This window comes from Wolbachia endosymbiont (group A) of Melitta haemorrhoidalis (assembly GCF_964273365.1).
GTDB classification, from domain to species: Bacteria; Pseudomonadota; Alphaproteobacteria; order Rickettsiales; family Anaplasmataceae; genus Wolbachia; species Wolbachia pipientis.
The window spans coordinates 863,210-920,880 of record NZ_OZ187004.1; the positions used below are offsets into that span (position 1 = coordinate 863,210).

40 protein-coding genes and 2 pseudogenes (2 of these 42 running past the window's edge) are annotated in these 57,671 nt (G+C 34.1%); 25 read left to right on the top strand and 17 right to left on the bottom strand.

All coding sequences use genetic code 11. From position 1 onward, the window contains the following. The 3 genes from ACICPZ_RS04530 to ACICPZ_RS04540 form a co-directional block, all read right to left on the bottom strand. Positions 1–676: the 5' portion of a DNA modification methylase gene (locus ACICPZ_RS04530; protein WP_264373985.1), read on the bottom strand. 557 nt of this gene lie to the left of the window's left edge; the window shows 676 of its 1,233 coding nt (coding positions 1–676); it begins with the start codon at positions 674–676; the stop codon falls past the left edge of the window. A gap of 142 nt (positions 677–818) precedes the next feature. After that, positions 819–1,295, bottom strand: a complete 477-nt coding sequence (locus ACICPZ_RS04535; RefSeq protein ID WP_264373984.1) for a crossover junction endodeoxyribonuclease RuvC — start codon at positions 1,293–1,295, stop codon at positions 819–821. 37 nt (positions 1,296–1,332) lie between these two features. Further along, positions 1,333–2,352, bottom strand: a complete 1,020-nt coding sequence (locus tag ACICPZ_RS04540) for a virulence RhuM family protein (RefSeq protein ID WP_264373983.1) — start codon at positions 2,350–2,352, stop codon at positions 1,333–1,335. 287 nt (positions 2,353–2,639) lie between these two features. Between ACICPZ_RS04540 and ACICPZ_RS04545 the strand changes: the two genes are divergently transcribed. Together ACICPZ_RS04545 and ACICPZ_RS04550 are read left to right on the top strand one after the other, a co-directional pair. Then, positions 2,640–3,872 carry a hypothetical protein gene (locus ACICPZ_RS04545; RefSeq protein WP_264373982.1) on the top strand — a complete coding sequence of 411 codons (1,233 nt, stop codon included), beginning with the start codon at positions 2,640–2,642 and terminating at the stop codon, positions 3,870–3,872. Beyond that, complete coding sequence (locus tag ACICPZ_RS04550; RefSeq protein ID WP_264711489.1) at positions 3,838–4,944, top strand: hypothetical protein; 1,107 nt, start codon at positions 3,838–3,840, stop codon at positions 4,942–4,944. The genes ACICPZ_RS04545 and ACICPZ_RS04550 overlap by 35 nt, the downstream gene beginning before the upstream one ends. 521 nt (positions 4,945–5,465) lie before the next feature. Here ACICPZ_RS04550 and ACICPZ_RS04555 read toward each other — a convergent pair. The 4 genes from ACICPZ_RS04555 to ACICPZ_RS04570 form a co-directional block, all read right to left on the bottom strand. Beyond that, entirely contained in the window at positions 5,466–6,317 is an 852-nt protein-coding gene (locus tag ACICPZ_RS04555) for a Bro-N domain-containing protein (protein WP_213862822.1), read from the bottom strand. A gap of 284 nt (positions 6,318–6,601) precedes the next feature. Further along, positions 6,602–7,365 (bottom strand): IS5 family transposase gene (locus tag ACICPZ_RS04560; RefSeq protein ID WP_156518237.1). Its coding sequence is split into 2 segments (ribosomal slippage): positions 6,602–7,011 and positions 7,011–7,365, totalling 765 coding nucleotides; the frame shifts between segments, so codons are not numbered across the junction. A gap of 1,238 nt (positions 7,366–8,603) precedes the next feature. Further along, positions 8,604–10,781, bottom strand: coding sequence for an AAA family ATPase (locus tag ACICPZ_RS04565; RefSeq protein ID WP_264373980.1), 2,178 nt, complete (start codon positions 10,779–10,781; stop codon positions 8,604–8,606). A 707-nt stretch (positions 10,782–11,488) separates the two neighbouring features. After that, a complete protein-coding gene (locus ACICPZ_RS04570; protein ID WP_264373979.1) occupies positions 11,489–15,016 on the bottom strand; it encodes a DEAD/DEAH box helicase in 3,528 nt (1,175 codons plus the stop codon). A gap of 693 nt (positions 15,017–15,709) precedes the next feature. On the opposite strand from ACICPZ_RS04570, the gene ACICPZ_RS04575 reads away from it, so the two are divergent. The 9 genes from ACICPZ_RS04575 (at position 15,710) to ACICPZ_RS04615 (ending at position 27,673) form a co-directional block, all read left to right on the top strand. Next, positions 15,710–16,453 carry an NTP transferase domain-containing protein gene (locus ACICPZ_RS04575; RefSeq protein ID WP_264373978.1) on the top strand — a complete coding sequence of 248 codons (744 nt, stop codon included), beginning with the start codon at positions 15,710–15,712 and terminating at the stop codon, positions 16,451–16,453. A 149-nt stretch (positions 16,454–16,602) separates the two neighbouring features. After that, positions 16,603–17,562, top strand: a complete 960-nt coding sequence (locus ACICPZ_RS04580) for an NAD-dependent epimerase/dehydratase family protein (protein WP_006280064.1) — start codon at positions 16,603–16,605, stop codon at positions 17,560–17,562. After that, the gene (locus ACICPZ_RS04585) at positions 17,519–19,855 is read left to right on the top strand and encodes a glycosyltransferase (protein ID WP_264373977.1); all 2,337 of its coding nucleotides are present in this window, start codon (positions 17,519–17,521) and stop codon (positions 19,853–19,855) included. Before ACICPZ_RS04580 ends, ACICPZ_RS04585 begins: the two co-directional genes overlap by 44 nt. Then, positions 19,816–21,510, top strand: a complete 1,695-nt coding sequence (locus ACICPZ_RS04590; protein WP_264374065.1) for a WG repeat-containing protein — start codon at positions 19,816–19,818, stop codon at positions 21,508–21,510. Before ACICPZ_RS04585 ends, ACICPZ_RS04590 begins: the two co-directional genes overlap by 40 nt. Positions 21,511–21,513: 3 nt before the next feature. Further along, complete coding sequence (locus ACICPZ_RS04595; protein ID WP_006280067.1) at positions 21,514–22,503, top strand: phytanoyl-CoA dioxygenase family protein; 990 nt, start codon at positions 21,514–21,516, stop codon at positions 22,501–22,503. Beyond that, a complete protein-coding gene (locus tag ACICPZ_RS04600; protein WP_264373975.1) occupies positions 22,504–24,309 on the top strand; it encodes an ABC transporter ATP-binding protein in 1,806 nt (601 codons plus the stop codon). Next, the gene (locus ACICPZ_RS04605; RefSeq protein ID WP_174516731.1) at positions 24,281–25,330 is read left to right on the top strand and encodes a threonine aldolase family protein; all 1,050 of its coding nucleotides are present in this window, start codon (positions 24,281–24,283) and stop codon (positions 25,328–25,330) included. The genes ACICPZ_RS04600 and ACICPZ_RS04605 overlap by 29 nt, the downstream gene beginning before the upstream one ends. Next, on the top strand, positions 25,327–26,370 hold the full coding sequence (locus tag ACICPZ_RS04610; RefSeq protein ID WP_174516730.1) for a threonine aldolase family protein: 1,044 nt from the start codon (positions 25,327–25,329) through the stop codon (positions 26,368–26,370). Before ACICPZ_RS04605 ends, ACICPZ_RS04610 begins: the two co-directional genes overlap by 4 nt. Positions 26,371–26,482: 112 nt before the next feature. Then, a complete protein-coding gene (locus tag ACICPZ_RS04615) occupies positions 26,483–27,673 on the top strand; it encodes an MFS transporter (RefSeq protein ID WP_264373972.1) in 1,191 nt (396 codons plus the stop codon). A gap of 10 nt (positions 27,674–27,683) precedes the next feature. On the opposite strand, the gene ACICPZ_RS04620 is transcribed toward ACICPZ_RS04615, so the two are convergent. Both ACICPZ_RS04620 and ACICPZ_RS04625 read right to left on the bottom strand, forming a co-directional pair. Next, positions 27,684–28,997 (bottom strand): UDP-glucose dehydrogenase family protein, encoded by a 1,314-nt coding sequence (locus ACICPZ_RS04620; protein WP_264373971.1) that lies wholly within the window; start codon positions 28,995–28,997, stop codon positions 27,684–27,686. Between the two features lie 64 nt (positions 28,998–29,061). After that, entirely contained in the window at positions 29,062–29,976 is a 915-nt protein-coding gene (locus ACICPZ_RS04625; RefSeq protein WP_264374127.1) for a DMT family transporter, read from the bottom strand. Between the two features lie 243 nt (positions 29,977–30,219). Between ACICPZ_RS04625 and ACICPZ_RS04630 the strand changes: the two genes are divergently transcribed. From ACICPZ_RS04630 to ACICPZ_RS04645, 4 genes are all read left to right on the top strand, one after another. Continuing rightward, positions 30,220–30,369 carry a hypothetical protein gene (locus ACICPZ_RS04630; RefSeq protein ID WP_405197731.1) on the top strand — a complete coding sequence of 50 codons (150 nt, stop codon included), beginning with the start codon at positions 30,220–30,222 and terminating at the stop codon, positions 30,367–30,369. A gap of 145 nt (positions 30,370–30,514) precedes the next feature. Beyond that, positions 30,515–30,991 (top strand): hypothetical protein, encoded by a 477-nt coding sequence (locus ACICPZ_RS04635; protein ID WP_264373970.1) that lies wholly within the window; start codon positions 30,515–30,517, stop codon positions 30,989–30,991. Between the two features lie 188 nt (positions 30,992–31,179). After that, entirely contained in the window at positions 31,180–31,989 is an 810-nt protein-coding gene (locus tag ACICPZ_RS04640) for an ankyrin repeat domain-containing protein (RefSeq protein ID WP_264374128.1), read from the top strand. Between the two features lie 5 nt (positions 31,990–31,994). Further along, positions 31,995–32,345 (top strand): hypothetical protein, encoded by a 351-nt coding sequence (locus tag ACICPZ_RS04645; RefSeq protein WP_264373967.1) that lies wholly within the window; start codon positions 31,995–31,997, stop codon positions 32,343–32,345. A 58-nt stretch (positions 32,346–32,403) separates the two neighbouring features. Here the strand turns inward: ACICPZ_RS04645 and ACICPZ_RS04650 are convergent. Further along, positions 32,404–33,721, bottom strand: a pseudogene (locus ACICPZ_RS04650) (IS4 family transposase). Between the two features lie 154 nt (positions 33,722–33,875). Between ACICPZ_RS04650 and ACICPZ_RS04655 the strand changes: the two are divergent. Next, entirely contained in the window at positions 33,876–35,114 is a 1,239-nt protein-coding gene (locus ACICPZ_RS04655; RefSeq protein WP_264373966.1) for an IS256 family transposase, read from the top strand. Between the two features lie 19 nt (positions 35,115–35,133). Here ACICPZ_RS04655 and ACICPZ_RS04660 read toward each other — a convergent pair whose 3' ends face one another. The 3 genes from ACICPZ_RS04660 to ACICPZ_RS04670 form a co-directional block, all read right to left on the bottom strand. Continuing rightward, a complete protein-coding gene (locus ACICPZ_RS04660) occupies positions 35,134–35,343 on the bottom strand; it encodes a hypothetical protein (protein WP_264373942.1) in 210 nt (69 codons plus the stop codon). After that, positions 35,336–35,458 (bottom strand): hypothetical protein, encoded by a 123-nt coding sequence (locus tag ACICPZ_RS04665; RefSeq protein ID WP_264373941.1) that lies wholly within the window; start codon positions 35,456–35,458, stop codon positions 35,336–35,338. Before ACICPZ_RS04665 ends, ACICPZ_RS04660 begins: the two co-directional genes overlap by 8 nt. Positions 35,459–35,530: 72 nt before the next feature. Then, the gene (locus ACICPZ_RS04670) at positions 35,531–36,274 is read right to left on the bottom strand and encodes a helix-turn-helix transcriptional regulator (RefSeq protein ID WP_264373940.1); all 744 of its coding nucleotides are present in this window, start codon (positions 36,272–36,274) and stop codon (positions 35,531–35,533) included. 282 nt (positions 36,275–36,556) lie between these two features. Here ACICPZ_RS04670 and ligA point away from each other — a divergent pair, with 282 nt between their 5' ends. Together ligA and ACICPZ_RS04680 are read left to right on the top strand one after the other, a co-directional pair. Then, positions 36,557–38,473 (top strand): NAD-dependent DNA ligase LigA, encoded by a 1,917-nt coding sequence (gene ligA / locus ACICPZ_RS04675; protein WP_264373939.1) that lies wholly within the window; start codon positions 36,557–36,559, stop codon positions 38,471–38,473. Positions 38,474–38,642: 169 nt separating this feature from the next. Next, a complete protein-coding gene (locus ACICPZ_RS04680; RefSeq protein WP_264373697.1) occupies positions 38,643–39,731 on the top strand; it encodes an IS481-like element ISWpi2 family transposase in 1,089 nt (362 codons plus the stop codon). Positions 39,732–39,746: 15 nt separating this feature from the next. Here the strand turns inward: ACICPZ_RS04680 and ACICPZ_RS04685 are convergent, their stop codons facing one another. Beyond that, on the bottom strand, positions 39,747–40,745 hold the full coding sequence (locus ACICPZ_RS04685; protein WP_264374129.1) for a helix-turn-helix domain-containing protein: 999 nt from the start codon (positions 40,743–40,745) through the stop codon (positions 39,747–39,749). A 200-nt stretch (positions 40,746–40,945) separates the two neighbouring features. Beyond that, positions 40,946–41,388 (bottom strand): annotated as a pseudogene (gene rnhA, locus ACICPZ_RS04690) (ribonuclease HI); the annotation flags it as partial. Between the two features lie 375 nt (positions 41,389–41,763). Here rnhA and ACICPZ_RS04695 point away from each other — a divergent pair. From ACICPZ_RS04695 to ACICPZ_RS04710, 4 genes are all read left to right on the top strand, one after another. After that, entirely contained in the window at positions 41,764–42,672 is a 909-nt protein-coding gene (locus ACICPZ_RS04695) for an Rpn family recombination-promoting nuclease/putative transposase (RefSeq protein WP_155968681.1), read from the top strand. A 20-nt stretch (positions 42,673–42,692) separates the two neighbouring features. Beyond that, a complete protein-coding gene (locus ACICPZ_RS04700; protein ID WP_264374130.1) occupies positions 42,693–43,226 on the top strand; it encodes a pyrimidine dimer DNA glycosylase/endonuclease V in 534 nt (177 codons plus the stop codon). Positions 43,227–43,515: 289 nt separating this feature from the next. Further along, entirely contained in the window at positions 43,516–44,967 is a 1,452-nt protein-coding gene (locus ACICPZ_RS04705; RefSeq protein ID WP_264374131.1) for a cytoplasmic incompatibility factor CifA, read from the top strand. Positions 44,968–44,980: 13 nt separating this feature from the next. Further along, positions 44,981–48,412 (top strand): cytoplasmic incompatibility factor CifB, encoded by a 3,432-nt coding sequence (locus ACICPZ_RS04710; protein WP_319802938.1) that lies wholly within the window; start codon positions 44,981–44,983, stop codon positions 48,410–48,412. 486 nt (positions 48,413–48,898) lie between these two features. Here the strand turns inward: ACICPZ_RS04710 and ACICPZ_RS04715 are convergent, their stop codons facing one another. Together ACICPZ_RS04715 and ACICPZ_RS04720 are read right to left on the bottom strand one after the other, a co-directional pair. Next, positions 48,899–50,401 (bottom strand): ankyrin repeat domain-containing protein, encoded by a 1,503-nt coding sequence (locus ACICPZ_RS04715; RefSeq protein WP_264374132.1) that lies wholly within the window; start codon positions 50,399–50,401, stop codon positions 48,899–48,901. A 524-nt stretch (positions 50,402–50,925) separates the two neighbouring features. Continuing rightward, positions 50,926–51,987, bottom strand: a complete 1,062-nt coding sequence (locus ACICPZ_RS04720) for an ankyrin repeat domain-containing protein (RefSeq protein WP_151808102.1) — start codon at positions 51,985–51,987, stop codon at positions 50,926–50,928. Between the two features lie 798 nt (positions 51,988–52,785). Between ACICPZ_RS04720 and ACICPZ_RS04725 the strand changes: the two genes are divergently transcribed. The 3 genes from ACICPZ_RS04725 to ACICPZ_RS04735 form a co-directional block, all read left to right on the top strand. After that, positions 52,786–55,602 (top strand): lipase family protein, encoded by a 2,817-nt coding sequence (locus ACICPZ_RS04725; RefSeq protein WP_264374133.1) that lies wholly within the window; start codon positions 52,786–52,788, stop codon positions 55,600–55,602. Positions 55,603–56,022: 420 nt separating this feature from the next. Continuing rightward, positions 56,023–56,778 (top strand): ankyrin repeat domain-containing protein, encoded by a 756-nt coding sequence (locus tag ACICPZ_RS04730; protein ID WP_395462151.1) that lies wholly within the window; start codon positions 56,023–56,025, stop codon positions 56,776–56,778. 54 nt (positions 56,779–56,832) lie between these two features. Next, positions 56,833–57,671 carry the 5' portion of an IS481-like element ISWpi2 family transposase gene (locus ACICPZ_RS04735; protein ID WP_264373697.1) on the top strand. The gene runs 250 nt beyond the window's last position, so the window shows 839 of its 1,089 coding nt (coding positions 1–839); the start codon lies at positions 56,833–56,835; its stop codon lies beyond the right edge, outside the window.

A 57,671-nucleotide genomic window follows, 5' to 3' on the forward strand; every position in this document is an offset into this window, starting at 1 on the left:
GTTCGTATTTTTCACCTTGATCATCGTTTAGTATTTTTTTGTCTTCTCTTTCCTGACTGTCACCATATGCTACGTTATACGGAGGGTCACAAACGGTAATATCTGCCATTTTATCGTCTAATACCGCTTTAAATGATTCAACTAGACAACTATCGCCACAGTAGATTCGATGACCACCTAAAATCCACAGATCCCCTGGTTTCGACACTACTGACTTTTTATCGACCAATTCCACCCCCTCTTTTTCTCCTCTTTCTACTTCTTCTTTTCCATCAATGTTGTCGAGAAAGCGTTGGACTTTTTCTAGCTCAAATCCGGTCATTTTAAGGTCAAACTGCAAATCTTCTAACTCTTGAATTTCCACTTTTAAAAGATCATCGTCCCACTTTGCCCAGTTAGCTGATTGATTGGCAAGTAAACGAAAAGCTTTGGTTTGGGCTTCACTTAAGTTATCACTGAGGACTACGGGAATACTCTCCATACCCAGTTTTCTTGCTGCTTTAAGCCTTAAATGACCATCAACTACAGTGCCATCGCTTTTTGCAACTATCGGAATACGAAAACCAAATTCCCGAATAGAGGCGCACATTCTGTTTACTACATCGTCATTCTTGCGAGGATTACGATCGTATTCGACAAGATTTTCAATAGGATAGTAGTGTGTTGCTAAGTTCATATTAGTGGAAATTCTTATTAAATTGCTATGTTTAAATTCTTAATAACTTGTTAAAAAGTTAATAATCAAAATACGTCTGACGCTAGAGAGGACCCGGGGTTTCGCTCCCAAATCAGCCTGGCTGGCGGGAAGGACCCACATTCTATGGGATGTTTAGCATATTAAAATCTTTACTAAAATTATTAATATAGAACATCAACGCCAAAGCATCCGCTTCATTATCGTCTTGAGGGAAAAAACCTTTGCCTTTCACAGCTTCAATAACTTCACTTTTATTTGCATTACCCTTACCGGTGATAAAGCGTTTTATCGTCTTGACAGGTACACCTTGATAAGGTATATTGTTTTCCTCGCACCAAGCTGTTAAATGAGCTAGAAAGCCTCCGTAGCAATGTGCAGCGTCAGTACCTAAATGTCTTCTTACTTCTTCAAAATACACTGCTTCAATATCTGAAAATCTTTCCCTCATCTCATTGAGCCACCTACGAAAATTTAAGAAGTGCATGCCACCTCCGCTGAAACGGCTACCATGAAAATTTTCACTACCACTTTGAATTACTCCATCTGTAAGCATTGCCCAGCCTGTTTGTTTGCCGAGGTCTAGTGTTAGGATTGACATATTTTATTTTTTATATACTTATAGACCTTTAGTTTTTCTACTTATAAGGAGATTTCTTAATTAGAGTTTTCTTTCTATTTTCTTCTACCAATTTATCAAAGTCTGACTTGTATGATTTATCTTGTGTTTTTCTGAATTCTTTATATTCTTCTGCAGCTAAGGCAATTGCTACCTCATGAGAAACTTTACCGCAGTTCTTTAATATCTCTTGCTCATTAAATCTTAAAAATGCATCAAGCTTTTCCTTCCAATCTTTCATATACATTACCTTACCTCGAGCAGCTTGAAACTCTGCGTGGTCTATATACATATTCACTATCTTATTCAGTTGAGCAATTTCATTTCTATCTAAGTAGTTTCTTGCTATATGTGTATCAGAAAGAAATATTTTCCCTTTAGGTGCTTTTCGCCAATTTGTTAGGCCCATATTTGGTTTATTTCTATTTGCTCTATTTGTTATAATTTCCGCTGCTGTATTCCCGGTAATGGCAAAATGCAATTTGTTCTGTACTACAGCAAAGAAATTTTTCGTTTCAATTGCGCAATTTGAATAATCTACTGAAGTTGCATAAATATCTGTAATTTTCTGGTAAGCCATACGATCACTAGCTCGAATTTCTCTTATTTCTTCAACTAGCTCGTCAAAAAACCTGGCATCAAATTTTGTACCATTTTTAAACCTGTTACTATCTATTGCAAAGCCTTTAAAAATGTACTTCTTTAGTTTATCGGTTGCCCATGTACGAAAAGCTATGCCACTAACACGATAGCCTACTGATATAATAGCTTCTAAATTGTAGAACACTACATTACGTTTTACCTCTCTTTCTCCCTCTTTTTGAATTATCGAAAATTCCTCGGTAGTTGAACTTTTATCTAATTCTTTACTTAGATAAATATTCTTTAGGTGCAATGAAATATTATCACTTGAACAACCAAATAGCTCAGCTATATGTTTTTGTGTAAGCCACAGATTGTCATTTTCAAACCTGACCTCTATATGTACCTTTCCATCTTCTGTCTCATAAAATAAGATTTCATTGTTATCTGGTTTCATACATCTTTTCAAATTGTTATCTGCTTTAAGTAGCAATTTTATTTGAAAGAGATTTCCATACTCTGTTCTTGGATTGCTTTTATCATAAAGTTTTAAGCTTATATAATATATATTCAGGATTTGGAAAATTTTTGTCCAAAAAATCTTCTTCTTAAATAAACTTTTTAGAAAAAAACTTGGTTAAAAATCAGTAAACACCCATTGTATAATTCTTGGTCAAGACTTTCAGATTTCTATCTTAACAATGTAAATACCATATTATGCTGCACGGTATTATTTAATCTTTTATGCAAATTTATCCAAACCGTAAATTCTGGGAAGATGATTTAGAAGTACCAGTTAACTACTTACTTGAGCGTTTTCACAATACAGAAGTGCGTTATTCCTGGATGAATTCACTTTCTGGTAGGCAGTTAAGTATTATCTTTCAACACTGCTTTAAAGACAAATTAAATGGTCAACTCTTTGATGATCAAGACTACGATAACACATCCATACAATATAAACGTAAAGTGATTGCTAAACATTTAGACTCTCTAGTTATTTATTATCTGATTAGCTGTTTCGACCGTGCAAAGCTTGAAGCTACTGTCAGTGAAATTGCAAGATCTGCATTGACTGAGGAACTCATGAAATCCTACCTTCTAAAAGGTAACAATAAATACGACAAGAAGTCTTTGTTATTTCTATTGTTTCATGTAGATCACAACCTTTTAAAGTCTGTCTATCACTTTGAAAAAATACAAAGAAAAGGTTCTGTATCATTTGCTCTTCAAAAGACACCACGACAGCCAAATGTTCCATTTAAAGACTTCATCTCTCAGGAAACCATAGTGCAGATACTGAAAGAAGACGACATTAAACGCAATGACGGTTTTGAAAATCAATTACAAGGTTTCTTCTACCATCAAAATCGTTTATATGTATTAGTTCGTAGAGCTAGTGGTATAGATTTACTACTAAACTCAAATAAGGTTATTCATGGTCATAAGCCAGATTGGATGATTTTGGATTTTCTAGTTAATGGTACTCAAGTAGATCTTACTGCCAAAAATATTGATCAAGCTACAGAGATAGCAAATAGCATTGCAAGTCGTTATTTTAGCTCTGAATGTGTTTTTGTAAACGCGCAGGATAAAAACTTTGCAGAGCAAGTATATAAATTCATTAAAGTTTGTGTTGATGGCTCTGATTCAAATATATTCACTTTTGAGTTAAAATTTCAGTCAAATCGTTTTAAATATAGCAACACTTGCATTACTTTAACCGTTATACCACATGATCCTATTGCATCTGAGCTCTATATTTTACACCCTTCTATTGGTGATATACTAAAATCTATTGAATTGATGAAGATAATATTTCAAGGCAAAAAGATAGGATTATTTTTTAAGCGAAGTGATGAGCACATAGCAATTTACTACTCTGAATATCCGTTGAATAAAAAGGAAAGAGAGGATTTTAAAGCATACATGAAACAATTTTATGGTCTTACAATCTTGCCAAGAGCAAATCTCTGACCTTTTTAATTCTGGTAGCTCTTGGGTTAATCCAAATCAAAACTACATTAAAGCAGCAAAGTATTTGTCAGATCTTGAATTAATTAAGATGCAAGAGAGGTCCTATATTATCTGCTCTCATAGACAAGATAAATTAGATTGGCCAAATATAGTTGATCCATACTGTAACAATGAGATTTTCATTGATGAGGATTTTGATGAAGTATGCGATAATATAATTTGTGAAAATTGCAACCGTGATATTTTGCCTAACACCTACAAGAAGCAAAGATTTCATCGCTTATCTGTATATTTAAACCCAGAGAAAATCATGCATTGGTTTGAAGGTCAGCTAAGTAATACGCATTTCATGTGGCAAAAGGTGGAAAGAGGAGTTTATCATGTTGGTGGCCAAGGTAAATTTGTAAATCTCATTGTTCTTGATTTTTGCACCAATCCAACATTCTTAACCATAGATAGGCTAAGAGTCAATCCAACCGTATTAGTAATACTGAGAAAAAACATACCAGACATACCTCTTGATTTGCCTATAGTAGAAATGGTTGACCTTTTCTGTCAGCGTAGGACTTTAATTGAAATATTTCAAGAAGCAGTACAAAGAGGAGTACCAGAGTTAATACCAAATACTTCAATGCAAATTTTACATACTTCACTTGAGCAAATTGAACCTGCTAGAGAGAAAGAATTACTAGAGTTACAATTGGTAGAAGGCTCACTTTACGTAAACAATATAGAGATTCTGAATAAGAAAGCTGTAGCATGTATGAAAGTTTTTCGCATATTATTTGAACAATTTTTGAATGACTGTAAAAAAGAATTGCCTCCTGAAAAACACACGTTGCTTAGCATAGCTCAAATAGAAAAACATCTAAATCTTGATCAAGAAGCAGATCCAGAACATCACATCAGAAAACCACTAAACACAATCCAAAGGACAATAAAAACCACCTTAGCTAAAAAGTTAGGACTAAACATCGAACGTAATGATGTGATTCAAACAGTTGGTTGGCCTGGATCATCGTGTAGAGATTATGGTTACCGTATTAACCCTTTTACTGTGGTAGTTCGTTAACTGTGTTGACGAGAAGTAAAAGATGTTATAATGGAAAAAGTAAAATTCATGTAATTGAGTTTTAAGCTTTGGTTGACTCTAAAGTCGCATCTAGCTTTAAAACACAGTTTTTCCCTTATCTAAAAAAATACAAATTCTCAATTACGTAAAAGCCTAAATTTCTTTTGCTTTCTTCAATCTTTTTGTTTGCCGACTTTTGTGTTTGAAGCACATCTACACTCAATGTCTCTATACTAATATATACCGGATTTCTTACTACTTTTTCCGGGATTTTCTGAAAAAAAGTTAAAATAATTTTAAGACAGCTAAGAAATTAAAAAGAGCATTATGTCTTTTACAACAGAAATCTTCACTATTTGAGTTCTTTCCATTTTGGAAACAACTTTTTACTTGATCTGAGAAGAGATTACATGAGTTTTTGGTAAAAACATACAAAACCTATCTAAATCATCAATAACGCTATAATAGCCTTCTAAAACGTTTTAAACCATAAAATTCAGAGGTTTCTCATAGTGAGAACTTTAATCTTTAATCCTCTTTAAAAAGTTATCTGAAGAAACGACTTTCACACCTCTCGCTTTTTCAAATGCCTCTCTTGCTGTGCCTGCGTTCTTGCCTCCTTCCTTTGCCGCTTCTAAATTTTTATTATAGCCCTGTGCATCTTTATCTTTTATTTCATCAATGGTAGCCTGTTCTCCTAGCATGTTAAAAATTAATTCAATTGGTGTCATATGGTCTCTTAGTGGTTGTTTCCTCAAGCCTTTTATTTCCTTATGATGCTTTGTTTTTACTCCAAACGTTCCCTCAGAAATTACGTCTGTCAATATTGCGTATTCCCTACCTTCAATATACTTATTATTGTGGTCAGATATATTTCTGTTACCCCATTCTTTTGTTAGTTGATTTCTGACAGCTATCGATTCTATTCTCTTTTGTATCCATTCCTGAGGGTACCCTTTTGCAGCATAATCGGCATAGATTCGTTTGAGTGCAAGCTCAGGGTTTTCATATTCTTGTAGCCTTTCATACCCGACTTTTGCAAGCCAACGTTTAAATTGTTCAACTCTTTTGGAAGGAATAGACTGCAAAATACGAAACAACCCCTCAACATTTGTACAATTAACATTCTGTTTACCACCTTTTGTTTTAATTTCAAGGGGGGTGACAAATTGTCCCCATCCTTCAGAAAGCCCTATATCTCTGCTTTTTATCTTTTTTAGATAGTCAGATGGGTTCTTACTACCTGTCAGAAAAGCTATTACTTCTGTTATTACGTACCACCATTCTCCATCGTGTAATACTCTAGTAAAATTGCTATTATCAAAAGCAGTAGTTTCAATATCTCCTTCTTTTAAAGTTAAAGTGTCAATCATATTGAAAATAAGTTTATTCTAAAAACCAAATATAAACTAAGTTGCTTTTTATTACTAATAAATAGTGGAAGTTTTATCTCCATTATACGTGATAAAATTAGAGACGTAAATAAATAAATTTCGATCTTTGTCTCCATTTTGAACTATTAAGCGGGTTAAGAGTTCTGTAGCTTCTGTTTCTTCTTCTATGGCAGTAACTTTTTTCCTTGAGCTTCATCTACAATTTGCTGATTTCATTACTGAGAATTTTGCAATCAATTGCTCAGAACCTGTCTTGAAAGGAGTTAAGCAGCTAATTTAGTAAGCATAGAAGTAATCATATTAAATAAGATATTGTTTTTTGAAGTAAGAGGAGAATGCTCGTAATCCTTGCTCATGCGTCTAAAATTGGAAAGCCAAGCAAAGGTTCGTTCTACAATCCAACGTTTAGGAATAACCTGAAATCCTGTATCAACCAATTTCTTGGTAATCGTTAGCAAACATCCAGTTTCCAACAAACATCGATTTTGTAATTTACCTTTGTATCCTTGATCAGCAAAAAACTTACGTAATGTTGGAGCTTTGCATTTAGCTTGAATAAAAAGATTGGTAGCACCATCACGATCCTGAATGCTTGCGCTGTGTACCTCTGCAGTAATTACAAGACCTAGTGTATCTACAATAATATGGCGTTTTCTACCCTTTATTTTTTTACCGGCATCATATCCTCTTGATCCCCTTTTTGAGTCGTTTTCACTGATTGACTGTCAATTATACCTACTGAAGGTGTTTCATTTTTACCAACCATTTTTCTTACCTCTTTTACTAGCATGTCATGTATTTTTTTCAATTTTCCATTATTACGCCACCTGATAAAATAGTCATACACCGTTTTCCATGGGGGAAAATCCTTTGGTAGCATTCTCCACTGGCAACCACCCCTCATTATATACCTTATTGCATTAATAATTGTTCTGATGTTATGTTTTCTTGGTCGTCCTATCGCTCCTTGTGCAACATAGGGCTCTAAAATTTCCCATTCCTTGTCACTTATATCACTTGGATACAATTTACCCTCCTATTTTTTGCTTACCTCATCATACTCTTTTCTTTATTCCCTTTCAAGACAGGTTCTCAGAGGTTTGCAATAAAAGTTGTTGTATTTTCATAAAGTCTCCATTAACCCATTCACAAGTCGTTCAATCTTTTTTGAAGAATTTTCTTTGCAAAGTGTAAAAAATGTGTTAAACTTACTAGTAAGTTTACTTTGCAATAGTTGGGTTACTAAAGATGCCTTTTATTCGAGTTTTTAGGGAGGCTACACGCGTTAATTTAAAAAAGACGAACTTTTATATCTAAATTACAAATAGTGTTGTAAGGACCTCCTAAAGCGTTTTAAAGGGTAGGAGTATTTTGTTACCCTCTCTATGATAGAAGTGACATAAGTTGGCTGTTGCAAAAATAACGTTTCAAAAAGTCTACTAACCATTTGTTCTTTAGGTTTGAAAAATTTTCTTTGCAACCAACAAAAAAACATGATAGACTGGTTTTAGGCTTTCTTGTAGTAAATAAAAGTTTGGGGTAAAAAATAGTTTAGAAATGCCTCGTAATCGAGTTTTAAGCTACCCTACATGAGTAATTTAGGTCTTGGTGGTATAATTGTACCCTGAAGTCACAGGATCGTCTTAAAACGCAATTATGAGCCATTTGTTCTTTCTTATTCAATTTAAATATCCTAATAAGTTTTGTAGTGGTCTTTTTGCTCTTCTTTCTTTTTGATAAGTTTTATTTATTTGTAGTTTATATATTTATTAATTTATATTTATTACTATTGTTATTATATATATATAATATATAAGGGTTTTAGGAATAGCAAAATCAGCCATATTGGCTAACTTTAGGTGCGTAGTTGCTAGGAATACTTTTAGGAATGTAGGTCAAAAAGCCTAGGTTTTATGCAGAGTCTAGCTTCCTTGATTTCTAACTATTTAGCTGATAACCTAGGAATTAGGAATATAATGCTACCTATAATAGATATCAATTTTTAAGAGATTAATGTCTGTTTGTAAAAATATTCTTGCATAGCTGTTGAAAAACCAATAGCCCATCTGGTATGGTTTTAGCTATTTCTGGTTGTTTCTCCATTCTACTATATATCTATCTATTGTAGCATTCAACGTAAACTAGCAACTGAATATTGTATATATCCATATATAGAAAAGTATGGTTAGCAACAAAGCCTACAGAACAAGTATTTGAATAAGAGATCTATTAAAAATAGCTGTAAAGAATTTACCTACAGAAGTTTTATTTGCAGTTAAGATCTTCAGCTCCAGGGGTGAATTTTCCTATACCACAAGCAAAGGGTCCTGTTGTAACGTCAAGCCACTTATCCTCTCTTGAACCTTTAGACATTCCTTTTACTAACTGTTTTACCTGTAAAAGTTCCTGTATCATACGTTCTAATTTATCTCTTCCCATATTGTGAAAAATTTCAGGCAGTCTATGCCGTTGTTTATATACTCCTGCACTTCCTGTATGAGTAAATGGATGCCCTGCAATAGCAGATCGTTTAATTGCATCGATAAGATATATCTTAAGACTTTTATCGCTAATGTTTTTAACTTTCAATTGTGCTGTTATATCTTCTAGTAGCCCTGTTTCTTGATTTCTTAGGTAAGTACGTACAGTGCGATCAGCTAACCCATTTGCCTTAACAACCGCCCCATAAAATAAAGCATTTTGTCTTGGAATCTCCCCCATTGACCTAAAGATCTCTGGCTTAGCTGTATCTTCCACTGTCCAAAAAGCATAGGAACATCTAACACCATTAACAAGAGCAGAGGTACCTCTAATTGCATCGCGTGCTTGTTCAGCAGTTAATATTGGTTTTTCTCCTTTTGGCTTTCTCATGTGATGAGCAGTAATTATCGAAGCTCCAGTACTACATGCTAAATCAGATAATAAGCACATTAGATAATCCCCTACAGCAGGATCAGCATTTATATCTGCATGGATAAATGAAGCAAGTGGATCAAATACTATCAATTTCAGATCTTTAATTTCCTCGAGCTGTTTCATTATGGATTCGAATTCAGGAGAAACTTCGACGATTTTACCACGAACATTTCTGAGTATTGTAAGTGATCCTCTAACGTTTGGCAGTGGTACAATAAATAATTTATCTTTATGTTTCAACCTTTCACACTTAGGGTCAAGTCGTTTCAAGCGGCGGTGTATCTCACCTGCATCATCCTCTGCTGAAAAAATTACTACTGTTCCGTGTTCAGTAACAAGTGAACCAAAGCCACACATCTGATCCTTATCACTTGCAACCTTAAGCGCTAGGTCAAGAAGAAGCATACCTTTGCCTGTATCTCCCATTGCTGCTATTATTGAAGTAACACCTAAAGGAAATAGACCTTCAACAAGAAACTTTTGCTCTGGTACCGGACCTACAAAGCGCTCTGCACTCCAATCTAAAATGTTAAGTGGCTGTTTTGTGGATCTTTCTAAACTTTTCATATTTGAAGTATCAGTAGCTGGAGTATCAATAGTAAGCAACGGAGTTGAAGCTAAAAACTCTTTGACATCTATACCTTCCTCTACACAATCAGCAGCATCCCATTTCTCAGGCTTACCTCGAGGAATTTCAAGCACAGCAAGTGATGCAACTCCGATCTCTAAAAGCTTTTTTTCAGCATTTTTTGCGTATTTATTACCTGCTTCATCATTATCTGGCCAAATGATAATATGCTTACCTTTAAGTGGTGACCAGTCTGTTTTATCAATTGGTGCGTTTGCTCCAGACATTGCTGTTGTTGCTGTGATACCTTGTTCTATCAGCGCTTCTGCACATTTTTCCCCTTCAACCAGAACAACTTTATCAGACTTTAAAATACTTGGTATGTTATAGAGAGGTCTTACTTTTGGCGCACCATACCGAGATTGTTTAACATCAAAAGGCTTATATTGCTTTTTTCCTTTAGGAGGATCAGAACGATAAATTTTTACAATGACCTGACCATTTTCATCATAATAATTCCAACTGTGGGTAATAAACTTCTCGAAGTCTTCGTCAGCCTTTGCGCATTTCTTGTTATATCCAAGACATTCACTTATAGAGGCCATCACTTCACAAAAGTCTCTCTTTGTATCTTTTCCCTGTGCACCTGCCCAAATATCAAGAACATCACCTTTCTGCCCAGTTGCAAAATCCTGCCAGAGTCCGGCTTTTCCACCAGTTAATGCTACTCTGAGGCTTTGTCCTTTGTTACCATGCACATCACCTATTCGGAATTCATCTCCATGAAAAGTTCCCCTTGGGAATAAATAAGAAAGGCATGATCTTATGTTTAATAATAGTTGTCTTTTTATTTCTTCTACATCAAATTGCTCTAATGGTTCTACAGTATTATTAAAATCATAATATTCATCATTTAAAGTATTTTTTTGTTTGACATCAGTTAAAAAATCTTGTACCATAAGTTGAAACTCCTTTTAAGATTAAGCGTTTGAAAGGTTTTTGAGTAAGGCTGTTTTGATTGGGGTCTTACTCTTTCATTATGTAAGTAAAAACTACGGTGGGGGTTCTCTTGGCAAAGCTTGAAAAATATATTAAGAAGTAAAGGAAGTCAGTTCAGGTGAAAAGTGAGGTTTTAGTATCTTCTTTCTTTTAAGGAAAAATACTCTATTATAATTCTACTACATTTTACTCACCATGTCAACCACTTAGTTTTTATTCTGTTGATATATTTAAAATAAATTAAAAAAACTAATGTTTTCTTTCTGCTATATAATTCATAATGGTGTCTTTGATAGAAAACCCTCTACTATATATATACCGGGTTTCTTATGACTTTTTCTGAAAAAATTAAAAACTTTTTTCTTTGGAGGAGTTTGGCCTACCTATTAATGATAATCTTTTCAAGCCATCTGTAAAAATGAAAAGTTTCTGAAAACGGCAATTACTTTTTGGTTCATGAATAGAATTATTAAAGATGCTTTTTATTCAAATTTTAAAGGGCATTACAGGTGCTAAAGGGTACAGTTTAAAGTGGAATCACTTTAAAACGTAATTACAGGCTTTTTGCCTACCAATGAGACATAAAGTACGAAATATAAATCTTTGTCTCTATTTTGAACTATTAGCGGTAGTTAGCTGGTTCTTTACATTAAATAACTCAGCTATATTATAGTGCATTTTTTATATTAACTAAATCTCTTAATTGATCGTTGTTAAATTCTGTAATCCAACTCTCGCCACTACTTATAGTTAGGTTTGCTAATTCCTTCTTGCTTTGAATCATCTCATCAATACGCTCTTCAAATGTACCTGTTGAAAGTAGCCTGTACACCATAACATTACGTTCTTGCCCGATACGATAGGCCCGATCTGTTGCTTGTGCTTCCACTGCTGGATTCCACCATAAGTCATAATGTATTACATGATTTGCTGCTGTTAAATTAAGTCCTGTTCCTCCAGCTTTTAAAGACACTATAAGAATGTTGGACTGGAATAAGTTTTGAAAGTCATTAATCATTGTATCACGTGCTTTTCTAGAAAGTCCTCCATGTAAAAATGGCACTTTTGATTCAAACCTTTCTTCAAGTAGCCTAGCTATAATCTCACCCATTTCAGTGTATTGAGTAAATATCAATGATTTTTCTGCAACTTCACCAATACTAATCAATATTTCCTCAAGCATCTGCATTTTACCGGATTGTTCAATACTCGCACGCTTTTTCTTGCCAAACTGCGATGGATGGTTACAAATTTGCTTTAAAGCATTGATAAGTTTAAAGATTAGTCCCTTACGTTCAATTCCTTCACTCTTTTCTATCTTCTCCATAGTTGTATCAACAACCTTTTGATAAAGAGCTGTTTGTTCTGAAGTGAGGGAACAATAACGATTATTCTCAATTTTATCTGGTAAATCCTGAATAATGCTTTTATCACTCTTAAGCCTACGTAACATAAAAGGGCTAGTGATTTTCATAAACCTTTCTAGACAAATTTTATCTCTTGCTTTTTCAATCGGTGTTGCAAAGCTGCTTTTAAACTGCTTAGGAGTACCAAGATAAGATTTGTTGATAAAGTCAAAAATGCTCCAATACTCAAGCAACCTATTCTCAACAGGCGTACCACTCATAGCTATCTTATGTTTTGCTGCAATAGTTTTAATTGCCTTGGTTTGTTCGGTATTAGGATTTTTTATATTTTGTGCTTCATCAATCACGAGCAAAAACCAGCGAATTTTATTAAGTTCTTTTTTATCACGACGTGCAAGACCATAGGATGTTAGAGCTACATCATAATCACTTGCCAATTCTCGATTTTGTCCGTGATAGATGAAAAGCTTTAATTCTGGTGCAAAACGTTCCATCTCTCGTTGCCAATTACTTAATATGCTTGTGGGAGCTACTACCAAGACTCTACCTTGATCTAAAAACCCTGCATTTTTACAGTATAGAATGGCTGCAATAACCTGTATAGTCTTACCAAGACCCATATCATCAGCAATTATGCTACCAAACCCTGTTTCTATGTTCTGTATAAGCCAACTAAATCCACGCTCTTGATATGGACGTAACTGTGCAGTTAGATTACTTGGTACATCAACAGATGCATAAGTGTTGAACTTATCAAATAAGTTTTTAATTTGCTGGTCAAGTACTACTTTAGCTTCATCTAACTCACCTGCTAAAGCGGCTTGCATCAGCTCTACTTGATTTAAGTGTTCGGGTAACTTACCAAGTTTCTTCAGTAGAGCTTCTACCTCCTTATCATCCAAAAGCACATACTGATCGACTATTCGCACAAGCCCTCGGGAATCTTTTAGCAATTTTTTAAATTCTGTAACGCTTAATTTTTTATCTCCTATTGCTACTTTCCAATCAAATTTCAATAAATTTTCCAGCGTTAAAAAACTTTCGCGATCTTCTTTTATTTTATCCTTGGCAGACAAACTAAGACTTAATTGTGGTTTGAAGATTTTTTGCAAAGATTTCGGCAAGATAACCGTTATACCTATTGCTCTTAGTACTGGTACAATACCCAGGAATAAAGGTGCAAAATCATCTAAATTAAATGATAACTTGCTATTGCTATCAATCGATCTTTCTAATTCAGGTATGTATTCAGATAAGAGTGCAAGATCAGATAAAATACTAAGCTTTACGTTTTGATTAGAGAGTGCTTTTTCCAGCTTTATGAATGACTTCTCATCATCCAGTGATAACTGTACCTCAAGTTCAAATTTTTCATGGTGATCTTTTATCATTAAATAGAGTTTGTAGGGTTTATCTGCTAAATAAAGACGTGAAAGCCAGAGATTAATTGCTTGCGGTATTTCCTTGTTGCTAAACTCAGTAAACTTGTATGGTCTTCCAGTAAAGAATAATTCAAAGATGGATTTATCTCTATGCTTATCCAGTGATGCAGGAAAGTTATCTTCTATATACCCTAAAAGGATGAGAGAGATAGCAACATTTACTTGTTCCTCTGGTTCCATAACGATTTCTTGATATTTAATCAATAGAGGCGGACAAATAGATGACATCTTGCTATGAATTTCCTTAACTGACTCATTAAACAACGCCGGAATCCACCTAATTATAATTTCTCCTCTTTTGTTTTGTAATACTTGTGGTATTAGCGCTGACTTTTCCATCAGCATATGTGCAAACTGTGAAATCATATGCATGAAGCGAAGTTCAGGATTAAGCCTGTGAAGTAACGAATTAGGAATGTCGTTTAAAAATCGCGCTATATCTTTCAATACATTTCTACTTAGCATAAATACATTAGTTGTACCATTGCTCACTTGAGTAAGATAATGCTGATCATCAATGAATAGTTGAAATGTTTGCCAATTCTCAATATTTCCCCATCTTTTAATAAATAGCTCCTCTTCCGATAGTTCCTTCTTAGAAGCTGGATAGTACCCTAACTTTCCTGCAGGATACTTTTGCCAGTGCTTATAAGCTATCTGTAAAATATTATGAAAGTTTTTTTCAAAAAAAAGTGGATTATCTGTTAAAATACTACTGATACAATCAAAAAGGTTAGGAATAGTTGATAAATCAATATCATTTAAAATTGCTTGGTTATGTATTCTAATTTTAGAACATGCCTTAAATATATCATCTATCTTTAAAATGTTTTGAGCATTTTCTAATTTTCCATTCCCAAAATCATCGATAAGTGCTGACAAATTACAATTATGAATATTAAAAATCATGAAGGGGTTTTTATCAATTTCTGCAACAATAAGATAAATTACAGCAGCAATGTGTTTACAAGGCATAGCCCAATCAGGACAGTTGCAATTTGCATTCATCTCTTCCCAATTTGAAGGAAACAATTTAATCCCAAGATCATTAAGCTTATCAAACAAGCTGGTTGGTAATTGCCTATTTATTAATTTAGATAGTATAGAAGGTGAAGTTTCAATAATTTGACGAATGGTCTGTTGTTCTGATGAGCTTAATTCATTGAGTATAATTTTGACTTTATATGGTTGAGGTTTTGAACCACGATATGGGTAAGATCCTGAGCTATGAACTTTAGCTGTAACTATGTGACCATTAATTTTAATACCAAAAGCTCGACCAGTATTAGCACAAGTTCTGCCACGTGGAAGACGGTTATCATAATCTATTCCGTCAAAAGACTGGAGCCACTTCTTACCCCACCATGTTCTTCCATAAATAGTCATCTTGTAAAACTATATATTTTAACCTAGATAAGCTAGATGCTGATTCTATGGACGATTTTCTCTGAATATGCAAAACTCATCTTGAACTACTACAAAATGTTAATTATAACAACAGAGAGGGCAAAAGCAATAAACACTTATATCAAAGGAAAAATTGATTAAGGGAAAAGTGAAACTTTTTAAAGGTTGTTTAATACCTTTACACCTGTGATTGTAGCACTAATGTTGTGCGATAAATGTACAGTGAAAATGTCATCAGAAGTTACCCAATTATTGAGTAGTTTTTTTTACGGCGTCAAGACTCTTGCCAGCATAGAAAATATCAGTTCCTATATAAATATCCTTATGGGCTAAAAGAAACTTCTATTGGTTGATAGAAAACAGAAAAAAACTATTTAAAAAGTATACTCAACAATATAACAAGGAAGCATAAGTTAGGAAAAGTAGTAGGCCGTTGATAAGGATTTGCCTATTTTCTCGATCAACTAGCTTTTGTATAAGTACTGATGGGTCAATATAAATGAGTAGTTCTGGGAAGCTTACTTTATCGGCTAATCTATATTAGCGTCATAGAGGATTTATATATTTCAAGCATGTTAATTATTTTTTCTGGATCATTTAGGAAACTATAGTAGACTTTACAACTCATTAATTATCACTTAACTTACCTCCTAGTAAGTTCTTGAGTTATGTATGGATAACACGTTGATAATATTAGCAGCAGGAAAAAGCAGTAGAATGAATTCACAGTACTCAAAAACACTACACCTAGTAGGAAATTTTACTCTTTTAGAGCATATAATTCACAATGCAAAACCGCTGAGTTTAAAAAGTCTATCAATTGTCATTAACAAGCCTTTTCTAAAGGAGTTAGAAAGATTTAGTACCTTAAAAGATATAATTGATAAATATAATATAAAATTGATAATTCAAGAAAATATTACAGGTACTGGCACTGCAGTTAAAATTGCCCTAGAAAGCCTGGAGCGGTTATCTGACCAAGACATAGTTTTAATACAGTACGGAGACACCCCGTTTATATCTAGTGATACAGTTATGAGAATGACTGATTGTTTAAAGTGTAATAATAAAAATTTAGTTCTTCTTGGATTTAATAGTCAAGATAAGCAATATGGAAGATTAGTAATTGATGATAATGACAATGTTCAAAAAGTCTTGAAAAGTGAAGATGAAATTCTTCTTGCAAACTCTGGAATAATGGTTTCATACGCTAAAGATCTTTATACCCTAATAAAAGAAGTAAAATTTAATGATTCGACCAACGAATGTTGTCTTAATGATATAATACCCATTGCAGCAAGCAATAACTTACGTGCAGGTTATGTAGTCGCTGACGAAAAGGAAGCAATGGGGGTAAATAACAAAGAGGATTTGGTCAAAGCAGAACGTTATTTTCAGGCAAATAGAAGAAGATAACCAACCCTTCTTTCATAACTATATTTTTTTATTCATTGATCCTTAATTTAAGTTGACATTTGTTTTATACTAGTTTTATAATGCTTTTTAAGTCTTACTTGTAAGATGATAGGTGTGAAAGATTTTCCTGGTTGTAGTGAGAGGGACACATGGGAATATTAATAACAGGTGCTGCAGGTTTGATAGGATCGGCTTTAGTAGAAAAGTTAGAAAAGCAGGGTTATGAAGTAATAAGCTGCGATATTAGGTTTCGCGACAACCCACTCAGTTTTTTTTCAGAAGATATAATGCCGCTACTCGCTAAGTGTACGGGGGTTATTCATCTGGCTGCAATTTCTAGAGTTATACATGGTGAGCTTTATCCTGAATTGTGCCAAAAAGTTAATGTCGATGGTACAATCCAATTCTTAGAATTCTGCAAGTCGCTTCCGAATAAACCATGGTTTATATATGCAAGCAGTAGAGAAGTATATGGAGAACAAAAGGAACTACCAGTTGCAGAGTCTGCTAGTATCAACCCAATAAATAATTACGCCAAAGGTAAAGCATTTATTGAAGAACAAGTAATAAATTTAAAAGGTTCTAACTTTAATGTAGCAATATTACGCTTCTCAAATGTATATGGTGGTTTACTAGATCATAGTAGTAGAGTAATTCCTGCACTCTGTATCAATGCATTGAAAGGCGATCCAATTAGGATAGAAGGTAAAGAATGTGTTTTTGATTTTACCTATTTGGATGATGTTATAGAGGGTATATACTTAACTGTTAAATATTTACAAAACGAGAAATCTTCTCTTCCTGCTATTCATCTTACTACTAATAGCCCATGTACTTTAGAAAACTTAGCAAAAACAATATTAAAAGTCACGGAAAGTGATTCTAGAATTGATTTTTATCCTCCAAGAAATTTTGACGTAACTAAGTTCCATGGTGATTTTACTAGAGCTAAAGAGCTACTTGGTTGGTCTCCAAAGCATTCATTAAAAGTAGGATTAGGTAAATTTATAAAAAGTCTACAAAACAATACACAAGAATATCCTAACAATATAGATATGGTAATATATGAAAATATTAAAAGTTATTCATGGTTACCCTCCTTATTATAGCGCTGGTTCGGAGGTTTACAGCCAAACTCTTGCCCATGAACTAGCCAATAATAATGAGGTACAAATATTTACTAGGCATGAAAACAGCTTCTTACCTGATTTCCATTATACTATAGCTCTGGACTGTAGTGATTCCCGGATCTTACTGAATTTAATTAATATACCTACAACTAAATATCGTTACAAATTTATCAATGAAGAAGTAAATATAAAATTTAAAAGAATAATAGATAACTTTCAACCAGATCTTATACATTTTGGTCATCTTAATCATCTATCAATTACTTTACCAGAAGTTGCTTTTAAAGAAAATATACCTACAATTTTTACGCTACATGATTTTTGGTTAATGTGTCCAAGAGGAAGATTTATTCAACGTAATTCTGAAGATTTGTTACGGCTTTGTGATGGACAGAAGGATCAAAAATGTGCAACCCAATGTTACAAGGGGTATTTTACAGGAGATGAAGAATTCTTGAATTCAGACTTAAATTATTGGGAACAATGGGTTGCAACTAGAATGAAGCAAACAAAGAAAGTAGTGGACTATATAGATTACTTCATTGCTCCGTCAAAATTCTTAATGGATAAATTTACTCAAGACTTTAATGTTCCGATAAACAAAATTTCTTATCTTGATTATGGTTTTGATCTAAATCGTCTTAAGAATAGAAATAGGGTGCAAGAAAAAGGGTTTATTTTCGGTTATATAGGTACTCATACTCCCGAGAAAGGTGTTGACCTATTATTGAAGGCTTTTTCTCGCTTATCATCTAAAGCAAAACTTAGAATTTGGGGAGCGGCAAGGGAAGAAACTAAAACTTTAAAAGCGATTGCCGATCAGTTTCCACATGCTGTTAAAGAAAGGATAGAATGGATGGGAAGTTATAACAATAAAAATATAGTTACTGATGTATTTAATAAAGTTGATGCGATAGTTGTTCCTTCAATTTGGGGTGAAAATTCACCATTAGTAATACATGAAGCACAGCAACTGAGTGTACCAGTAATAACGGCTGATTATGGTGGCATGGCAGAATATGTAAGAGATGGAATAAACGGACTATTATTTAAGCATAGAGATACAAATAGTTTGTCAGAAAAAATGCAAGTCCTATCTACAGACCAGGAATTATACAGTGAACTGACCCAAAGAGGCTATCTTTATACTAAAAATGGTAATGTACCTTCTATAAGTGAGCATACTGAGAAACTTAACAAAATTTACCGTAATGTTATTGAAAATAAAGGCAAATCAGTGGCTACAAAACCTGGTCCTTGGAGAATTACTTTTGATACTAATCCAGATTACTGCAACTTTGCTTGTGTAATGTGTGAATGCTTTTCACCATATAGTAAAGTTAAAGAGGAGAAGAAAGCTAAAGGGATAAAACCCAAGATAATGTCAATAGAAACTATCAGGAAGGTAATTAAGGAAGCAGATGGAACACCTTTAAGGGAAATCATTCCTTCTACTATGGGTGAGCCTTTAATGTATAAAAGCTTTGATGAAATAATCAATTTGTGCCATGAGTTCGGCCTGAAGCTTAACCTCACGACCAATGGTTCTTTTCCTATTAAAGGAGCTAGAAAATGGGCTGAACTATTGGTACCAATTTTATCTGATGTTAAGATTTCCTGGAATGGGGCAACTAAAGAAACTCATGAAAGAATCATGAAAGGTTCAAAATGGGAAGTAGTGACAGAAAATTTAAAAACTTTCCTTGAAGTTAGAGATAAATACTTTAGCGATACAGGCGAAAGGTGTACCGTTACTTTACAATTAACATTTTTAGAAAGTAATTTACATGAACTTTACGACATAGTTGAGATGGCTATAAAAAATGGCATAGATAGAGTTAAAGGACATCATCTTTGGGCACATTTTAAGGAAATTAAGGATCTATCTATGAGGAGAGATGAATTAGCAATTAGTAGATGGAATACGGAGGTGGGAAGGTTATATGAACTTAGGGATAATATGCTATTGCCAAATGGTAAAAAGATAAAATTAGAAAATTTTACGATCCTTTCTCAAGAGGGTATCAAGGATTTGGCTCCAGGTGGTCAGTGCCCATTTTTAGGTAAAGAAGCATGGATAAACAATGAAGGCAAGTTTAGTCCCTGCTGTGCTCCAGATGAACTACGCAAAACATTAGGAGATTTTGGCAATGTTAATGAAGTTAAACTGGAGGAAATATGGCAAAGTAGCGAGTACCTAAACTTACAAAAGAATTATTTAAACTATGAATTATGCAAAACATGCAACATGAGAAAACCATTAGTCAATTAATGAAAGATAGTGAGTACCTTAAATCTATTAGGGTTTCCCCCTGTGAAAGGTTTCACCAATTGTCAGAAAATCCTTTGTACAAAAATAGATTTATTAGAGTTGATAAATTTCACGAGCCTGGCCTTGCACCAGTTTATGATGAGACAGGCGCTTATCACATCGATGCAATGGGAGAAGCAATTTATCGCGACAGATTTTTAAAAACTTTTGGATTTTACTGCAATAGAGCAGCCGTAGAAGATGACACAGGGTATTACCATATTGATCCATCTGGATGTAGAGTATACAAACATTCGTATCAATGGATTGGAAATTACCAAGAAGATATTTGTGTGATTAGAAAGCATGATAAGTTTTTTCATATTGATTTGAACGGCAATAGAGTTTATGAGCAAGAATACAATTATGTTGGGGATTTTAAGGATGGTATCGCTGTAGTCCATAAAGATGGTAAAGCTACACATATTAATAATCATGGAAAGTTAGTACATAATAAATGGTATAAAAAGCTTAATGTTTTTCATAAAGGATTTGCTATTGCAGAAGATAAGCATGGCTGGTTTCATATAGATATTAATGGCAATCCTGTTTACCGGCAAAGATTTAAAATGGTAGAAGCATTCTATAATGGCATGGCAAAAGTTGAAACTTTTGAAGGTGTATTAGGACAGATCGATATTACCGGAAACGTAAAGTTTAGTATTTTTGATTTAGATAAAGAATCTCAAGTGCATAAGATTTCTGCAGAACTTTCAGCCTTTTGGAAAACTTACCTCGCAAATGTTGCTATTGAACTTGATTTGTTAAATATCTTACCTGCAACTATGCCAGTTTTATCTCAAAAGTTAAATATTATCGTTCCAAATCTAGAAAGGCTGTTAAGGGCGTTGTGGGAAATAGGGTTTATTGATTACGATAAGAACAAGGACTTATGGCAACTATCATCAAAAGGTAAGTGTTTTAAGGAAATACCATTTTTGCCTAAAGCAGCAGCAATGTGGGCAAGGGTTGCCGCTGAAAAGAATTGGTTAAAAATTGCCGATATATTAAGGCAGGAGTCAATATCTTCATTTGAATCTTTTAAGGAGAAAGAAATATCAGAAGACAGGAAAATAGCGTTTTACCAAGCATTGCTAGGATATTCCAGGTTTGACACTAAAGAGTTTAATTCTAGGGTTAATATAGATGGTGCTAAAAATATATTGCTATTTGGCGTACACTCTTTATTTCTTGCTTATTCTGATATACACAATAAAGGTTCTATAGGCTTATATTATTACAACGAACATAAAGTGCCTAGGCAGGCAGTAGAAGATTTAAAAATTAAACTCATAACTCAAGAAGAATTATCAGCTACAAATTATGAATTAGGTGTCTTTTGCCGCTTTCTGCAGCATTATGATGATAATAAGGTATTGTCTTATTTAAAATTGGTAAAAAATAAAGGAATACCACGCGTTTTAGTGATAGAAACTATCCTAGATTACTACTCCCCAGTGGGAGGTTCTGTAGATATTAATGTAATGGTTGAAACAGGGGGTAAACTAAGGACATTGAGCGATTGGAAAAGAATACTAAAACAAGTAAAAGGGCTTAAAATTTTTAGTATTGTACCTTTAACAGATTATTTATCAGTTATTGACATTAGGTGTTAATATATGAAAGCATTGCAAAAAAATGGTTTTTTTATTATCAAAAATCTAGTTCCTTTAGAGTTAATAACTCAGTCTTTAAATGATATAATAAGCAAGATATCAAAGTTATCTCAAGAATTAGGTGTTTCAACTTCTGACTATTTAAACTGCACTGGAAGATGGGGTACATCATCTCAGGTAACTAGAATTGTATCTCAAGTATTAGATAAAATTATTAAAAATTATCTTGAAAAGTCACTTCAATGCCAGATACTGCAGAAAAAATCAAATGTTATATGTAAAACTGCTGATTTAATAGATGCAGTTCCCTTCCATCAGGACATCTCTTATAGCTTTAATGACCCTTATCATTTTTCTGTTTGGCTAGCTTTGAATAATGTCAATAAAACTTCAGGTGCACTACAAGTTATAGAAGATAGTCACAACTGGAAAATACAGCCTCTAGTTGATTTTTGGCATCCATACTTTTTGGATCAATACTCGGATAACCGGGAAAATTATAAAATTAAGTCACTACCTATTTCAGCAGGAGATGCGATAGTTTTTGATTCACGGTTATGGCATGGTAGTGATAAGAATATAGATGCTAAAGATAGGTTTGCTTATGTTACGAGATGGGTTGTAAAAGATAAAAGTCTTCCTTGTGTGCCAAAACCTCAGCCTTCAGTTTTTGGTATATTAAACTGTGGTGCATTAACAGAATTTATACTGAGAGAATACTTATCATTATTTCGTCGCCAGGAAAGTATAAAAACAAAAAATATGGAAGAACTTATTAAGAGCTGGTTAGCCTTTATTACAGACACAACTACAAATATTTCTGAGGTCAACACTGCTGAAGCTAAGCGAGATTTATATAAGCTACTTATTCTGAATCAAGCGTCAGCACTACATGATGCTGGAGACATTTCAGGAAAAATATACAAAAATTTATGGTTTTCACTGCTTGTATTTCTCAATAAAAAAGTCAATGTGGTGGAGCTAGCATTATAAATGAACAAAAGTAGAGTTGGTAGTTTCAAGTATATATTGGTGTTCATTTTGAATATCTTATCCAAGTTTAAGCTTAATGTGCTTGTAATGTTCCTGGTTGCCCTAGTAGTGGCTGTTGATTTATCTTTTAGAAAGTATTTAGTAAAAAATATCTTAGATACAGCTGTAAAATATCAAGAAGGTAATGTAATTGAAAATCTTTTATTACCTGTAAGCGCTTATGTTTGTATGGCATTACTTATTACTACTGCTTTTAGATTCTATGGCTATTTTGTTGACATTCGAATGTTTACCTCAATGCGTCAAAAAATAGCTGATATGTCTTTTTACAGGCTGCTTCAGCAAGACCATTCCTATTATCAAAACAACCTATCCGGAAGTTTAGTATATAAGGTCAGTAACTTAATGGATAGTGTGATAGAGCTAATAAGACTGCTTATAGACTGTTTCTTTAGTTATAGTATAGCATTAATCTTGGCTATTTATACTTTATCACTAGTAAATATAAAGTTTGCAATAGCTACATTCATTTGGGTGAACATTTTTATTTTGATTTCGGTTTTCAGTTTTCGGGTGCTTACCGGATTAGCCGATGATCATTCTAAACAAAGTTCACAAGTAATAGCGGGTATAGCCGACAGTATTTTAAATGTTATATCAGTAAGGTTATTTTCTCGGCAAGCGCATGAGAGGCATAAATTTTTTCAAGTATGCAAGAAAAAAACTATTGCAGAAAGAAAATTACAATGGGCATACTTTTGGCTTTGGTTTATATATGGCTATTCATTTGATATACTCCAAGCAGTAAACTTGTATTTTTTAATTCATGATTATCAATTGAACAAGATTGCAATAGGAGATATTGCTCTTGTACTTGGAATTAATATATCGATTATAGAGTTTCTTAACCATCTAACTAGGAATCTTACCCAATTTTCTACTCATTTCGGCAAAGTTTCAGATGCATTGCCAATCTTGACTACCGTACCAGAAATTCAAGATAAGGAAAATGCTAAAAAATTAAATTTATTAAGTGGAAGAATAACGTTTAATAATGTTTCTTTTTCTTATGAGGGTCAGAAGTCATTATTTCAAGATTTTTCAGTTACCATTAATCCTTGCGAAAAGGTAGGTCTAGTTGGTTATTCTGGAGGTGGTAAATCTACTTTTATAAACTTAATCATAAGGCTATTTGATGTTAAAAAAGGTAATATACAGATTGATAATCAAGTAGTATCGGAAGTTACACAGAGTTCTTTGAGGCAACAAATATCTGTAATACCTCAAGAACCATTGTTGTTTCATGATACTATTTTAGCAAATATTATATATGGTAAACTTCAATCTACTATCGAAGAAATAATAAGAGCTGCAAAGCTGGCTGGTATTCACGATTTCATTATGACTCTACCCGATCAATATGAAACTGTAGTCGGAGAAAAAGGCATAAAGCTATCTGGAGGGGAAAGACAAAGAATAATCATAGCGAGAGCATTTCTAAAAAACGCTCCGATATTATTTTTCGATGAGCCAACTAGTCAGTTAGATTCTATAACAGAGAAAACAATTCAAATGAGTTTATTTAAGTTGATGGAAAATAAAACCACCATTACTATAGCACACCGTATTTCTACACTTTTACATATGGACCGAATTCTAGTATTTGACAAAGGAAAAATTGTCCAAGATGGTAAACATTCTGAACTAGTTTGCAAGAAAGGTCTTTATAAAGAACTTTGGGATGCTCAAATTGGCTGTCTAAATATCAAAAAAGAAAATGGAAAAAACTATCGACCTGAGAAGTGACACTACAACTTTACAAAGCTCCAACGTTATACACGCAATAAGTAGTGCAATCGTTGGAGATTTTGCTTACGGTGAAGACAAAAGCTGTAACAACTTATCGGAATATTGTAAACAATTATTCAAAGTAGAAGAAGCATTGTTCGTAACCAGCGGTATGCTTGCAAATAGGTTAGCTATTGCCAGTCAAACAAGTCCTGGTGATGAACTAATTACTCATTATAATTATCATGTTAATTTTTTCGATAGTGCAGGCAATGCAAAAGTAAATAGTATAGTGTTTAACTGTATTAGGAATAATACCGGAATCTTAGATATTGATGAAGTAGAATATGCTATTAACTCTAAACCGAGATATAAAATTTTTGCTCAGGTGAGTCTAGTTTCTATAGAAAATAGTATAAACGGGTTTAACGGTAAAATTTATCCTTTTAAGAAACAAGTAGAGTTATATAATTTCTTAAAAGCTCACAATATAAGTCTTCATTTAGATGGTGCGAGAATATTTAATGCTCATGCTGAAACAAATGTTGCTTTAGCTGACTATGCTAAATATGTAGATACAATGAGCTTTTCTTTTACTAAAGGACTTGGAGCTCCTTTTGGTTCAATGCTTATGGGTAAAAGAGAGATAATTGAAAAGGCTAAGAAGTTACAGGTTTGGTTGGGGAGTGGTTATCATCAAATTGGGTACTGCGCTAATGCAGCAAAATATGTACTACAGAATAATATCTCTAGGCTTAAAGAAGATAATAAGCTTGCTAAATTGTTTGCAGACAAGATTAAAGAAATTCCACATGTAAAGCTGATACTACCTTATCCAGAAACTAACATAGTAAGCTTTAGTATAAAAGAACTAAATGTGACTAATGAGTTTTTTTTGAGTAAATGCCAAGCTTATGGTTTATTGCTCTTTCCTTGGCTCGAATCTCATATAAGAGCAGTTGTTCATCTTGGCATAGAGGAAGCAGACATAATAAATGCTGCTGAAATTATAAAGGAGGTTGTATTAAATTTAGTATGAGGGTAAAAATAGATTTCTTTAGCGATTCAAACACTAATCCTTCATCTGAAATGAGGGAAGTAATGGCTAAAGCAAAAGTTGGAAATGAAGCTGCATGTGAAGATCCAACTGTAAACGAATTAATAGAAACCACATGTAAAATATTAGGTAAGCCAGCAGGAATATTTTTGATTTCGGGAACGATGTGTAATGTAATTGCTTATAAAGTGCACATTCAAAGACCTGGTGATTATTTGTTACTCGATGAAACTTCGCATCCATTAATAGTGCAATCTGGATTAATTGCAGCCCAGGCACATGCCACTCCTTTACCTATTAAAGGAACAAGAGGAATATTTACTGGAGAGCAAATCGTTGAGTTTATTACTCGTCCTAGCTTAAGGAATGTTCCAAAAGTTGGGCTTGTTTCTGTCGAACAAACAACGAATTTTGGTGGTGGAGCTGTGTGGCCTTTAGAGTATATTCAAGAGATCTCAAGTCTCTGCAAAAAGAACGACGTATCCTCTCATTTAGATGGAGCAAGGCTGTTCAATGCTTGTGCTTATGCTAAAATATCTCCAAAAGAATATGCAAATTATTTTGATTCGGTGTTTATTGATTTTAGTAAGGGATTAGGCGCTCCAATGGGTGCAGTATTGGCTGGAAGTGAAGAGTTTATTGAAAAAGCTTGGTACTATAAGTTTCAAATTGGCGGAGGTATGCACCAAGCTGGCATTATTTCAGCTGCATGTTTATATGCTCTCAACAACAACATGAATTCTTTAATAGAAGATCATAAAAAAATGCAGCACCTTATAAAAGGTCTTAGCTCTATAGATCAAGTTATAATCAATATTGACCTATACAAAACTAATATAGCGTATTTCTCATTACGTACTGATTGTATATCTGCTCAAGAATTAATAAATATACTAATGACAAATTATGGAATTAGGATGGCTAACATAAGAGGTAAAATCAGAGTTATAACACATAGAGATATAAGCTGTGAAGATATTAATACTACTATATCTACTATAAGAAAGATACTGAATAGGTAATTTCGATTGTTATCAATTTTCTACATTAATGGTTTGCAAACTTCTTGTAAAACAATATTATACCAACATAGTATTATGCTAGTATTTGCATGGGACTGTTTGGGGAATAGGTGTGAACTTTGTTTTCTTTCAATATTTACTATTCTTTTTTGGATATGTGCTACTTTACTTCTCAAGGCAGAGTATACCAATTGCTCTACCACTGTTAATAGATACTGACCATATAAAATTAAGCTATTTTTTTGCCTGCTTTTCTTTTTTTTATGGAGTATCAAAATTCGTTAATGGAATAGTCATGGACTCCAAAAATAATCCATTATTTATGTTTGGGCTATGCAATATTGCAACTGGATTATTAACCATTGGTATAGCTTTATCATATAATAATCTAACTTTATTACTGTTAACATTAATATTATTAGCTTGGACACAAGGGTTAGGTTGGCCAGCTATTACCAAGTTTATGGTTACAAACTCTAGTATCTCTTCAATTGCATCATCATGGGGAGTTATGAGCGCATCTCAGCAACTTGGTTCTTGTATTACTTTAATTGTATTACCAAGTATAATCAAAATATATGATGCAAAAAGTGCATTTTTGTACTCTGGTCTCTTATGCTTACTTTTTGGAATTTATATAATATTAAAAGCATATTACGAAGAAAGTGCCAACTTTACTACCTATTATAAGGTGCAGAAATCTCAGATAGGTATCAAAGTGAAAAGTTCCATATGGTTTCTATGTTGTGCTACTTTTTGTGCTTATATTATAAAAATGGGAATCTTCTTTTGGTTTCCTATAATTTTAAAGGATAAATTACAAATTTCTCTTGTACAATCCTCACTAATAACAGGTGTATATGATTTAGGTGGAATCCTTGGAACTTTAATCACAGGAAGAATTAGTGATATGTATTTCTTTCAAAATAGAAGCTTGCTGGCATTACTTTACATGTTGGGTATAGCACTCACTTTTATTGCAATGAACTTTTGTCAAAACATAATTCTTATGAACCTTGGCGCAATCTTATCAGGATTTTTTATATTTGGAGTGCAAGTACTGACAGGTGTTATAGCTGTAGAAATTGCTCCACAAAATAATGTATGTGCAATTGTAAGCTTGACAGGATTATTTGGGTATATTGCAAGTTCAATATTTTCATGTGTGGTTTTAGGAGTACTTGTTAAGCACTTTGGTAACAGTATTATGTTTTCATTTTTTTCCATTTGCTCTGTTGTTGCACTCGTTTGCTTTTCCATACTATCAAGCAAAGGCCTTAAAAAACTAAGTAAAGCGGTGTAGAAAACATTTCTCAACAGTTAAGCTTTGTAGATAGATTTTTACCCAGGGAGTAAACGTTATAACCATATCCTAGTAACAATTCATTATCTAACAAGTTACGAAAGTCAAAGATATTAGGTGTAGCCATCACATCCTTTAAGATTAAAAAATCTTGATTTTTAAATTCCTTCCACTCCGTTAACAATAACAAGGCTTCTGCGCCCCTTGCAGCTTCTATAGCGTTATCCGCGTACTCTATATCCTTTAGAACTTGCCTAGCATTATTCATTCCCACTGGGTCATATGCAGTAATTTTAGCGTTGTTATTCACTAACAATTTTGCGACATCTATAGCTGGACTATTTCTTACATCATCAGTACCAGGTTTAAAAGTTAGCCCCCATATCGCTATTTTTTTATTTTGAGCTCCATTTAGAGCATATTCTACCTTTTTAGCGATGTTTGTTATATGATTATAGTTAGATTCCTTAACTGAATTTAAAATTTGTAGCTTGACATTATGATCTTCAGCAATCCTTATCAAAGCTGACAAATCTTTAGGAAAACAGGATCCTCCAAATCCTGGGCCAGCTTTTAGAAATTCCTTACCTATTCTATGGTCCATCCCCATGCCATTAGCTAAAAGGTCGATGTCTGCTTCTAACATCTCACATAAACCTGCCATTTCATTGATAAAAGCAATTTTTGTTGCTAGAAAGGCATTAGAAGCATATTTAATCATTTCAGCTGTAACTGTATCAGTGACTATTAACGGAATATTCCTATCTGTAAATGATCTATATATAGCTTCTAGTTTTACTCTAGCTCGCTTAGTTTTTACTCCTATTATTATTCTATCTGGATATAAAAAATCTGATACTGCAGAGCCTTGCTTGAGAAACTCCGGATTAACTCCCAAATCAAAGTTGTAGCCCTTATTAGATAAATAATTATATATATTTTTTGTAGCACCAGGAGGAATAGTTGATTTTATAACTATTAAGCAATCTTGATTAACTCTCTCAGAAACTTTACTTATTGAATTATATACATTCTTTAAATCCGCATTTCCTAAGGAGTCTGATGGAGTATCTACAGTTACAAACACTACTTCTGTGTTGGGATTTATTTGAGAATACGAATCGAAGAATCTTATCCTTTGTAACTTTATATTATTCTCTAAATAGTCTGCTAATCCAGGCTCATATATAGGAATTTTTCCTAATTTCAATAACTCAATCTTCTTAGTATTTATGTCAATGCAATCAACGTTATGACCCTGCTCTGATAACATTGCACAAGATACTAAACCTACATACCCTATTCCTATAATGGTTATATACATCTTGTCATCACCTTAAAAATATCCTAATGTAGCTCAACTGCTTAAACATTTAAAAAGAACATCATTAACAATTAGAGTCATAAATTTTTACTCTAGCGTTGCATACATTATTTTTCTTAATTACTTTACTTTCTGAATAAACTATAAACAAAGTCGATGGTATTAATATTAAAATACCATACAAAGCACTTTTATCAGGCAACTCATTAAACATAACATATGTTACTATTGCAGAAATTATTAGCTCTATGTATCTATATGGTGCAAGTGCAGTAGCATCTGCAAGAGTAAAAGCTTTTAATGTGAAGAACAGAATTAGATTTGAATTAATTCCCAAAATCAGTAGTAATACTAATTCTAACAAGGAAGGCAAATGCCAATAAAACAGCAAAGGCACAGTGGAAAAAATAGTTGTTGTTAGAGCTGAATAAAATAACATACTTATTACGGACTCTTTTATTGCGAGTTTCTTATTAAGTATGTCTAATATAGCAAAGATTAATGTAGATACAATAAAAATAAGAATTTTAGGATTAAAGTCTTCACTATAAGCTTTGGTAGTAATAGCAATACCAACAAAGCCAATAACAGTTACTGACCATCTTTGCCAAATTATATTTTCATTTAGTAAAGGGATTGCAAGAAGTATAACAAATAATGGTATAGAAAAACTTATAATTGTTGCAGTTACTATGGGAAAAATAGCTAACCCATAGGTCCACAAGGTTATTCCAACAAATAACAATACTCCTCTAGTTATCTGAATAGATATTTGACTTGTTTTAAAAGCTTCTCTTCCATAGTAAAGCATAAAAGGTACAAGGGTAATAGTGCTAAATAAAAAGCGGAAAAAGATTACTTCAAAACTTTGGAGATGTAAACTTAGATATTTTGATATAGTATCATTAGCTACACTACTAAATAAACTAAGTATAAACCAGATAACTCCAAGTAAATAAGCTCTTAGTCTGTAATCCACAAAACTCCTAATTTAATATACAAACTTCCATGATGTGCTCATATAACTTCGCTGCAAAAAAGGTTGATAGCATACAGGCTCTCTTCTACTTACTGTTCTAACCATATTCACAAATTTTTGCTAAAAGTAGCATTAGAAGTATTATACAAGATATGTCTTTAATTGCATAATTTTAATAGATTTAGAATAGAGATTATCTGAGCAGGGAGTTACTGACTGATTTTTTTGTAATATAAGATAAGAATGATAGACATTCAATCACAACTAAAAGTAGCATTAGCTGAGATGGATAATATAACACCAAAAAACATCAAGTGCTTACAGCAAGAGGCAAATGCGATGATAGAGGACCACCAGGAAGTAATAGATAGATTCTGCAATATTGAACTATAAACGATGCCAAGCAAACTAAAGAAATAAAGCAAAGAAAGGTTTAAAAAACATAGTTTCGCCCAAAAAACATACTAAGGGGCAAGAAGCTAAAATTTCAAACGATAAGCCAAAACCGCTACATTCCATAGAGCAACCTCTAAAGTTGATGGCACTAGAGCAGAAGACCTCTAAAGTAGAAAATGTCAAAAAAGGAATAAAAGAAAAAATAAAAAGCTTAAAAACGAAGAAAGCAAAACCTGTAGAGAAAAAGGGTAGCATATTCAAAAAAGGCTTCAAAAAGCTAAAAGGAAAAGTAAAAAAATTAAACCCCATAAAGGTTAAGAAAAATAAGATAATCGGGAGCAAGAAGTTAGCATTTTTACTGACCGCTGGTACAATTGTGGCAATTTTACCAACATTCAGTTTAGCTCCTCTTCCAGCATTAGCCATAACTTCTGCATGTGTTTTCAGTATCAACTTCATCGCAGTCAAAACATTGAAGAAAGTTATCAAACAACGCAAATTAGCAGCAGAATCTAAAGAAGAGTCAACTCTAGCTGAACCAAACAAGCCGGAAGAAGAAATTCAAGATGTATCAGTCGAATCAATAAAAGAAGAATCCAAGCAAGTTTCCAAAGAATAGATTTCTATGTTAATATATTTGCTTAAATATCTTTCTATTTCTATTTAAATATTATATATTTAATAAAAAACACTAGCAAAGCGGGAATTTTATTCGTAAAATAACCCAAAAGTGAGTGCAAGAGTTAATAATTTAAAAACATTTATCGCTGCATACTCTAATACAAACACATTTTTTGTGGGGTTGTTATGACAATCGAAAAAATTTTACAAAAGGCTGCAAAGGAAATTTATCACCTCAGACATCCTAGTATTCTTTCTTTATTAGTTCGTGCAGCCTTCAAAGAGATTATCAATAGTAGATTTGGTACTAAAATTTTACATTTCTCTGCAAAACGCGATCTTTACAACTTATTTCTATTCCTTGTGGAATATGATGCTAACGTTGATGCCGTAAATAAAAAGGGCAATACAGTATTACACGTTGCCTCTCAATATGAATCCACAGCAATAGCAGAGGTTGCTGTAGTTATGAGCAAAAATGTTAATGCTCAGAATATCGATGGCGACACTCCTTTGCATTATTCAATAAAGTATAAGCACCTTGATGTTATGCAAAAGTTGTTACAATGCGGTGCAGATATCAATTGCCAGAATCGTCTCGGTGAATCTCCTCTTCACATGGCTGTAAAATATGCTGACACAGTAACGTTGGGATTGCTGATCAAAGGGGACGCTTTTCTTGAAATTAAAAATATAGAAGGAAGTACCCCTCTTCACCTTGCAGTTTCATTGAATAAAAAAGATCATGTGGAGCTTTTATTGCAAAATAGAGCAGATATTAACGCAATCGGAAGAGATAGTTGTACTCCTCTGCATCTTGCTGTTATGAAAGGCAATAAAGAAATTGTCGAGTTATTATTAGATAGGAAGGCAAACGCTCATCTGAAATGTTTTTATAACTCTGAAGAAGGTTATACAGCACTGGAAAACGCTGTAGCAAATCGAAACAAAAAAATTGTAGCATTGTTTCTGCTTCATGGAATCATTTTAGAGTAGAGAAGATGTCCTACGAGCAAATCGTTATATACGGTATAATATTAATTATTGCTATTAAAATATTTCTCTTTTTCAGAAGAATATACAAAAATCTCGTCAGAAAGGCTCCATTGAGAGAGAGTGAAAAGAAAACAGAATATAACTTTGACGACATCCAGGTTTATAAAGAGAATCCGGAAATAGTTGCTATTGCAAAACCAGTGGGTAAATGGACAAAGATGGCTATACTCAATAATGAATTGATGCAGCGTTTGGCACGATTGATACAGGAAGAAGGCGATCAGAAGGGATATTGGGAGCTATTTGTGAAAGCTCAGTCTTCAACCCAGGGTAAGTATAAGGGAAGAGGGCGGTAGCTCCGTTTGTAGGAAGCTGCGAAAAAACGGGAGTGTTAAATAAACCATACGCGTCAAGTTAAGAGATTGTGAGCAAATTTAGAGAGGTTAAAGTGGATACTCTAGCCCTTCTACGTTTGTCTTTTAATGAAAATCGCGACCAAGTTATAGTGAGTTTTTTAAGAAATGCTTTTAAACTATTAATTTTGGTTAATACTAAAAATAACTCTCTAACCCGCCTTTTTAGCTCAATAAATGCCTTTGTTAAGCTAAGTTCTGTATTCTTTTTCACTTCTGTGCAACCAACTATGCCGTGAAATATAAGAATTGCGCACAATTTAGCATATAGTTCACATAATACTCTGCATGGCTTTCCTTTTAGCTTATCAAGCCTGATATGGCTTTTATACAATTTAAATAATAACTCAATTTGCCACCTTACTCTGTAAATCGTTAATACTTGCTCAGCACTAATTTTATTTTCTGGAACATTAGTTATAAATATTGACCAGTTCAACAATTTTTGATTTCTTTTAGAGGATCTGCGATCTTGCTAATCTATTAGCTTTCCTTCTTCTGGCCATAGACTGTTCTTCAGTTAGTTTCTGACATATAATTCTTACTCTAATTTTTGCTTCTTTTCCTAACAATACCTCGTTTTCTAAAAATAACTTATCCTCTAAACATTCTAATAACTCCATTTTTTGATTTGTTTCTACATCATATACGTTGGTATCGGATTTATAACGACTTATGAAATAAGCTCCTATTTCATTGATTTGTTTAAAAGAACTTGGCACAAAATAACCGAGATCAGATATTAGCAAATCATTGCTTGATATATTACTTAAATGTTTCCTATATCCCTGGTCTGATCTTATTCCCTCCGTTAAATTAAGTTGGTCTATTATCTGATTCATGTAATCGAAAACTAATTGTAACTTTATTCCAGACTTAGTATTGCTTTCATAGCCACTGTAGCTAGTACCATAACCTTTATACATCTCTTCCATACTGTTAGGTAGAGTAATATAGCTACTGTCCAATAATTTAACACTATTAAATTGCTGTAAGATTTTGCAATCAACTTGCAAGATATTTTTAAAGAGAATCACAGATTCATTATACATCCTTTTCATAAATTCCACTGCTTCTTCAGTAAATCTAAAATCCAAACCTTGTTTTGTTATATCTATCGAGTCCTCGTTTAGTAATTGACACATTGTTTCTACGCTACAATTATCAACTCCTATATTACCCAAGACCATGGCTTTTACGAATGATGAACCTTTTAGCTTTCTCTTTCTTTTTATAAACCTTGTTGTAATTGAGATTTTCTCTGCTTTTTCATTAAAAAATTCTTTGAGCTTTTTTGATAAGCAAGTTATTTTATTCATTGGTTCTCTCACTAAAAGTATATCTGGGAGAACTTATACCTTATTATTCTATCTCTTTCATACCTTTATTTCCTTAACTTGACGCGTATGGTTAAATAAACTGTGTCAAACCGAAAAAAAGTAATAAATTGATATAAAAAAATGGAGGTTTGACATGAGTCAAAAAATAGTAAACAGAACTACCGGATTGGTAGATTATAAAGAATTAGAAACAAATATCTTGTCGTCTATACGAGAAGGTAGACCATTGACAGGGAGGGATGGTGCGCTAACACCATTGATAAAAAAGCTGCTAGAAGCAAGTCTAGAAGGTGAAATAGAAAACCACTTGTTGGCTAAAAGTGAAGAGAATAACCGAAGAAATGGGAGAAATGCAAAGACTTTACGTACAAGCGCAGGGTCATTTGAGCTTTTGACGCCAAGAGATAGAGAAGGAAGTTTCGAACCACAAATAGTCAAAAAAAGGCAAACAAGCCTGCATCCCGAACTTGAAGCAAAGGTATTAAGCACATATGCCAGTGGCATGGGATACAGAGACATAGCATCACATGTTGAGGAAATGTATGATCACAAAATATCGGTGGCAGAGATATCGAGTATTACTGACAAATTACTGCCTGTAATCAATGAATGGCGTAGTCGCCCGCTGCAGTCCGTGTATCCAATAGTGTTTATGGATGGAATGTTTTTTAAAGTCAAAGAGGATGGGCATTGTGTAAGTAAATGTATGTATAATATATTAGGTATAGATCAAAATGGTAGAAAAGAAGTATTGGGCTTTTATTTAGCTGAAAGCGAAGGAGCTAACTTCTGGTTGGGAGTACTAAATGATCTAAAAGAAAGAGGAGTAGAAGATATTTTGATTGCTTGTGTCGATGGCCTAAGAAGCTTTCCTATAGCTATAAATAGTGTGTTTCCTAATGCGGAAGTACAGCTATGTATAGTGCATCAAATAAGGAATTCACTGAAATATGTATCGAGCAAAGATGTGAAAGTTTTCATGAGTGATTTGAAAAAAATATATCGTGCTTCAAGCAGAGAAGTTGCCGAGAATTATTTGCTTGAATTGGAGGAAAAATGGGGAGAAAAGTATCCTTTAGTTGTAAAATCCTGGCAGAACAATTGGGAAAATTTATCTGGTTATTTCAAGTATTCTAGCCCAGTTAGGAAGCTAATTTATACTACCAATCCTATTGAGGGGCTACATAGGCAGATCAGAAAATTCACCAAAACCAAAGGCTCATTTACCAGCACAAATGCCTTGTACAAACAGGTATATTGTGCTATAAAAAAGGTAGAGCAAAAATGGGTTATGACCCTACCTAATTGGGCATTAACTATTTCTCAACTTGATATTTTCTTTCCCAACAGACTGAAAATTGAGTTGAACTAAAAATGCGGTTTGACACAGTTTATTTAACACTCCCTATGTCAGTTCCAACATGTCGTCTAATTTCTTTATCGGTTGCAAAGAGATCTTGAACCAAAGATTTATTTTGAGATAAGTCATATGCTGTTTTGCCTTTTTTATTCTTTATAAATAGCTGTGCACAATCACAACAGGTATATTTTCCAGCATTATAGCCTTGTGCAAAGGTGTGTCTGCTGCATTCATTAACCACTTTCTACCAATGACTTTATTTTTTCCAAATCTTTGCTTGAAACAGCTTGGAGGCTCACAAAATTGGCTATAGATACACCTTTTATAGCTCTTATTATTTTCTGTAGTTTTTCCACTCTTAGCTCCTAAATATTAAAGCTATGCGTAAAAAAAATATTATATATAAATATCTATAAAGGTATATCTTTTTATCTTAGGTTTTCCTCGCTGATTTTTACTATCTCAGACACAAATGTGCACAATGAATCCTTTAATCTTTGATCACCAATTTTTTGATATTCTTGCATTATACTCAATATCTTGTTTTCTCCTTGACCATCCTCATCTTCACAATAGATTTCCTCTTTTGATGTAGGTAGTAGAACTCCATAATGTAATGATAATCCTCCTGCTATTTTAGGTACTGTTTTGAACGATATGTCCCCTTCCTCATATCTTCGTATTTGTGAATTTGTTAATCCGGTCCTATCTGCTAACTCTGTCTGTGGATAACCTCTTGCAAACCGCCAATCTTTTGCCTTATGCGCCATTTGGTAACTTATAGGTCTTATCTCTGTTGTAACCTTTCTAATTTGAATCCCCTCTGACACACATCTGGTTAATGCGCACACCGCATCACGAACTTTTTGGTCCTTAATTCTTTTTAGGTTTTGCACTAAATCAAAAGCCTTCTTGTCTTCACTGTTAATACAATTTATTGGCTTCGGGAAGAAATATTCAACATCACGCGGTAATTTTTTTGCCATCTTCTCGAGCGTTTCAGGTAGAATGCTGTGTATCCCTCGCTCATACTTTCCTATTAGTGACTTTGCTACACCAGTTTTTTCTGCGAAATCCGCTTGAGAGCAATTTAGCTCTAGCCTAACATCTTTTATCTTTTGAATTATATGGTAACATAAAGAATCAGGATCTATCTTCTTTTCAGTACTCATGTTTTCACTCAATTGCAGTACAAACATATATATACCATTTTATAAAATTTTATTAAAGTTCCTTACAGAGAAAGCAACTCAGTCAGCATTTTTTTAGCATCCTACATAAAATTCTATTAATATTAAATACTTTTATATTTCTATTTAAATATTATCTTTTTAATAAAAAACACTAGTAAAGCGGGAATTTTATTCGCAAAATAACCTAAAAGTGAGTGCAAGAGTTAATAATTGATTTACAATTGTCGCTATATACTGAAACAGTGGTTGAGGTAAATTATTATGAGTGAAAATGCATTACAAGAAGAAATAAAACGCTACAATGAGTTGTACTATCGGGAAAATATATCAGAAATAACCGATGCAGAGTACGATGAACTGGTAAAAAAAGTAGATATTCAAACCATTGGTACTGCGCCTGACGATAGGTTTTCCAAGGTACAGCATATTGTGCCTATGCTCTCGTTAAACAAAGTTTACAGCCAAGAAGACATTGAAGAATTTATTGCTAAGTCCAGAGAACTCCTAAATACAGATGAGCTGAAGATAATGTGCGAGCTGAAAATTGATGGCTTAAGTTTCACTGCAATTTATGAAAATGGCTTACTCGTTAAAGCTGCAACGCGCGGTGATGGTAATTTAGGCGAAGATGTTACTGATAACATAAAAACCATAAAGGATTTTCCTCAAGCTTTACCTGGTATAAAGGGTAGATTAGAGGTGAGAGGGGAAGCATACATAAGTAATGACGACTTTTTAAAATTAAATAAGGATAATCAATTTTCAAATCCACGCAACACAGCGTCAGGTTCATTAAGGCAATTGGACCCAGAAGTTACCGCTAGGAGACCGCTGAAATATTTTGCTTATTCTTTGATTGGCGGTACAGAAAAGACTCAATTTGAAGTATTAAATAGACTGAAAGAACTTGGCTTTTGTGTTAATGAATATAAATTTTTAGCAAACAATGTAGGCGAAATGTTGGAGTTCTATGATCGAATCTATAGTAATCGTCATAATTTAGGCTATGATATCGATGGCGTAGTCTACAAGGTTAATGATTTGAAATTACATGATAGATTAGGAAATACTAACAAGGCACCACGTGGATCTACAGCACACAAACTTCCTGCAGCTCAAGGAAAAACCAAGATAAAGAAGATATCAGTACAAGTAGGCAGAACCGGTGTGCTGACACCAATTGCAGAATTAGTTCCGATAAATATAGGAGGGGTTCTCATTACTAGGGCAAATCTGTATAATAAAGATGAAATTAAGCGCAAAGACATAAGGGAAGGTGATATCGTAGTAGTAGAACGAGCTGGAGATGTTATTTCCCGCATTGTAGAAGTGGATAAAAAGTCTCGTTCTCGGAATACACCAAAGTTTATATTTCCTGATACTTGCCCGGAATGCGGAAGTGCAGTAGATATATTTGAAGATGAAGCTACAGCTAGATGTTCCGAAGAAAACGGTTGCCCAGCACAGCGAATAGGAAAGTTAAAACATTTTGTGGAAGTCCTTGACATTAAAGGTTTTGGCGGTAAACAAGTGGAGTTCTTTTATGACCTTGGTTTGATAAGGAAAATATCTGACATTTTTGCTCTCGAAGAAAAACTAAAAAATTTTAACTTAAGCGAGCTAAATGGATGGGGAAAAAAAGCAATATCTAATTTACTCAAATCCATTAACAGCAGAAGAGTTGTGAGTTTGGATAAATTTATATGTTCTCTAGGGATTCAATACGTCGGACCACACGTAGCAAAATTACTAGCAAAACATTATGGCTCATATGAAAATTGGTATTCTGCTGATGAAGAAGAATTAATGAGCATAATAGGCGTAGGAGAAAAGATTATAGATTCATTAATATCTTTCTTCTCTGAAAAGGATAATGTTGAAATGGTAAAGAATCTCGCCTCTCAACTAAAGATTGAGCCTGTAAGTGCTAATGTTAGTAATTCCCCTTTTAGCGGTAAAACGGTAGTTTTCACTGGAACCCTCTTGACAATGGAAAGAAAGGAAGCGCAAGTAGAGGCAGAATCTTTAGGAGGAATTGTGAATTCAAGTGTATCAAATAAAACGGACTTCTTGGTTGTCGGCGAAAAACCTGGGTCAAAGCTCGAAAAGGCTAAAAAGCTGGGTATTAAAATTTTAACCGAGGAGGAATTTGTAACCTTTCTCCAAAAGTCTATATGAAGTTTCTGCTATAGATGCCTATTTGGGGTTTCAAGTTCCTCTGCAGTCAAGCTAGTTATTTGAGAAATATCATCAATAGAAACACCTAGTATAAGTTGTATTAAATAAGACTTGACCTGACACTTTAAAAAAGTAAGTTAAAAATAATAAAAATAAAGGAGTGTTAGATATGAGTACAATACAGACAAAAATATTAAAACCAAAGCTAGGATTATTAGAACTAGCAAAACAACTAGGAAATGTGTCTCAAGCATGCAAAGTGATGGGATACTCAAGAGATACATTTTATCGCTTTAAGGAGTTATATGAAAATGGAGGAGAGGAAGCATTACATGAAATAAGTAAGAAAAAACCGCTATTAGCAAACAGAGTTTCCGACGATATAGAAAGAGCAGTGATTAGTATAGCAACAGAATTTCCAGCATATGGGCAAGAAAGAGCTGCAAATGAACTGAGAAAAAGAGGTATAATAATTTCTCAGGGAGGAGTAAGGTCTGTATGGCTAAGAAATGACCTTGAAACTCTCAAAAAGAGACTTAAAGCACTAGAGACAAAAGTAGCTCAAGACGGAATCATTTTAACTGAAGAACAACTTGCAGCTTTAGAAAAAGTGAAAGAACAAAGGGAAGCTCATGGTGAAATTGAGACGCAACATCCAGGTTATTTGGGTTCTCAAGATACCTATTATGTGGGCAATATCAAAGGTATAGGGCGCATTTATCAGCAAACTTTTGTTGATACTTATTCCAGAGTTGCAATGGTTAAACTTTACACGGACAGAACAGCTATTACAGCTGCAGATCTTCTCAACGATAGAGTTATTCCATTTTTTGATGAGCAGAAAATTCCATTATTACGCATTTTAACTGATAGGGGTACGGAGTATTGTGGCAAGCCCGAAAATCACGCTTATCAGCTTTATTTGGGCATAGAAAACATCGATCATTCTAGAACTAAAGCCAACTCTCCACAGACTAATGGCATATGTGAAAGGTTTCATAGAACCATGCAAGATGAGTGTTACAATATCATCTTTAGAAAGAAAATCTACAGTTCTTTGGAAGATCTACAGATTGATGTTGATCATTGGTTGCGTTCTTATAATGAGACAAGACCTCACTCGGGTAAATATTGCTATGGCAAAACGCCTATGCAAACTTTTCTTGATAGCAAATATATTGCTTTTCAGAAAAATATTAGTAGCATTACACAAGAGCCTGATATTAGTTTTGACTACCTCAATTCTTCTGTCAGTTAATTCTTGTCTGTCAGATCAAATCTTGTCTTTTACATATAAATCTATTGCTTCAGCAGGTATACCTATTGTTTGGGAAATGGCGTCAACAGAAACACCTAATATAAGTAGGTTATTTGCAACTTTGATCCCCTCTGCTTTATCAATCTTTTCTTTGTAAATCTGCTTTCTTTGGGATAAAAATTCTACCCATACATCCAGTTCATCTTGTGATTCTTGATTGTTAATTTTTTGTAACTCTCTCGCCCAGCTTAATAGTTCTTTTTCTCCTTCACCATCTTCGTCTTCACAGCAGTCTTCTTCCGTTGATTTAAGCACCAGATCCTTAGCATCCACTGACAATTTTCTCGCTATTTCCCATAACCTTTCACCGAACATGGTGCTCCCTTGTTCATAGTAATGTACCTGTGGACCTCCTACACCAAGCTCTTTTGCTAATTCCTCTTGCGTACACCCTTGTATTATTCTCCACTTTTTCATCTCTTGTCTTTTGCTTCGACGCTTAGAACCTTTTTCCTCTTTATTATCATATTCATCAGCTGATAAACCTGTTGCTCGGTAGATTATATCAGTAGCAAATCCTGCCTTTAGCATATTCTTTGCCATTCTTATTCTTGCTGATTTTATAGCACTTTCCTCCTCAGCTCGAATAGATTGGGTTAATGCACAAATTGCCTTGCGTAATTCTCGACCTCTTGTTTTTGTGTATTTTTCTACGAAATTGTACATCCATTGTTTATCAAAACAACGATTTTCTTTGAGTACTTTTTGTCTAGGAAGTAGATCACTCAAACTAACTGACAATGCATTTGCTATAACTTGTAATTCTTCATCTGGAATGCCACATATCCCTTGTTCATATCTTCGCAGCGTATGATAGTTTATACCTGTTTTGTCTGCTAGATCTTTTAGGGTATATCCTCGCTTTAGCCTCCAGCTTCTTATCTTTTGCGCTATTTTATATCTTGTAGCGTTAGTATGCTTTATACGGCTACTATTAATGTTACTAGCGGTCACTCTTTTTCACACGATTTCAAAACAACTAACTCTCCAGATGCCTGTTGAAAACTAGTATATTCAATGCCTATGCTGTGACAAGCTAAAATGGCACAGGTAACTTATGTTGCTACGGTCTTTAATCTACGTAACTTGGAGTTTCTTCTCTTTTTTAGTGGTTTCTCAATCTCATAACTTCTGTATTTCAGCTTTTTAGTTTCTTTTCTAGCCAGTCTATCCGCCTCCTCGTTTACCATTGTGAGCTCTAACCCACTTCCAACTAACGTCATGCTGTAAGGCAACTTCATCTAGCTCTTTCCATAATTCCATGTTTTTTACTGGTTTTTTAGTTGCTGTTTTCCAACCATTTGCCTTCCACTTGCTGATCCATTCTGTTATACCCTGTTTAACATAGAGACTATCTGTATGTAAAATAACCTCACAAGAAATTTTTAACATCTTTAGCCCGTTAATTACAGCCCTTTTGTTGTTCGTTGTGTTTTCCTCACCTCCAGAGATACGTTTCTTGATAAAGACACTTTTATTTTCATACATAACTACAGCAGCCCAGCCTCCTGGACCAGGGTTTCCAGAACAAACTCCATCTTGTATATATTGTAACCTTCTTTTTTTCGCCCATACTAACAGGATACGGATTTAACATAAATTTTCTACTGAAATATGTTGATATTAAGTTTCTGATTTTTTATTATGAAGGTGTGAGAGGTTAATCTCACGATAATCGTAATTGAGTTTTTACGCTCGTATTTTTATTAGGCTCCCACACCAAAAAGCGTATCTTTGATGTCTTCTACAGCTCCAAATTCATTGCATCCATTTGCTGGGCTTTTAAGGGTATTTATAGAGGTGGTTATAAAAAGATGCAAAGATACATGTTCAAGGCTTAAAGTACCATTCTAAGCTCACCTCTGAAGGTCATTTTTTTCATCAACACTCTTGAATCTTACCTAAAAATAAAAACGTTGAATATTTCTTCAGAATTGTGTATAATTATTAATGCTTTTTAGGTTGATTTCTTATGGCTCTTTCGAAGTTCCTTGACGTACGAAATGATGTTGCGTTCAAAAAAATATTTGGTACTGAAAAAAATAAGGATATACTTATTCACTTCCTCAATGACATCATTGGCTTCACTGGTAAAAACCAAATAAAGGATATAGAGTTTCTAAGTACTATTCAAGACCCTGATATCGCCGCTAAAAAGCAAAGTATTGTTGATGTTCTCTGTAGAGATGAAAATGGGATGCAAGTGATCGTCGAGATGCAAGTTGCTAAAACTAAAGGATTTGAAAAACGTGCTCAATACTATGCTGCTAAAGCTTATTCAAGACAAGCTGATAAAGGTGATCAATACCAAGACCTTAAGGAAATTATCTTTATTGCTATAGCAGATTGTATCCTGTTTCCGGACAAGTCTGAGTATAAATCAAAGCATACTATTCGGGATGAAGATACTAATGAACACGATCTAAAAGATTTTTACTTCATATTTATTGAATTGCCAAAATTTCCAAAAACCAAAGAGGATCAGCTTTCAAATATAGTTGAAAAATGGGTTTATTTTTTTCGATATGCAGACGAAACTAGTGAAGAAGAGCTGGAAAAAATAATAGGTAGTGATGTAATAATTAAAAAGGCCTATGAAGAGCTAAATAGATTCAACTGGTCAGAAAAAGAATTTATTGCCTATGAACAGGAAATAAAACGTATTCTTGATGAACAGGCTGTCCTCGCTCAAAAACTTGATGATGCTAGAGAGGAAGGTAAAGAAGAAGGTAGAGAGGAAGGCATCCTTATCGGACATGAAAAAGGCAGAAAAGCAGAGAAAATTGAGGTCGCAAAGAATCTACTAAAAGCAGGTGTTTCTATTGATATTATAGCTCAAACTACTGGTCTTACAGTTAACGAAGTCAAAGACTTAATCTGATTTTATTTTTTGACACCTAGATGAACATCTTTGTACTAGATGAAAACCCAGTAATTGCAGCACGAATGTTATGCGATAAGCACATAGTGAAAATGCCATTAGAAACTGCTCAATTACTTAGTAGTGTTTTTTCAATCGCATTAAAAGCGCCAAATCCTTTTGTCAGTATCACAAACCAAAATATAGAAGTTCCATATAAACTTACTCACAAAAACCATCCTTGCTCTTTATGGGCTAGACAGTCGAAAGGGAGTTTTTGTTGGTTGATAGAGTACGGAAGAGAATTATGTAAAGAGTACACCTGGCGATACAAAAGAACGCATAAATCCGAAGAAATAGTAGATTGGTGTGATAGTAATAAGGATTTGCTAATTTTTCAATCAGCAGATATACAAACTTTTATACAAGCACTGCCTGATCGCTATAAATGTAGTAGTCCCATAAAAGCCTATAGAGAATATTACCTAAAAGAAAAGATGAGGTTTGCTAAGTGGGAAAAAGGTAGAGAAGCACCAGGTTGGATAATCTGCTACACAATACCACAGCTAATATAGCTCATAAATAAAGAAGCCATCCAAATCGGACATGAAAAAAGCAGGGAAGAGGGCGAAAAACAGGCTAAAATAGCTGTGGCTAAAAATTCACTCAAGGCGGGTGTTTCTATTGATGTTATTGCTGAAATAACAGGGTTTTCTGTTGATTATATTGAGAAAATTCAAGAAAAGAAGTTTTAGCCATAACGTTTTTTTTATTAAACCCTCTATTCTAGTAATTTTAATATTGCAATCCATTCTAATGTCTGTACAATGCCTTTTTTATATAAATACTTAATAGGAGGGGTTAATGCCAACACAGAAAGAGCTTCGGGCTACGATGTCCAAAAAATTACAGGAAGCTATTAAACATCCAGATCCAGCAGTTGCTGCCGGGAGGAAGTCAGCTATCAAGAGATGGGTGGGAGTCCTTCAAGATAACTTTATGGAGCACATAAAATACTTTAAGGGTGATAAGTTGAAGTTTTTGCACAATGTATTCCAAGATGAAGGTTGCTGGTCAGGTGTAAGGTTGGATAATGCTGCTTTAGGTCAAAGGTTTACTGAAGAAAAAATAGGTGGAATAGATAATCCACTTCGCAAATATGAGATGGCTTGTAGTTACTGTGTGGTAGATAAAATTCATCCACTCTTTCAAAAAAGATTTGAATCTTATAGGAACAATTTTCCTCCTGGTGCATTTGATGGTAAAACTGAAACTGAAATTGGCAAATACGTACGAAACTCGTTACTAGATAGCATAAAGAGGAAAGGTCCTGTGTTTGATTTCTGGATCGATAGAGAATCTGGGGGATTAAAGCAACCAAGTAACGCGTCAGAAGGTTTTGACAGTGCTGTAAAACTTAAGTGGAGTGAAGGAGTAGAGTATTTTTATAATCATTTAAAAGAAGAAGATAAGGAAAAGAAACTTACAGAAGCTATTATTGCTCTGTCTCGCGTTCAATCTGTTGAGAAAGATGCTCCTATTTTAGATTTTTGTGTAAGGAATATAGGTGATAAAGATACTCTTTTACAGAAATTGCTGCAGAAAGATAAGGGAGTATATTCCCTTCTTGCTGAATTAATAGAGTCATGTTTTTTTGATACGGTTCATGATTTGGTACAGTGCTGGTGTTATAAAGGCGTTTCAGCAGGAGGAGACCATTCAGACAAAATATTCTCACAGCGAGAGTATGAACTTCTTCTTTCATCACTCTCAGATGTAATGTTGAAAAATTCTGAGTCAAGTGTTCAAGCTAGATCTGTTATTATGAAGATTTGGGGATGTGATCACTTTTATAAACACAAGAAGGCTGCCGTTAATACTTCTAATTATACAGTTCATGTAAGTGGTATGCTTGCAGGATTAATAGTCAATTGGAAGCGAGAAGATAGTCATGAGTCTGATAGGGAAAAAGAAATAGAGAAAAAAGAAATATTAGATATAATGTCATTTGCCAAGGATTGCTTCCCTGAAAAGTTTGAACTTTTTAAAGAAGTCATGATAGAAAACCTTAGATTATGTGGTAGGGAAGGAATGGAAGAAAGTATAAACTACGATGATTTGGCGAAAGAATTGTTTTCTGAGTTAGAGAAAACAACTTTACCTCCTGGAGGTGATGGCCCTAGGTATGATTTACGGACGCGATCTCAAGCTCATGGTAGTAAGAAAACATCTTTGCCACTTGATGGTTCTGGTGATGGTCCGCAGTCCAAGTTTGAAGCTCCTAGTGTGAGTGGTGTTTCTAGCCGTAGAAAATAGAGGGGTATCTTATATGAATAATGGTGATGGACTTATTAGGAGTTTAGTGGATGGAGATCTTAAAGGTTTCAGACAAAGATTTGAATCTTTTTTAGATCAATGTCCATCTTTCTTGTATCATGTGAGTGCAGGTCGTTTCCTTCCTGTATTCTTTTTTAGCATGTTTGCTACTGCACATGATGCTGATATCTTGGATGCAAATGAGAGAGTCTATTTTCGTTTTGATAATCATGGTATTGATACAGGTGGTAGGAATAGAAATACAGGAAACTTAAAAGTTGCTGTTTTAACTCGTAGTCGTGACGGACAGCGAGTTGTCAAGTGTTACAGCATTTCTGATCGCCCTAACAGTGATGGGTTAAGGTTTAGTACAAGGGAGAGAAATGCTCTAATACAAAAGATTATACAGCAAAATCCAGATTTAAGGGAAGGAGACCTAGATTTTGAGCAATATAAAGTATGCATGCATGGAAAAGGCAAGAGTCAGGGAGAAGCAATTGCAACAGTATTCGAGGTGATTCGTGAAAAAGATCTTAGAGGTAGAGATAAATTTGGCAAATATTCAGCATCTGAAATCAATCTTATTAGACGGCTCTTAAGAGATCACAGATTAACAATTAAGGAAATAGAAAGAAGACAACTCAATCGAAATCAGCTCACACGACTTGGTGAGTTGGTCAATTTTGTGCAAGTTGCACCAGGTCAACAAAGAATTGACGGTTTTATAGAAATGCTGGCGAGTAACGAAGAACTAGATGTAAGAGATAGAATGTACGAAGAAATTGTCCCATACATAGCTCGCATCTATCATAATTATAGGCAGGAACTGGAATATAATATTGAAAACCGCAATCAAAAATTTGAGAGTCACGGGTTTTTATTAGGTTTCTTAGCAAATTTTAGTCATCGCTACACAATAGGCATCGATCTTGACTTATCTCCTAGAAACTCACATGTTGCATTTCTTGTACGTCATCAAGCAGAAAGAGAAAATGTTCCTATTGTTGTCAATCTTGCTACAAGGGCACCGTCCAATATCGCATTAAACCGCGCCAGAAGTCACGCTGAAAGATTGCATGTTTTTTCATTTATACCTATCCATACTGAATCAAGAAATACTGTCTGTGTTGGATTAAATTTTAATTTAAATCGAATTCCTTTTAGGGTTGATACAGTAGGGCTTCAACAGGGTAGGTTTCCTTTAGTACAAAGATTGTTTGAGTATATAGAAGATGAAGAGGTTGGAGAGAATATTAGAGATTTCTTGCTTCAACATCTTCCTGGTGAAATACCAAGAAATGCAGAGAATTATAACAGAGTATTTGATTGTATAACTGGTTTTACTTTTGGAAGTAGTGCTTTTGATAGGCACCCTTTAGAACTAGAAGAAGAAGACGAAGCACCTATAACAAAATACATATTTAGACATGGTGATGAGGGTTTAAGATGTTTAACTATGGTCTTTCATGCTGAAGGTTCTGATATAGTTATACTTCATATTAGAGCTCACGATGCACAACAACAAGGAGCAATCAATTTAGAAAATCTTAATATTAATGGAAATAATGTTCATGTATGGGAAGTTTCATGCACACTTAATGACCAATTTGAGCTAGATATTGATCAACCAAATGACCTTGGTTTATATCACGATTACCAAAATAATAATGCAAATAATTTTCTTGATGGTGATCTTGTACAAGTACCTAATGCTGAAAATGTACATGGTATTTCAGAAAGGGTTATGAATGATGGCTGGAAAAATGTAGGTCAGCATAGAGAACTATTTCAAGAGATCTCTGGAGCATTGATGCCACTTAGGGACGCAATAAATGTTAATAGTGAGGATAAGTTTCGTTCTATACTACATGGTACATTTTATGCTAGTGATAATCCTTATAAAGTGCTTGCTATGTATAAAGTTGGTCAAACATATAGTTTGAAAAGGGGTCAGGAAGAAGAAGGAGAAAGGGCAATACTCACAAGAATTACAGAACAGAGATTAGACCTTTTATTATTAAGGCAACCTACAGCAGATACTCATCCAATTGGATATATATTAAGATTTGCTGGTAATGCAGAAGAAATAATACAAAAGGAGAATAACGCAAAAGATCAAATAAAAGAACTTATAAACAAGCAGAGAGGATATGTGCCTATTACTTCTGGAAATGAGGTGGTTTTACTTCCTCTTATATTTAATGCAGGTGCAGAGAGAGTAGAAGGTCTTATATCTATTCCAGAAGGAATAGGAAGAGAAGAGTATGTACATAGACTTGATCGTGGTGGTCGTGACTCAAGACCAGGAGTATTAGTGGGACCTGAAAGTGTTATTGATGAAAATCCACCAGAGGGTCTATTATCAGATCAGACTCGTGAAAATTTCAGGCGCTTTTACACGGAAAGAAAACCAGGACAGAACTCGATTTTTTTGCTTGATATAGATGATAATCTGCACGTTCCATTTAGTTACTTGCAAGGTACTAGAGCACAGGTAATAGAAACATTAAAGTCAAGAATAAGGAGAGGTGATAATTCCATTCCTACAGCACAAGAGATAAGAAGACAAATAAGAGATATTCTTAGAAATCAAGGGATAGAAGTAAATGATCTACTTACGCTAGAATTTGCGACGAGAAATGGACATTATGATTACTGGCTTCAACAAATTGATATAGCTCACGCTGGAAGATTGCGATATCAGCTTCGTACTGAAGGTAATCACACTTTTGAAGTAGCTAATTTGGCAAGGAATGACGGTAACGAGCACATTGTTAGAGTATTAAATCAATTTAGGGAAAATGAAAAACAACAGCGTTTAACTTTAATCATTACTTTAAATAATACTCATTGGGTTACACTAGTGATTGAACGTCAAAATGGGAACTATGTTGGGTACTATGCTGATTCAACTGCTACTGCTGTTCCAGGTGGTATTACTGATATCATTCAAAATAACTTAGGAAATAATATCAGGATTAATAATGTTTCTGTTAGTCAGCAAACAGATGGTTGGAATTGTGGTTTATGGGCATTAGAAAATGCTAGTGATATTAATCGAGTTCTAAACGAAAATCCTGTTGGGCAAGTGCAGAATATCATAAATATAATACGCGATTTTCTTGGAAGAGGCCACCCAAACAGAGATAGAAATTACTTTCAGAACATAAGAGTGGGCATTTCACAATTATTCAGGAATGATCCGGGATTTCAAAGTGTGCAATTGCAAGCATACATTCAAAATAGAGAACAAATTGATCCATTACTACGTACTTATCTAGAATTAGGATATCACAGAGTGGGAGGAGGGTGTGGACCAGTAGAAGCACCTATATCGCTTAGTGTTAGTGATTCCAGTAATTTTGGTGGCCTGCCACAGTCGAGTTTAGAAGGTCCTGAAGCTAGTCGTGTTTCTGACCTTAGCAAAGGTAAAGGCGGTAGGTAGAGGTAATCGGTAGATGAAAGGAGTGTAACAAAAACCTTATGCATCAAGTAAAGATTGTGAGCAAATTTAAAGAAGTTAAGGTGGGTAACCTGTTTTTTTCTACTTGCAGCAATGTTTCAAAAAGTATATGTGTCGAGTTGGGTAAAGTTGAAGGAGGTTCTTAAATGAGCAACTATTAATTTGGTAGTGTATAACATTAATAAATTTAAACGATGCAACCATTTCCAGCAACCAAAACCAGCCAGCGTGAGAACAATTTTTTTTTGGAATGGGTAGGTTTTGCAGCACACTACCCCTAGATTTTTCACTTTTTCATATAGCTTGAACAAACTTTTTCTAACTCATTCATGTTTGTACTTTAACATATTTAATAATTGAAACGACGTCTATGAGTCAGATACCGCCCATACCACTACACTTTGGGGATGCACATCAAGCCGATAGTAGTTGCATATTCCATACACAAGGAGCTAAACTTCAACAAGCCTAAGTTCTGCAGATGTATGTTTCTTCACATTCGATTCTCTCTATTTTAGCACTGGGCTTTAATATCATATATGTAGTCCCACCAACCGCTAACGCAAGTGTTGTGGCTGCAGCAACCGCCCCTACTATAGGCAGAAATCCAATTGTAAATACTGTTGCAAAAATGGTTGTCGCAGCTATACCTAATACTGCTGTTGATCCGCCACTAACAAGACCCCACTTGGTTGCATTATATTCTTGTTGTTTTATTTCTGCTTCCCCGAAAAGCTGTATTAAACTTTCATCTGTGGCTAACTCTCTTGGAGTTTTACCATTAGTGTCTTTTAACAAAGGATTTTCCCACTTTTTCAGTAAAGACTCTGCTACTTCTGTGCAGTCATAAATAGCAGCTAAATGTAAAGGAGTACGACCTTTTAGTAACGTATGTGCTCTATCTTCTACTACACACCTCACTAGATGCTCTACAACTTCTTTCATACTTGGTTCTTTTCCTATTAAATACTTAACTACCTTTGTGCAATTATTATAGAAAGCACTATGTAAAGGAGTATTTCCGTCTTTATTCACTACATTAAGATCTGATCCTTTTTTCACTAGAAGTTCTATTATGTCTATATGGCCATTTGCAGCAGCTAAGTGCAAGGAAGTATTTCCGTCTTTATTCACTACATTAAGGTCTGATCCTTCTTTCACTAGAAGTTCTATTATGTCTATATGGCCATTTGCAGCAGCTAAGTGCAAGGAAGTATTTCCGTCTTTATTCACTACATTAGGGTCTGATCCTTCTTTCACTAGAAGTTCTACTATGTCTATATAGCCATTGGATGCGGATAAGTGCAAAGAAGTATTTCCGTTTTGATCTTTTATATCAACACCTGCTCCTCCTTCTAACAGTAATTTTGTAACATTTATATCCCCAAAATTTGCAGCAAAATGTAATAATGTATATTCTTTTGTATGGTTAGAATCATCTTGTACTTTGAAAATGTAATTTATATCAAACCCATGTTTTTTCCACTGATTACATTCATGCATTATATGTTTTATACTACAACGCTCCTGCTCTAACTCTCTGAGCTCATTCTCATATTTCTTGAATTCCATATTAAATTTTGCTTCGCTATCTTTCAAACTATTATTATACCTTTCATATTCCCAATCATAATCAGGTATAGCATGTCTAGAATCATAATTGGATTTACTACTATTGGCATTGTTATGCAGCTCCTGTAACAATTTACTATTGTACTGGTAGTTTAACGACTGTATCTTTCTGCCATAGTTTTCACTCAATAACTGTGTCTCTTTGTTATAGTTTTCATCCAATAGCTGCATTTTGTGGTGAATAGATTCACTAGATTCATTAATTTCGCTTGACCTTCTTGAATTATATTCTTGTAATTCATTTGCTATTCTTGTAGTTGTGTTATTGCTGTATATACTTGGATTTTCCTCTATCCCCTGCAATATTATTTCAAATTCATTCTTCATAAAGTCTATCATACCTATACCTCAAAATTAAAAACACATGCCTAAATTGTACACGTATTTAATAAAAAAGCAAGTTTTTGCTTGTCAGTTCTAATTTCTTATATTCTTTTCTTCTGTCTTTTTCTTAATTATATGTATGTCTTTATGTAGATATTAAAACAATATTTCTACTATTCCACAAACCAATAAATGCAACAGAGAAGAAGTTGCTTTGGAATCGGAAGGTCCGCTGCGGAGGCTTAAGACCTGCTGCAAAAGGAAAGCCCAGTTTTTGTGGTAATTATGATCTTTAAAAAAACCACGTTTAAAAATACTTCATACAAGCGAGGAACACCTCTTCTTGTTTTCGCAGCAGGTCTCCATGTATCCTTCTTTAATTAAGAGACTGACTAGCTCCTTGAGTTTGTTCAGTGCTTGGGCACTCAAGGTTACTATTTATATCTTTATTTTTAACCATCTCTGCAAATGTCTTGACTTTCAGTGTAGGAACATGTCTTGTTGTAACATCTTCGAAGTCTACAAAGTAAATTAGTGTATTATTTCGTACTCCTGTTCTTTATACCAGTAAATGTCATTGCTTGAAAATTACTTCCATAATGCGTCGATAAAGCATCAATCAATGGTTTATGATTATGTAGAAATATTCTTTTTTCTATTTCTGGCATTATCTGAGCTTTAAGTTGTATATTCTCTGGACTGACATATAAGCCAGTAGCTTCCAGTTTTGCTATGTGATTTACTATTAACTCAGCATTGTCTATTTTATTCGAGATAATAACGCAATTTAAAGGAGTATTGCCATCACCATCTATCACATCAATATTCGCTCCTTTTTCAAGTAAAGACTCTATCACACCTTTTTGGCTATGTTCAGCAGCCCAACTTAAAGGAGTATTGCCATTATCATCTATCGCATCAATATGCGCCCCCTCTCCGATTAAAAGCTCTACCACTTCTCTTTTGCCACTTAAAGTAGCAGCATGTAAAGGAGTATTTTTACTCTCATTCACCGCATTAATATTCGCCCCTTTTTCGATTAAGAACTCTACTACTTCTCTTTTGCCACTTAAAGCAGCAGCATGTAAAGGAGTATTTTTAACCTTATTCACCGCATCAACATTCGCCCTTTTTTCGATTAAAAGCTCTACCATCTCTCTTTTGCCACTTAAAGCAGCAGAAAATAAAGGAGTATTGCCATTATCATCCACCGCATCAACATTCGCCCCTTCTTTGATTAAAAGCTCTACCACCTCTCTTTTGTCACTGAAAGCAGCAGCATAATGTAAAAGAGTAGGTCCATCTTCACTTACCATATTAATATTTGCCCCTTTTTCGATTAAAAGCTCTACCATCTCTCTGCCACTTAAAACAGCATAATGTAAAGGAGTGAGTCTAAGTTGCTGAATATTCGCTGCCTCTACTACCCCTCTTTCCCTTGTATTACTTAAAGCAGAAAGACGTGAAAAAGCTTTTTCACCCTCATCTACCGCATTAACCTCTGCTCCAGCTACTATTAACTCCTCAATTTGCCCTATATTACCCTGTACAACAGCATTAAAAAGTTGTTCATTTAACTCTCTTTGTTGTATTTCGTTCATAAATTACCTCTAATTTGTTAGTATGCTAGATGATAATGCAGTATAAATATTTGATATTTATTAATATTACTACACTTACATTATATATAAAATTTTTAATTCAATTCATCATCACCTGCAACATCAGCAAGCCAAACGCCTCCCTTTTTTCGTTGAGCGTCATAAAGCTTTTTCTATATACTTCCACAATCTTTGCCTCTTTTCCATGAGAGTTTCTATTGCATCTTTGTCATAAGATGAGCACAAACCTTTTTTGCTATAAATTTACCTTAGTTTTCCTTTTTATCCTCAAATGAATTGGTATTAATTTAGTAAAATATATTACTAATAACCTAACCGATACAACCACTTTCAGCAACTTAAAATAACAAGCGTGAGAACAAGTTTTTTTGGGATCAGTTGGTCTACCACTTGTTCTGTGCGAACTTTTCTATATAATAATTCTACTATACCGTAAAACCAGCTATATTAGCCTATTTTGCCACATTTATATACGAACTAATTCGCTTAGCTTTGTTGTAATAATTTTACGTTTTTGTTTTTGAAACACCCCTTTTACGTAAAAAACTCTCACAAATATACGTACTTTTTTTGTGTTTTGTGAAGAAAGTAAATAATTGAATTGCTGTTAACGCTAGTTACTGTAATATTCCTCCCAGAAACGCTCCTGAACAAATATTGCTTGTACCGTTGAAGACGAAAAGATTTATGGTTAATCTTATTAAATTGATAACTTATTTGACTAAATAATTGCATAGTGGTATACTAAGTTAATTAAGCTTGTAGTAAGTAAGAAATATGCCAGGTGTTATTGATAATCAAAATTCTATTAGCGATGATTTTGTAAATATTAGCAATACTTTAATAAAAGAGGTCTTAATTGAAAAGCTCGGACCAATTAAGAGTGAATTAGAAGCTCGAGATGAACATGATCTCGACGCGCTTTTGAATCAAGACATTTCTAGTTTAATTAAAATATGGAAGAATATAGAGCGTTCTGAGAATAGTGAGTTAAATGATGCTTCTGACCTTGCCGATCTGATAACAGGACAAATTGCAGAATTTGATAAAGAAAAATTACTAGAAATGTGTACTCTCAGTAAAATTGCCTATGGTGATGGGGACAGGAAATTAAAGAAAGATGAATATGAAACTAAAAGGCAGTTTGAAGAAGCAGGTTATCAAATAATAAAATTTTATGACAATGAACTCATTCAAGATAAATATTGCTCGGATAGTGATTATAAATTAGAACAACACAATGTCGGCTATGCTTTGACGGGTAGCAATTCATACAATCGAGATGTTGGTTATGTTTTTATTAAAGACAAGGAAGTAACTATAGCTTATCATGGTACTCGCGATTTGAATGATTTGAAGGAAGATCTTCGTGCATCTTTGATTAAGTTATCATTTTTATCTGGAGATAATTATATCCACTCTGGTTTCTACTCTTTATTCAAACGCTCTTGGCCCAGCGTACACAAGATATTACAAGGGCATGCTAATGATAAAGGATTAGAAGGAATCAAAAGTTTAAAAATTAATGTTACAGGTCATAGCATGGGAGGTGCTCTTGCTACTATAGCTGCTTTATGTCTTGATAAAACAGAAGAAGCCAAAGACATTAATGTTGCAACTTTTGGCTCCCCAAGAGTTTTCTACAATGATGCTGCTGAAGTTTACAGTGAGTGTCTTGGAAAGAAGACTATTAGAGTAGCTTGTCAATCAGACCCAGTACCATGTCTGCCACACGGTAATGCTGGTGCGCATTATAAACATGTAGGTAAACCATTAAAACTAGAAACGGATAAAGTTCTAGATTATTTAGAGCCATACTATCATAAAATTGATACCTATTATAAACTTATTCGGGAAGTAAAGCAGGAAAATTTTAAATCAGACAGCAATGCATCTAGGTATTTTTATATTTCTTACGTGCTTAGTCCATTTTACCACTTAATAAATTGTCTACTTAACTTTACATGTATAGATGGCGAGAAATTCTTTGAAGAAGTCAGGGAAGAAAATAAGGATATTAAGCTTTCTGAAATACCGATTGAATATGCCCCAAAATTAGAAGAAAAATTGAAACAAGAAGAACAAGAGTGTGATGAGCTTAATGATAAAGTAGCTCAATTGACTCAAGACAAGAGTCAACTAAAAGAAACGCTAAAGAGTACACAACAAAGCTTGAATGAAAAAACTGAGGAACTTAACAGCAAGGATCAAGAGCTGAATGATGCGAACCAAAAGCTGGAAGAGTTTAAAAATACACAAGCTCAGTTTGCGCAGGAGAAGAAAAAGCTAAATCAAGGCTTGGATGCAAAAGCTAAAGAACTTAAGAGTACAGGAGCTCAGCTTGCAGAGAAGGAGGAAAAGATTAGCAAGCTAAATAATCAAGTAACTAAATTTACTGAAGAAAGCAGTAAGCTTAAAGAGCAATATAAGAACATAAAAGTTAACCTTGAAAACAGCAAGACAGGGCTGGATAATGCAAATGAAAATATTTTAAAATTAAAAGAAGATTTGGAACAAGCAAAACAAAAGATTGATGATGCAAATCAAAAGGTTTCACAATTACAAGCTCAGTTAGAACGAGAGCAAGAGAGTGCAAAGCAAGAATTGGCTAAAATAACTAGGGAATTTGAGAGCAAAGAAGCTAACCTTGAAAACAGCAAAAAAGAGCTGGATGATAAAAATAAAGCCTTGAATGCAGAAATTCAAACATTTAAGAGCACACAAACTCAGTTGGAACAGGAGCGGGATAGTGTAAAGCAAGAATTGGTTGGCAACACTAGTGAAGTAATTCAACTTGCTCAAGAACTTGAGGAAACAAAAAAACAACTCGTAGAGGGGAAGAAAGAGCTAGATGTTGCAAAGAAAAATATTTCACAATTAGAAAAAGATCTAAAGCAAGCAAAACAGCTAGAAGGGCACCTGAATAGTGCAAAGCGAGACTTAACTAACAAAACTGGTGAAGTAACTCAGCTCACTGAAGAAAACAACAAACTAAAGAATGAGCTAAAGCTGAAAAAGCCCAAAAATGAAAATAACGACCTGAAGACAAAGCTGCAGGAATCTGAAACCAAAAGTAAAGAACTAGAGAGTCAAGTTAAAAATCTACATGAACAACTTGAAAGCAAAAATAGGGTGGAAAGTCAAATCCAATGTTTGCAGGAACAACTTGAAGGTAAAAATAAAGAGCTGAATAGTACAAAGAAAAATGTTTCACAACTAAAGCATGAGACATTAAGTAAACAAGCAAGTATTGATTGTCTTACTAAAAAAGAAATTCAACTTTTATCAGAAAATAGTCGGCTCGCCAAAGAAAAAGATCTCAGCCTGGGTAATGAAAACAAAAAACTCTCAGCAGTAAATGCTCAAAGTAGAAAGCAAGTAATCTATGCTTCTGTTTCTTTTTTGTTATCTGTGGCATTTGCTGTTGGTGCAAGTTTAACAATGTTTCATTTAGCAATGTGTATTTCACTTGCTGTAGCTGCATTAACTTTTCTTGCAGTAGGATGTTACTGTTCGTATGAAGCAAATACAGCGCTTAGCAATGTTGAAATTGATCAAACAAACGGTATCGATCTTGCAGATGCTAAAAAATAGTTTTTAAGGTTTTAAATTATACTCGTCCCACCACTTGTACCGTTTGAACTTTCTTGTATAATAGTTTGACTATATCGCAAAACCAGCTATATTAGCCTACTTTTGCCACATTTAGGTACGAACTAATTTGCCCAACTTCGTTGCAACAATTTTACGCTTTTATTTTCACAACGCCGCTTTTATTTAAATTATTCTCACAAATATACTTACTTTTTTGCGTTTTTGGGGAAAGTCAATAATTAAAAATTTTGTGATGCTGAAGAAAGGCATGTTTCTATTGAATTGCACAAATATGCTCCTTCTACCGATCAAGCAGAGCAACTAAAACAATCGCTCGTAATTTTCAGGAAGACATATAAAATTCTTGACTTTTGTATCAGGCATATAATGATTAAAGCGGTTTTAAACTAAGGTAAAATTATGAATTTAAGTGAGTTGCAAGAGATATTAAGAGCAATAATACAAGATGGTGTAGATGAGAGTAATGTTATTGATAGAATAGAAAATCAGCTAAAAGAACAAGATTTTGACATAATATTTTCCGATATGGATGTAAAGACTACTTTACTGCATGTAGCTGCTTCCATGGATCGCTTAAGAATAGTTGAATATCTTGTAGGTAAAAAAAATGTTGCTATTGATTTACAAGACAAGGATGATCATACTCCCCTACACAGTGCTGTTCGCAAGAATAATTTCAGTATAGTTGAATATCTTATAAAAAATCATGCTGATCCTAATGCAAAGAACAATCACGGCTTTACTCCTTTGTACTTTGCTGCCTTTAAGGGTTACTTAGACATAGTTAAACATCTTGTAAAAAACGGAGCTACTCTTGATCTACAAGACAAGGATGGTGATACTCCTTTATATGCTGCTGCTTCAAATGGTCACCTAAACATAGTTAAATATTTTATAGAAAAAGGAGCTAATCCGAATATGAAGAACTATCGTGGCACTACCCCCTTATATGCTGCTGCTAAAGGTGGTTACTTAGACATAGTTAAATATCTTGTAAAAAACGGAGCTACTCTTGATCTACAAGACGATCGTGATACTCCTTTATATGCTGCTGCTTCAAAGGGTCACTTGAACATAGTTGAATATCTTGTAGAAAACGGAGCTCCTCTTAATCTAATTGGTAGTATCACTTTATATGTATTAAATAAGACTTGACCTGACACTTTAAAAAAGTAAGTTAAAAATAATAAAAATAAAGGAGTGTTAGATATGAGTACAATACAGACAAAAATATTAAAACCAAAGCTAGGATTATTAGAACTAGCAAAACAACTAGGAAATGTGTCTCAAGCATGCAAAGTGATGGGATACTCAAGAGATACATTTTATCGCTTTAAGGAGTTATATGAAAATGGAGGAGAGGAAGCATTACATGAAATAAGTAAGAAAAAACCGCTATTAGCAAACAGAGTTTCCGACGATATAGAAAGAGCAGTGATTAGTATAGCAACAGAATTTCCAGCATATGGGCAAGAAAGAGCTGCAAATGAACTGAGAAAAAGAGGTATAATAATTTCTCAGGGAGGAGTAAGGTCTGTATGGCTAAGAAATGACCTTGAAACTCTCAAAAAGAGACTTAAAGCACTAGAGACAAAAGTAGCTCAAGACGGAATCATTTTAACTGAAGAACAACTTGCAGCTTTAGAAAAAGTGAAAGAACAAAGGGAAGCTCATGGTGAAATTGAGACGCAACATCCAGGTTATTTGGGTTCTCAAGATACCTATTATGTGGGCAATATCAAAGGTATAGGGCGCATTTATCAGCAAACTTTTGTTGATACTTATTCCAGAGTTGCAATGGTTAAACTTTACACGGACAGAACAGCTATTACAGCTGCAGATCTTCTCAACGATAGAGTTATTCCATTTTTTGATGAGCAGAAAATTCCATTATTACGCATTTTAACTGATAGGGGTACGGAGTATTGTGGCAAGCCCGAAAATCACGCTTATCAGCTTTATTTGGGCATAGAAAACATCGATCATTCTAGAACTAAAGCCAACTCTCCACAGACTAATGGCATATGTGAAAGGTTTCATAGAACCAT

What these genes read in the sequence shown, in the direction of transcription:
- ACICPZ_RS04600 (WP_264373975.1), top strand. Translation starts at nt 22,504, where the DNA reads ATGAACAAAAGTAGAGTTGGTAGTTTCAAGTATATATTGGTGTTCATT.
- ACICPZ_RS04575 (WP_264373978.1), top strand. Translation starts at nt 15,710, where the DNA reads ATGGATAACACGTTGATAATATTAGCAGCAGGAAAAAGCAGTAGAATG.
- ACICPZ_RS04565 (WP_264373980.1), bottom strand. Translation starts at nt 10,781, where the DNA reads ATGGTACAAGATTTTTTAACTGATGTCAAACAAAAAAATACTTTAAAT.
- ACICPZ_RS04545 (WP_264373982.1), top strand. Translation starts at nt 2,640, where the DNA reads ATGCAAATTTATCCAAACCGTAAATTCTGGGAAGATGATTTAGAAGTA.
- ACICPZ_RS04710 (WP_319802938.1), top strand. Translation starts at nt 44,981, where the DNA reads ATGAATAATGGTGATGGACTTATTAGGAGTTTAGTGGATGGAGATCTT.
- ACICPZ_RS04550 (WP_264711489.1), top strand. Translation starts at nt 3,838, where the DNA reads ATGGTCTTACAATCTTGCCAAGAGCAAATCTCTGACCTTTTTAATTCT.
- ACICPZ_RS04585 (WP_264373977.1), top strand. Translation starts at nt 17,519, where the DNA reads ATGAAAATATTAAAAGTTATTCATGGTTACCCTCCTTATTATAGCGCT.
- ACICPZ_RS04695 (WP_155968681.1), top strand. Translation starts at nt 41,764, where the DNA reads ATGGCTCTTTCGAAGTTCCTTGACGTACGAAATGATGTTGCGTTCAAA.
- ACICPZ_RS04590 (WP_264374065.1), top strand. Translation starts at nt 19,816, where the DNA reads ATGCAAAACATGCAACATGAGAAAACCATTAGTCAATTAATGAAAGAT.
- ACICPZ_RS04605 (WP_174516731.1), top strand. Translation starts at nt 24,281, where the DNA reads ATGGAAAAAACTATCGACCTGAGAAGTGACACTACAACTTTACAAAGC.
- ACICPZ_RS04670 (WP_264373940.1), bottom strand. Translation starts at nt 36,274, where the DNA reads ATGAGTACTGAAAAGAAGATAGATCCTGATTCTTTATGTTACCATATA.
- ACICPZ_RS04540 (WP_264373983.1), bottom strand. Translation starts at nt 2,352, where the DNA reads ATGAAACCAGATAACAATGAAATCTTATTTTATGAGACAGAAGATGGA.
- ACICPZ_RS04725 (WP_264374133.1), top strand. Translation starts at nt 52,786, where the DNA reads ATGCCAGGTGTTATTGATAATCAAAATTCTATTAGCGATGATTTTGTA.
- ACICPZ_RS04635 (WP_264373970.1), top strand. Translation starts at nt 30,515, where the DNA reads ATGGCACTAGAGCAGAAGACCTCTAAAGTAGAAAATGTCAAAAAAGGA.
- ACICPZ_RS04715 (WP_264374132.1), bottom strand. Translation starts at nt 50,401, where the DNA reads ATGATAGACTTTATGAAGAATGAATTTGAAATAATATTGCAGGGGATA.
- ACICPZ_RS04630 (WP_405197731.1), top strand. Translation starts at nt 30,220, where the DNA reads ATGATAGACATTCAATCACAACTAAAAGTAGCATTAGCTGAGATGGAT.
- ACICPZ_RS04720 (WP_151808102.1), bottom strand. Translation starts at nt 51,987, where the DNA reads ATGAACGAAATACAACAAAGAGAGTTAAATGAACAACTTTTTAATGCT.
- ACICPZ_RS04730 (WP_395462151.1), top strand. Translation starts at nt 56,023, where the DNA reads ATGAATTTAAGTGAGTTGCAAGAGATATTAAGAGCAATAATACAAGAT.
- ACICPZ_RS04555 (WP_213862822.1), bottom strand. Translation starts at nt 6,317, where the DNA reads ATGATTGACACTTTAACTTTAAAAGAAGGAGATATTGAAACTACTGCT.
- ACICPZ_RS04595 (WP_006280067.1), top strand. Translation starts at nt 21,514, where the DNA reads ATGAAAGCATTGCAAAAAAATGGTTTTTTTATTATCAAAAATCTAGTT.
- ACICPZ_RS04610 (WP_174516730.1), top strand. Translation starts at nt 25,327, where the DNA reads ATGAGGGTAAAAATAGATTTCTTTAGCGATTCAAACACTAATCCTTCA.
- ACICPZ_RS04620 (WP_264373971.1), bottom strand. Translation starts at nt 28,997, where the DNA reads ATGTATATAACCATTATAGGAATAGGGTATGTAGGTTTAGTATCTTGT.
- ACICPZ_RS04580 (WP_006280064.1), top strand. Translation starts at nt 16,603, where the DNA reads ATGGGAATATTAATAACAGGTGCTGCAGGTTTGATAGGATCGGCTTTA.
- ACICPZ_RS04645 (WP_264373967.1), top strand. Translation starts at nt 31,995, where the DNA reads ATGTCCTACGAGCAAATCGTTATATACGGTATAATATTAATTATTGCT.
- ligA (WP_264373939.1), top strand. Translation starts at nt 36,557, where the DNA reads ATGAGTGAAAATGCATTACAAGAAGAAATAAAACGCTACAATGAGTTG.
- ACICPZ_RS04535 (WP_264373984.1), bottom strand. Translation starts at nt 1,295, where the DNA reads ATGTCAATCCTAACACTAGACCTCGGCAAACAAACAGGCTGGGCAATG.
- ACICPZ_RS04700 (WP_264374130.1), top strand. Translation starts at nt 42,693, where the DNA reads ATGAACATCTTTGTACTAGATGAAAACCCAGTAATTGCAGCACGAATG.
- ACICPZ_RS04570 (WP_264373979.1), bottom strand. Translation starts at nt 15,016, where the DNA reads ATGACTATTTATGGAAGAACATGGTGGGGTAAGAAGTGGCTCCAGTCT.
- ACICPZ_RS04680 (WP_264373697.1), top strand. Translation starts at nt 38,643, where the DNA reads ATGAGTACAATACAGACAAAAATATTAAAACCAAAGCTAGGATTATTA.
- ACICPZ_RS04655 (WP_264373966.1), top strand. Translation starts at nt 33,876, where the DNA reads ATGAGTCAAAAAATAGTAAACAGAACTACCGGATTGGTAGATTATAAA.
- ACICPZ_RS04640 (WP_264374128.1), top strand. Translation starts at nt 31,180, where the DNA reads ATGACAATCGAAAAAATTTTACAAAAGGCTGCAAAGGAAATTTATCAC.
- ACICPZ_RS04705 (WP_264374131.1), top strand. Translation starts at nt 43,516, where the DNA reads ATGCCAACACAGAAAGAGCTTCGGGCTACGATGTCCAAAAAATTACAG.